This is a genomic window from Mesorhizobium sp. M5C.F.Cr.IN.023.01.1.1 (assembly GCF_003997585.1).
In the GTDB taxonomy this organism is placed as follows: domain Bacteria; phylum Pseudomonadota; class Alphaproteobacteria; order Rhizobiales; family Rhizobiaceae; genus Mesorhizobium; species Mesorhizobium wenxiniae.
This window is the reverse complement of record NZ_RZSU01000006.1, coordinates 55,454-113,124: the sequence shown is the minus strand read 5'-3', so window position 1 is coordinate 113,124 and position 57,671 is coordinate 55,454. Positions and strand designations below refer to the sequence as shown.

Below are 57,671 nucleotides of genomic sequence, written 5' to 3'. Positions count from 1 at the left end.
TGACGGTGGTTTTGCCGGAGCCGCTTTCGCCGACCAGACCCAGGCACTCACCCCGCCTGATATCGAAGCTCACGCTGTCCACGGCGCGAACAGAAGTTTGATGACCCGCTCCGAACCATTCGGACTTGCGCGTGGTGAAGGTCTTTTTGAGATCCCTGACCGACAGCAGGACGTCGTCCGGCCCGTTCGACGCCGGCGCCGTCTGCTTGCCGAGCAGGTTCTCGACATTCACCGGCACCTCGCGGAGCGCTTTTAGCCTTTCGCCAGGCTTCAGATCGAAATGCGGAACGGCTGCCATCAGGCCCTTCAGGTAAGGGTGACCTGGCCGGCGGAATATCGCCTCGACAGGTCCCGCTTCCATGATCTCGCCATGGTAGATGACCACCACCTCGTCGGCGACATTGGCGACCACGCCGAGGTCGTGCGTGATCAGCAGCATCGCCATGTTCAGCTTGGTCTGAAGGCCGCGCAGCAATTGCAGGATTTGCGCCTGGATGGTGACGTCCAGCGCCGTCGTCGGCTCGTCGGCGATCAACAAGGCGGGCCGGCAGATAAGCGCCATCGCGATCATGGCGCGTTGACGCAATCCTCCCGAAAGTTCAAAGGGATACATGTCATAGGCGCGCTTGGGATTGGGAAAACCGACAAGGCCGAGCATTTCCTCGGTCCGCGCCTTGCGCTCTGCTCGATCCATGGGCGTATGAATCTGCAGTGATTCGCTGACCTGGTTGCCGATCGTATGCAGCGGCGACAGCGATGTCATCGGCTCCTGAAAGATCTTGCCGATGCGGCTGCCTCTCAACGCCCGGATATCGGGTCCGTCACGCGGCATCTGCAGGATATCCTGCGTCGTGCCGGGCTTTTCAGGATCGGAAAACAGGATACGGCCGCGAACATGGGCTGTGTGCGGCAAAATGCCCATCACTGCCTGGCTGATAACCGATTTTCCGGAACCGGACTCGCCCACAAGCGCGGTAACCTTGCCGGGGAGGACGCGAAGATTTGCACGCCTGACGGCATGCAACGGCCCCCCGATAATGGCAAAAGAGATGCCAACGTCCTCGATCCGCAGCAGATCAACGCCCGACTTCATTCTCACACCAGCCCCACTCTGGCAGGTCCATAAGGCGAGACTAGCGCATTGCCAGCCTAGAGCAACTTGGATTCGAAACAATCGCCAGTTCCCTGGCGGAACTGCGACCGGACTGCATGCCAAAGGCGTTCGGATCAGATCGGGGCGGTTACTGGAGCTTCCTCGGGGCGCCCACCGACAGCCGCGCTGCATCGCGATGAAGCAGCATGACCTGCTCGGCGTCGGACATTCGGTCGTAAATCGGCTCCAGCGTGCCGTCCTCATCGAGTGCGAGAGCACCCGACAGATCGGGTGAAAGCACCGTCAGCTTCTGTTTGATACCCGCCAGTCCCTCCTTGCCGAGCGTCAGCCAGCTGTTGGCGCCGCAATAGCCGGCGAAGTCCTTACTGGCGAGAATGCTGTGCGGATATTTCTTGGTCAGGGTCTGGAGGCGCTGGACCTCGTTTACAGCCGAGCCGAAGACAGAGAATGTTAGCCGGTCGGTAAGTCCGACATTGCCGAACATCACATTGCCGACATGCAGGCCGATGCCAAATTTTATGTCGCCCAATCCCTGCTCCTTTCTGCGCAGATTGAGATCCATCATGCGAGCGGTGGCCTTGTGCGTTGCCGCAAGAGCAGCCTGGCAGGCGGTCTCGGACTGCGCACGGTGCCTTTCGCAAGGGAAGACGGCAATAAAGCCATCACCTATGAAACTCATGATCTGCCCGCCTCTGCGATTGAAAGGTGCAGCAATGGCATCGAAAAACTGGTTCAGCGTATCGATGTAGATTTCGCGGCCGGCAGTTTCGGCAAGCCTTGTCGACCCGCGCATATCGGCCATGACCAGTGCGGCCCGGATTGTATCGCCCTCGCCGCGCTTGATCTGGCCGTCCAGCACGCGCCTGCCGGCGTCGCCGCCGAGATAAGTGGTCATCATGTTGTCGGCCAGCTTGGTGAGCACCGCCATCTTAGTTGCGATAGCGAGATGGTTCTGGATGCGCAGCAGCGCTGAAATCATGCTGTCGCTGAAGCCTGAAGCGCTGTCGGTGGACCAGGACCCGATCATGCCCTGACTGGTATTGCCGTTGAAGGGATGGACGAAAGCCATGTAATCGGTCACGCCCATAAGCCTGAGTTCATCGAAAATAGGAAATTCCGACGGCACCGACGGGTCGAGCCGGCGCCTAAGATGGTCGAGCTTGTGGCTGAGCAGATGGTAGTATGGGCTGGTCAGGAATCTGTCAGAATGAACGCCGTCCTTTTTGCGGAAGCCTTCCACTTCCATGCCCTGGCCGCGAAGCCAGGTGAAGCCAAGCGCGTCATAAAGCGGATGAAGCATCGAAAAGCTCAAATGCACCCGCTTCAGCGGCAGGCCGGCAGCAGCCAGCCGTTCACAAAAGCCCTTTACCAATGTTTCCAGGTCGTCGCCCGCCAGCGCCGACTGGGTCAGCCAATCGGCAACCTTATCCATGAGAATGGTGGAAATTTCTGCTTGCGCTGTGCTCATGCTATCTTGAGACCCGTCGAAGACGAGCCATTCTCCTTTCTAGCGACCCGAAGATAAGACCCTCGAAGTCAATAATGCCGGCAAAAGCCGTCGAAGGGGCATTATGTGGCGAGGCTGCCGGCGGAGTGCAATCATGATCCTGCCATCAGGTAAAAAATTCGCCGGCTCAGACGCCGTCAGGCCTTCACCACAGTCTCTCGGGCTAGCCCGAGGCGGCCAAAAACATTGCGTGTGTCGACGATCAGAAGAGCGTGATCAGCGATCGCCTGATAGTCGATCGCGTCGTGGTCGGTTGCAATGACGACAGCGTCGAAATCCTTCAAGGCCGCCTCGGTCAATTCGACCGAGCGCCGCCCCTTGATCGCCATATGCTCCCGTGTGGTCGGGATCTCGGTAACATGCGGATCGTGGAATTCCGCCTTGCCGCCCCATTCCTCGATGAGTTCAATGAGCCGCAATGAGGGGCTTTCGCGGATGTCGGGCACATTCTTCTTATAGGCGAGCCCGATGATGAGAATGCGCGAGCGGCTGAGCGCCTTGCCGCAGCGCCGGTCCAGCGCCTTCGCCAGTTCATCGACCACATGACGCGGCATGGCCGTGTTGATCTCTGCCGCCAGTTCGATGAAGCGGGTCGGCAGTTCGTATTCGCGCGCTTTCCACGTCAAGTAGAAGGGATCGATCGGAACGCAGTGCCCGCCAAGTCCGGGGCCAGGATAGAAAGGCATGTAGCCGAAGGGCTTGCTCTTTGCCGCCTCGATCACCTCCCAGATGTCGATGCCCATCGCACCGAGCACGACCTTCAACTCGTTGACCAGGGCTATGTTGACCGAGCGGAAGATGTTTTCCGTCAGCTTGACCGCCTCGGCGGTCGCCGTGGTGGAAACCGGAACGACGGTCTTGACCACGCCCTGGTAGAAAGCCTGCACGAGCGTCGCCGCTTCAATGCCGTCGCCTGCCACGATCTTGGGGATCGTCGCGACTTCAAAGCTACGATTGCCCGGATCCTCGCGTTCGGGCGAGAAGCCGAGGAAGAAGTCTATCTTCGACTGCAAGCCGGTTTCTTCCAGTATGGGCTTGATCACGTCGTCGGTGGTGCCGGGATAGGTGGTCGATTCCAGCACGATCAGTTGGCCGAGACGCAGATGCTTCGCGATGGTGCCTGCCGTGTTCCTGACAAAGGAGAGGTCCGGCTCACGGTTTTTCGTCAGCGGTGTCGGAACGCAGATGATGATGACGTCGCAGACGGCCAGTTCGGCAAAATCCGCAGTGGCGCGGAACCGTCCGTTCGCCACCTGGCCGGCAAGGGCTGTCGATGCCACCGCCTCAATGTAGGATTGGCCGTTGTTCAGGTTCTCGACCTTCTGGGCTTCGATGTCGAAGCCGGAAACCGGGAAGCCGGCGCGTGCGATCGCAACCGCCAGCGGCAACCCGACATAGCCCAGTCCAATCACGCCGACTTGCGCGGCGCGCGTCGAAATCCGGTTCAGAAGACGGTCATATGTCGATCGTGAGGCGTCCAAAAATCTGCTTTCCGTCAATTCGGACAGGCCGTCCGCTCCCATGGCGAGGCTCACCTGGTTCCCCAAGAACCCCGAGGCATATTGCGGAAAATCGATTTCCGCAAGCCGTCGTCAGACCGGCACCTTCGCCTTCAGGCTTGCGGCGGCCATCGCATAGCCGCCGGCGGCGCCATCGATGAAATGAACGTGGTCGCGCTGCAGCGGCGAGGCGACCAGGCATGTCATCAAGGCCGATTTCTGGCGGTGCAGGCCATAGTTGCAGATGCCCGCCTCTTCCGCCTGTTTCAGCCGGTTCTCGATCCGTTGCAACACATCCGCGTCAACGTCGATGGTCATCTTCAAGCCGTCGTCGAACTTCCGGAAATCCGAATTGCTGGCCACGTCGCGTTTATAGACCTTCGGATCGAAACTGCCGATCGTCCAGCCATACCTGTCGGTGACAGCCGTAAGCGTCATCAGAAACAATATCCACAGCTTCGACAGCCATCGCCATCCTGCCGGCGCCATGGCCCGCGCCTCGATATCGAGGCCGGCGGGCGGAAAACTGAAGCCCGGCCCGTTCACCGGCACCGGGTGGCCATCGCGTTCCTGCCTGCCGGCAAGGGCGATGATGTCGGAAGCCAGAAACTGAAAACCGCGCAAGTCGCGCGACGCCCCCGGTATGGCTATGATCGAGACGATTTCGCCATGCCGGGCTTCGATCGGGTCCCAGCGGCAGGAGAGGCCGGTCAGATCCGGCCGCGCGCCGGCTGGCGCAGGATCGATGCGGTAGCGCCCCGCTTTCATCTCGGCTTCCGCCCAACTGCCGCCACCGCCGGCAAACATGGCATAGAAGACCGCTTCGGAGGCCCGGAACCTCGCCACGCGAACGTCGAGGCCTTGCGCTCTTATATCCTTTATCGGCACGATTGCGGCTCGCAAGGTCAGGTCCAGTTCGTCCGCCACCCATCTCTGGACAACCGCCAGCGCGTTGCGGGTGATCTCCAGCGCCGAGCCGGGAAACGCCACGAGCGCGCCGTCGCCGCCGAAGACAAAGGGAAGATCTTGCCGACCCAGCGCATTGAGCAGCGCCGAAATGACGCTGGCGCCGGCCATATTGACGGTTTTATAGCGCCCAGCCCCGATCGCCTTGGTCGAGCCGACGATGTCGGCTGTGGCCAGCGCCCAGCCATCCGGGAGAGGCCGATAGTTATCGATATCGGCAACGCTTTCGAACTTTGCGAAGACCGGCAAGGAAGCGACAAACGGGTCGGACGCGGCAGCTGTTTCCATGAGCATCAGATAGCACATTCCACTGCTTGAGGGTGAAGTCGATCATGCTTCGAAATTGACTTGCACAGGCATTCCGATGATAGGGTCCGGCGATGCGAATTGCCTTCTACGCGCCGCTGAAGTCGCCCAATCATCCCGTTGCCTCCGGCGACCGCCAGATGGCACGGATGCTGGTCAAGGCGCTGGAGCATGGAGGGCATAGCGTCGAACTAGTATCCGAATTGCGCTTCTATCTACGCGAACCGGAGTCGAAAAGTTTCGCTGCGCTCAAGATCGAGGCCCGAGAGGAAGCCGCGCGGCTGACAAGGCTTTGGGATCGTGACGGCAAGCCCGATCTCTGGTTCTCCTATCATCCCTATTACAAGGCGCCCGACCTGATCGGACCCGAGCTGGCGTCGGCCTTTGCTATCCCCTATGTGACAGCGGAAGCATCCTATTCGAGGCGGCGCAACGTCGGTTTGTGGGGCGATACCCAAGCGTTGGTGGCGCGAGCCGTCGAACAGGCGGCGCTGAACATCTGCTTCACGCAAAGGGATCGTCAGGGACTGACAGACGCGATTCCCGACGCCGCTCTCGGTATGCTTTCGCCCTTCATCGACACATCGATATTCCGGGAAATGCCGGCACGGGGTTGTCCGACGCGCCTCGTTACCGTCGCCATGATGCGCCCGGGCGACAAAGTCGAAAGCTATCGCATGCTGGCGCAGGCGCTCGGCCCGATCGGCCACCTGCCCTGGACCATGTCGGTGGTCGGGGATGGGCCTGCCCATGACGAGGTCAAAGCGCAATTCGCCGGCTTGCCCGCCGACCGTATCGAATGGCTTGGCGCGATTGAGCCAGCCGCCGTGCCGGATGTCCTCTACACTGGGGGAATTTACGTCTGGCCGGGTTACGGCGAGGCCTATGGCGTTGCCTATCTTGAAGCACAGGCCGCCGGTCTTCCGGTGGTGGCTCAGGACATCGCCGGCGTGCCGGAGGTCGTGCGGGATGGCCAGACCGGGTTTCTCACCCCGGCGGGCGATGTGGCGGCGTTCGCTTCTGCCATTGAAAGGCTTCTGGCCCGTAACGACGAAAGAACCATCATGGCTGCGCAAGCCAGACGTTTCATCCTCGAAGAACGCTCCCTCGGTGTTGCAGCGGCGCGTCTGGCCGAACTTCTTGCGAGGATCCCGGTTTCATGACATCCGATCAGATCTGGCAGCCCCTGGTGGAAGAACTGGCGTGCCGGCAACGGGCGGACCGTAAGGCAGAGTTCTGGCTGCGTGACGATGACGCCGTGGAGCCGACGCCGGCGCTTGATCGGCTGCTCGACCTCACCGGTGAATTCGCGGTTCCGGTCACTCTGGCCGTCATTCCGGCCCTGACTGGTGAGAAGCTTGTCGCCCGGCTTGACGAGGCGCCGCATGCCACGGTCGCCATCCATGGTTGGACGCACCGAAATCATGCGCCCGAGGACCAGAAAAAGCAGGAGCTCGGCGCGCATCGGCCACGCGAGGTGGTGCTCGATGATCTGGCTCGCGGGCTGTCGCACGTAACCGGCCTGCACGGCGCACGTGCCGTTCCGATGTTGGTGCCACCCTGGAACAGGATCGACGCCGGCTTGGTATCCGACCTTGGATCGATAGGATTTGCGGCATTGTCGGTCTATGGGCCGCCGAAGCCGGCTTCACTGGCGGTCATCAACAGCAATGTCGACATCATGGATTGGCACGGCACGCGCGGCTGCCGCGATCATGGCCTATTGGTTCAGGCTATCATCGGGCAATTGCAGCGTGCATTCGACGGCGGCGAACCGGTCGGCCTGCTCACCCACCATCTCGTACATGATGAATCGGCCTGGCTTTTCCTCGAACGGCTGTTCACAGTCACAGCACACAATGAAGCCTGCGCATGGCTTCCGATCAGCACGCTGATCGGGCGCAGCCGGTAGAGGAAAATAGCTCAGCGCTTTTTGTGCAATGAGACTGGAAATGTGAGCGTCTGGCCATCCCGCGCGGCAAAAGCGCCGGCAAACCCGTCTTTGGCCAGTTTCTCGATCTCGTCCAGTTCCTCGTCGGTGCGTGTCGGATCGTGGTGAAACAGCGCAAGCCCGCGCGCACCGGCCGCCTCACAGAGCTTGACGCCCTGTTGCCATGTCGAGTGCCCGTAACCGCGGCGGCGTTCCATTTCCTCCTCGGTGTAGGTGCAATCGTAAATGACGAGGTCGGCATCTTCGATCAGGCCGAGCACCGCCTGATCGAGTTTGTCCGGCTCGTGCTCAGTGTCTGTGATCACCGCCACGACGCGGCCGCCCCATTCGACCCGGTAGCCTATGCAGCCGCCCGGATGGATAAGACTGCCGGTTTTGACCACCACCCCTTCGCGCGGCCGAAGCACGTCCCCGGATACGAAATCGCGATAGTCGAGCCTTGCCTTGCAGAACTCCAGCTTCATCGGAAACCACGGCGGCCGCATGAACTTATCGACCATCTGCCGGGTCGTCATGTGTCCTGCAAGATGCCCGGACCAAAGCGTAACCTTAACGCTCCGGTCATAGATCGGCGCAAAAGACGGCAACCCGATGATGTGATCGTAATGGCAATGGGTGAAAAGCAGGTCGAAATCGGTCACGCCCAAAGCCTGAAGCGCCCCGCCGGCAGGTCGTAGGCCAGAGCCTGCGTCGAATAGAAGCGTATGCTTACCGCATCGCATCTCAATGCAGATCGTGTTGCCGCCATAGCGAGAGAATTCTGGCCCCGATACCGAAATGCTGCCGCGCACGCCCCAAAATCTGACCAGAAAAACGTCGTCGTCCATGCTACCCCTTCGCAGTCCCCGTCGCCCATCGTAGCCAAACAACTGCTGCTAGGCGAGACAGGTTTTCTCCGGGTGACCTTCTCAGCAAGAGGCCGGTGCCATCACGAGCGCGAGGATCGAGCGGACGTCATCCGTTATTTGGCGCTTCGTGCATCGATCAGATCCGCGGTCGTATGGCTTAGGCGATCGGCAAGAACCCGCAATATCTCGATGGTCATTTCCGGGAACTCCTTCATAAGCCTCAGGAAATGATCCTTGCTGATTCTCAACGCTTCCAGCGGACTTGCCGCTCTGACGGTGGCCGTGCGGGAGCTGTTGCACAATATGGCGATCTCGCCAACTATCGAATTTGGCTCCAGTTCGGCAACTTTTATCGGTCCGCTGTCGGAATCGACCAGGATATCCGCCCTGCCTGAAAGGATGACATAGGCGGCGTCTCCCTCGTCGCCCTGCCGGAAAAGGATCTGGCCGGCGCTGTAGCTCACACGATCGGATGTGAACGCAAGCAGCTTGAGCTTTGTCGGCTCGATGGCAGAGAACAAGGGAACGCGTTGCAGCATTCCAACTTCGTCCTTGAGCAGCATTGTCGCAAACCTTCCCAAAATTCGCGTGTGCCAGACTAGAGCAACGGTCGCCCAGATGGAATCAAATCTGTTTCCGGGATGGCGAGACGAACCACGCGAAAGGTGGCAAGCCCGATGTCGGGCGATCGGGCGATGCCGCCTGACAAAAATGGACTTCGCCAGCCGGAACCCGAAGAGCCGGGTGAATTTGCGGCAAATCCTTCGGTTTTCGGCGCGGATGCAGTCCCGCTACGCCCTTTGCCGAATGCCTTGATCTTGCATCAAATTCGCACCGGCAGAATGATCCCATCTGAATGTCCGTTGCTCTATGACAGCAGATCCTTGAATATACCGTTCCCTGCCAAAAGTGTCTCGGGTGTTCCGTCTTCCACCAATTTGCCCGAGTCGAAGACGATAACGCGATCGAACATCATCCCCATCGCCGGATTCGTCACGACCCACACAATTGCCGGCGAATGGCCGTCGCGCCTGGCATCCTCGAGCACGTTTCGCAGCACCTTATCCTGCATGCGCTGGTCGAGCGCCGACAGCGGCCGGTTGAGAATGAGAAAATCAGGACGCTTGAGCAAGGCCCGGGCAACATCGAGCTTCTGTCGCTGTCCACCGGTCAGCCGCCTGCCGCCGGAGCCGACATTGAAGTCCAGGCCGACATCCAGAAGTTCGGCATAAAGCCCAAGTTCGTCAAGAATGTCATAGACGATGGAGCGTATGCGGTCCGGCGCGTCGGGATGGTTGTTGCCCACACGCCCGAACAGGACATTATCCATGACGGTGGCCGCGGCTATGTATTTGGCAGGATCATACCGTTCGATCGCATTTTGCAGCTCGGGCGGCAGGTTTTCATAGAACAGGTTGCGTGCAGCGACGATCTTGCTCATGAGCTCGTCGCTTAGCAGGCCGAAGCGGTGCCGGGGCTCGATATAGGCAAAGCTCAAGGTGACGATCATGGCGCGGTCGCTCTCCGAAACCGCCTCGTGGGGACGGTTCTTGAGCCGTTGCAGCAAGGTTTCGTAGGCGGGTATCTCCTCGGCGCTCATGAAGGCGAGCTGCTGGAAGAACTGGTGATCGGGCGGCAGGTCGGCAAACAGCTCGATCGCCTGTTCGGCGATCTCCATGCCCATTTCGTAGAGCGTGCGGTCGAGGCCGGCTTGCCTCAGCACAGAGGCAAAATAGGGATTGGCCGCCAGAGCCCTGTCGGCCAGTTCGGGCCCGGCGGCAGCGCCGAAGAGCAGGTTTTGGCCGATCGTTGCTTCCTTGTTGTAGGCGCCCGGTTCGAAAGGAACCACCAGTTCGCTCAGCCCTTCGTGTTCCAGCCGGGTTCGCAGCGCCGCACGCAGTTCGACGATCCGCCTGGCAAGCTCCGTGTGACGCGTCAGGTCGGCCGAAGAGCGCAAGCCAAGATCCAGAATATCGCGCGACAGAACAACCGCGTCGAGCACCCGGCGCACGGCTTCAAAGAGGTCGTGCGGGCCGGTAGCGCCGGCGGAAGCATAGTTGATCCAGTCGCTGTGGATATCAAGGTCCGGATTGCCCGACCGGCGCGCCTCGTGGATGTTCCAGCGGTGCTGGTCTGCCGCAGCACCGTCATAAGGCACCGATGTCAGCGGCGCATGCTTCAACCCGTAGAGCAGGTTATCGCGGAGGCTTGCCTGGAACAGGAAAACGTCCGACGAGGCATAGGACATGCGCCGGCCGGTCACTGCTTCGGGGAGTTCAAGCAGATCGTCGGCGCCCGAAGCGACCCTTCCGCTGTCCGGCCGATTCAGCCGCGCGAAGGCTTCTGCAAGCGCCTCGGCTCCACCTGTTGCGGTACTGACCAGCGCCACCGTCTCACCCGGCTTGACCTGGAGGGAGATACGGTCGAGGACCATTCCACCGCCATCGTCTGCTATGGACAGACTGATCGCCGACAGGGGTTTGGTCATCGGATCGGGATCGTCGATCGTCAATGCGCCGATTCTCGGCGCAATGAGACCATCGACGGTGAATTGTTCAACGACCTGCTGATATTTGACCTGGATATCCTGTCGCGCCTGATCCCAGTCGATCAGTTCTTTCATCGGTCCGGGCAGCTCCTTGTAGGCGCTGATCACGGCCACGAGCTGACCGACGTCCAGCCGCCCCTGGATGACCAGATACCCGCCGATCATGTAGAACAGAAAGGGCGTGACCTGCGCGAGAAAATTATTGAGGAACTTCACCATGAATTTCCATTGGTAAAGATCGAAGCGGATCTTGAAGATTTGCCCGAGCCGGGCAGCTATGTCGGCTCGCTCGTAGTTTGATGTGTCGTGGACGTGAACCGCGCCGATCCCGTCGACGATTTCGCCAACCCGGCCCGAAAGCGCGCGCGCCGTCAACTGCCGTTCGCGCCCGAGCACAATCAGCCGCCGCCGCATTCGCGGGATGAGCACGATCTGGATCACCACGATCACGACCGCTATCATTCCGAGCCAGAAGTTCTGGACAACGATGAACAGCATGGCCGTCAGCGCCTGGCCGCCGAGCAGTACCGGCTGCACGAAGGCATCGCCGATGAAACCGCCCAGCGGCTCCACCTCGTCCTTCACCATGGTCGCCACTTCGGCGGATTTCACTCGCTTGAAGTAAAACGGTGGAAACCGCAGCACACGATCGACCAGATCGAAGCGGAGACGCCGCAGCATGCGTTCGCCGAGGCGGCCCTTGTAGGTGTTGATGTAGAGTTTGAACAGGCCGTTGATGACGACTAGCAAGAGGAACACAAGGCTCAGGGCAAACAGCGTCGCCTTGCGGTCGAGCTGAAAACCGGAGAAGAACTGGACCTCTCCGATGAACGGCAGGTTATAGTGTAGCCTCATGAATGGCTGGGTCGCGCCCGGTTGCTCGAAGCCGCTACCTTGGATCGGGCCGTTGATGATCAGCTTCGGCAGGTCGAAGGACATGAAATACGGGATCATCGAAAGCACGACGATCATCAATATCCAGAGCTGCTGCTTCTTGGTGTGCGTCCAGATATAGCGGGCTAGGCTGGGTTCCATATGCGGCTGTGGACCCTTCAGTTGGAAGGATGCAGGATGTAAAAGCACCTGCTGGCGAATGGCGTATCGGCAATTACTTCGTCGCCAACGACAAGCTCGAAGCTGCAGCGCACGGAGATTGTCCTGCGCTCAACGATGGAAGGAACCTGCGAGGCGGCGCGATCCAGTTCCGGCGCATGGTCGATGACAACGCCATGGGCATTGTTGATCAGCGAAGAAAGCAGCTGGCCAAACGGTTCGCGGCTTCCGTAGGGTTTTTGCGAATAGCCGAGCAGCACGAGGCCGCAGCTGCGTCGCTGGTGCTGGCGGATCGACGCCGATGGTCCGGACAGATGCAACAGGCTCTCTCCGGCACCGGGCAATGGCGAAGCGGCTTGCTGCATAATCACGTCCGCGAATCAAACAGCCTTGTGGGAGGCAAGATTGCGTTGTGTCGCCCGAAATCCCAACATACAAGACAAATATGATGGATGTCACGCAACCACGCAATGCCGGCATGGGCTGGCACGAGCAAGCCTTGGACCTCACGCGGGGAATTGCTGCCTATGTCAACTGCCCTCTCGTGGCAGGGCTGGCGCGCGTCATCACCAAGCATCCGAAGGCCGATATCGCAAACGCCTTCAACCACAAGCAGGTCGCCTGCAAGATGTGGGCGCTTGACAGGCTGTTCGAAAGCTGCGGCGGCCGGTTCGGGCGCGTATGGGTTCTGGGTGGATGGTACGGCGTATTGCCGGCAATGCTTTTCAACGACGCCCGCTTCGACATCGCGGCGCTCGATAGCATCGACATCGATCCCGAAGTCGCGCCGGTCGCCCGGACCCTCAACCGGGAAGCCGGCGACCGGTTCCGGGCGCTGACGGCAGATATGTACGCACTCGACTATGCGGCCGTGCGGCCCGACCTGATGGTCAATACGAGCTGCGAACACATAGCCGATCTGCGCGCCTGGCTTGCTCTGCTTCCGCGGGGCACGAATGTACTGCTGCAATCGAACGATTATTTCAGCGAGCCGACCCACATCAACTGCGTGGCTTCACTTGCAGCCTTCGAAGCAATGGCGGCGCTACGGGAGGTGCGGTTCTCCGGCGAACTGCCGACAAAAAATTATACGCGCTTCATGCTGATTGGAACTGTTTAAAGCATTTCGCCCAAAAGTGCGTAGCGGTTGGGACGACAAAGACATGGGCTTGAAGCGCGTCGCGCGAATCTCACCAGACGCGACGCGCGTAGGATCTATCGTCTGCCTGATCATGAACTTTTCCGAAACCGGGCCCCACTTTTGGGGACCATGTTCGATACCGCTCGCGCAGGATTTGCGCCGACCGACGCGCGCCTTCCAGATCGAGACGATGCGCGGACGGCGTCGGTCCCACAAGCGCCTGTTCGATCGCTTGCGCCAAACCTTCAGGCGTTAGGTCCTTTTCCATCAGCATGGTCGCAAGACCGAGTTCTTCGAGCATCAGGCTGCGAACCGTCTGTTCGGTTTCCCCGCCGGCTGCAAATGGAACGAGCAGGCAGCGACAACCCGCGCGCAGGACATCGCAGACCGTGTTGTAACCCGCCTGCGAGACCGACAGGCGCGCGCCGGTGAGCAGGCTGGCGAAATCCTCGCGGAACCGGAAGATGGACAGCACCGGCGTGGCATCGCGTGCGATCACGTCAAACTCATCTTTCGGTAGGTTTGGGCCGGTGATCAAACACCATTTCCAAGCGTTGTTGGCATGCCGCGCCGCTGCGATGGTGGATCTGACAAGGCTCTTTCCGGCAGCCCCGCCGCCAACCGACACCAGAACGTCGAAGCGCTCGGAGGCCGCGGGCGATGGCGGCGCGGCAACGAGCCCTGTGTAGGCGACCTCGGCTTTGATCGCCCCAGCCAGTGGAAATGTCTTGTCGATGGTTGCGAAAGCCGGATCGCCGTGGATCATGACAAGGTCGAAATGCCTGTTGATGAGATCCACCGTTTCCTCGTTTCGGCCCGGCTTGACGCGCTCCTGAAGGATATCACGGACGGACGTCGCCAGCAGCGGTCTGGGCGACGTCGCGTCGATTGCTTCGATCAGCGGCAGGAGTTCGAAACGCATCTGCCGGCGTCCAAATGGAAACGCCTCGACAATGACGATATCAGGCCTGCAATCCCGGAATGCCTGCAGAAGCATCTCTGAACGCCGTTTCTTGAAATCATCGTCGATGGGTTTGCCCTGCAGGTCGACAAGTCCGGAAAATCCTTCATCACCGGAGGTGACAGGTGGCAGGGCTACCGATGTTACACCCGGTCCCGGAAACCCCGCGATCGGCGCTCCGCCGGTCACGACGGTTACGTCGAACCCGTCATCGACCATAGCCGCCGCAATGCGGCTGGCGCGCGCGAGATGGCCGATACCGAGCAAGTGCTGGACATAGAAGAAGGCGCGCAGCCGCTTCATTCGGCGGCCCGCCACTCCCGCTCGAACAGTTCCTTGAGCTGTCCAATACTGGCCATATGATCGAAATCACCGCGCACGCGCCGCTCTGCGGCGTCGCCGAGGCGGGCGCGCAGCACGGGATCACGGATCAGCCGCTCCAGCGCCTGTGCCAGGGCAATTGGGTTTTCCGTCGGAACCAGCAGCCCGGTTTCATCCGGCGATAAAAGCTCCGGCACGCCGGAAATGTCGGTCGACACGCAGGCAAGCCGCTGGCTGGCCGCCTCCACCAGAACATTCGGCAGACCGTCCCGGTCGCCATTTGCGGTGATCCTGCAGGCCAGGGCGAAGATGTCGGCGCAGCGGTAGTGCTCAAGCACCTCCTCCTGCGCAAGCGCGCCTTTCCAAGAGACGCGACCATCCAGGCCGAGCTTTTGCGCCAGCGCCTTGAACCGTTCCAGTTCCTCGCCGCCGCCGATATGCTCGAAACGCCACGCCAAATCACCAGGCAAGAGGGCAAGGGCCTCCAGCAACGTATCGTAACCTTTCTTTTCAACGGCGCGCCCGACACTCAGAACGATAACCGGTTCGTCCGGCGCCGAGCCGTCATGCTGTTTTCGCGCCTCGCCGAAACTGCCGAAGCGATCAAGGTCGAGCCCATGATAGCTCAGATGCACAGACGAGTTGCCGTTAGCGAGTTTTTTCAGACGGTCGAAGCCGGTTTTCGTGCAAGTGACCGTCCAGCGCGCCGAGGAAAGCTTGCCAGCCAGATCCCAGTCCGCCGAAGTCCAGATGTCCTTGGCATGGGCCGAGCAGCTCCAGGGCAGGCCACGAAGCTGGCTGGCATAGCGCGTCACCGATGCCGGTGTGTGCGCGAAATGTGCATGCAGCCAGCCCGCGCCTTCCGGCCATTCGGCCGCCAGCACGAGCGCTTGCCCGAAGCGGCGCGCGCGATTGCGCGTAAAGTCGCGGCGGATATCGGTAGCCAGCGATCCGAGCGCGCGCCAGAAGCCCGGCCGCAGCAGGTAAGCAAACAGCGAGCGAACCACGCGCAGCGGCTCTTCATGCAGATATTCCGGCAAATAATGGACGGGCGCTTTGATCTCGTCATGCACGGGGTGGCGTTTTGCGTCGGTCGGCCGCCTCAGCGCGACGAGTATCAGGTCGAACCCCGCACGCTCCAGACCGAGCAGTTCCTGCGCGATGAAGGTTTCCGACAGCCGCGGATAGCCCTTAAGAACCACGACGATCTTGCAATGTTGCAACTCAGTTCACGCCTTCAATGACCGAAAGGTGATGGCCGCCCCGCCGGTCGAGCAGTTCCGAGACGATTTCGGAAATGTGAGGCAGGCCTTCCAGCGTCAAATGCGGATGGCTCTGCGATGGGCCGGGCCGGTCCGGCAGCACCTCCAGTGCATCGGCAAACCGCTGGGAATCCTCGGCTTGTTCCGGCAAAAGCATCTCGATGAGGCCGAGTTCGGCTGCGCGCCGTGCTCGGATCAGTTGTTCCTCGCGGGGCTTGACGCGCGGCACGATCAGCGCCGGCTTGTCGAAAGACAGTATCTCGCAATAGGTGTTGTAACCGCCCATCGCCACGACTGCCTTGGCGCCGGCAATCAGCTCTTCCATGCGGTTGTCGAACTCGATGATCTTGATATAGGGGATTTTGGATCCCTTCTTGAGCAGCTTGTTGCGCTTGCGCGCCGGCATGTAAGGCCCAAGCACGATCAGTGCCCTATGCTGCAATTGCGGATCCTGCTGATAGGCATCGATGACGCTGTGGATCAGTTCGGCGCCGTCACCGCCGCCACCGGTGGTAACGAGGATATAATCACCCTCGGGCCGGTGGCCGGGCAACTCGTTCTTCTGCAGGCTCCGTTGCAGGAAACCGACGAACTTCATCTTTGCCCTGACAGCCGGCGGCACATCCAAACCGGTCAACGGATCGTAGAAATCCGGCGGACCATAGACCCAGACCTTGTCGTAAAACAGGCCTATCTTGCGCATCACATCCTTGCGTGCCCACTCTGCTTCAAGCAGATGCGGGGCGTCCATCACCTCGCGCAGGCCAAGCACGAGCGTGGTGCCCCGCGTCTTCAGGTAGGACAGCGTGTCCTCGATCTCACCGCGCAGGCCGAGCGGTTCCTTGTCGACGATGAAGATATCCGGCCGGAAGGTCTCGGCTGTGTGGCGGATGATCGACTGGCGCATTCTTAGCGTCTCATGCAGATCGATATCCTTTTCCAGCGAGGTGTATTCGCCGTTGCGCAACTTGATGACGCTGGGGATCTTCACGAAGTCGACACGGGCGCGGTAGTCGAAGGCGCCAGCGATAGTCGCACCCGAAATGATAAGCACCTGAAGTCCGCGGAAATCCTCGACCAGCGAATGCGCGATCGTCCGGCAGCGCTGCAAATGGCCGAGCCCGAACGTGTCGTGGCTGTACATGAGAATTCGAGCGTTTTGTACGTGCTGGGTCATTGTTGAACGTCTTTTAGAATTCTCGGCTTGAGGACAGTCGGCGACCCGCACGAAACAATCCTCGCGAGTCTATCGACCTGTTTTGAAACATGAGGGCGCAATTTTCAATTCGTATTACCCAAGAGGGTCCATATGCTGAAGCCAGGAAGCTGCGTCTGCTCAGCTGCCGGCTTGCCACGTGGTCCAGAAGGACCTGCATCATTTCACTGGTATTGATCATCTCGGATTCTGGTGGCGGAGATTCGGATAGAGCGGCGTTGGCAGAAATTGACGCTTCCAAGGTTGGGGTCGAGCGTTCGAATCACTTCACCCCGCTCCAGTTTCCTTCCAGGGAGTCAAACATCGGCAAGCCGCGGTTCGCCGCGGCTTTTTGGTTTTTGGGGCAGCACCAAACTGGCTGATAGTGAACCTTTCATATTGGAGAGTCCTGCGAGAGGAATGGCTTCGCTCTACCTTGGAATCGGGTCACAAGGAAGCGCCCGCGAGCTAAAGCCAGCGCATCCAATTGTGCAATGTCGATTCGTTCCTAACAAGCATGCGGACCGGCAGCCCTTTTTCCTAAAAGAGCACGGCTGCTCGCTTTGTGCTGCCGATAGCAGCGGTGGTCGCTACTACTGAGCCTCTTTTGGCTTGTCTACGAGTTTCTCGACCAGCCGCCGGAGCTCGGAAGGGATAGTGTGCCCGGCAACAACCAGGGAGCGGAGCGTTTGACTTTAAGGTTGGAGATCTGAATGCTCGGCGGGCCGATCAGCTCCAGCATACTCCATCGAAGGTTGGGGTCGAGCGTTCGAATCGCTTCACCCGCTCCAGTTTCCTTCCAGGGAATCAAGCTTCGATCGTGTTTGGCGGCAGCACGGCATCACCCAGAAGACGGAGCGAGCTTGTCCTTTCCGGCTGCGTTGTGGCCTGCAGGCGCTTTGTTCGCCGCGCCAAATACGTCCCCAAGTATAGTCTAGGACCTTTGCCTTTCAATTTCGGACCAAGGTCCCTTGCGGACAGGTGCATTTGAATCACACTGGCCGATAGTGGACCTTTCATATTAGAGAGTCCTCATATTCATAGTCCGGAACCATCCTGGCGGGAGGGCGGCTCGAAGGAGGAACTTATGAAAACTCGAACCAGTCTGTTCGCAACGGTCGCCGCTCTCGCCCTTGTCGCGTCTCCAGTCCTCGCCGGACCCGGCGGCAATGGCGGCGGGAAGGGTAACGGCGCAAGCAACGGCAATGGCGGAAATTCGGCTGGGGCTGGATCGCAGGGACACGGAGCCGCAACGTCTGCGGCGGCCAAGGACAAGTCCACTCGGGGAATTGCCCATGCGATGGCTGTCGTTTCGACGACGCCGGCCTCACCGCAGGCCACCCTGTCCTTGCAGGCAGCCTTGGACAAGTTCCTGGCAAGAAAGGCCGATCCGGCAGAGACTTCCGACGACACCTCCGGCGAAATTCCTGACGCAGCCGAATAATATTGCAAATCATGCGCTGCTCGGCGGCGCATCGCACTGTCGAGATTCTTAGCCAGTTGGCAGGGTCCTTCATCTGTTCGGCCGATGCCATGGGTCAAGGAAAAGCCGATATTTGAGCCCGATCCTAAGGGATCCCTGGAACGGTCCTGCCCCTACAGACTGTCCAGAGAGCACCACCGGCTTCGGGCCGGTGGTGCGTCCTTGCATGGGCGCTCAATTGGCTACTAACCGTGGCCGTTTTGGTGCCGGGCCGACCTGGCTGGGAACTACCTGGCGCCGGCGCCTTTGCGAAAATCGGACGGCGACATGCCGGCCAGCTTGCGAAACGACTTGTTGAAGGCGCTGAGCGAGCCGAAGCCGGAGTCCATGGCGACGCGCAGCACATTGGCGTCCTGGTGCATCAGCAGTGCCTGGGCGTAGCTGAGCCGCAACAGGTTGACATATTCGTTGAGCGTCATGCCGGTCGATTTCTTAAAGATGCTCATCGCGTATTTGGGATGGATGTCGGCCGCCGCCGCGATATCTACACAATCGATGTCGTAGAGAAAATTCTCGGCGATGAAGTCGCACATGCGCCCGACATTGCGCAGGGATTGCTGATCGAAGGGGCTGCCCGGCTCCTGCTCGATCGGGGTTTCCGGAACCAGCCGGTAAGGCTCGAAGCGCACCCGCTCCAGCCGCAGCAACAGCTCGTTGACGGCATGTTCGGCCTTGCCCGGATCGCCCGAGCGGACATAGCGGTTCCAGCGCTCGAAATTGTGGTCGTCCGACCGGTCGGTGGCGCCGGTCACTAGTGTCGCGCCTGTCATCAGCCGGTTGCGGACGTCGGCGGGAAGATGCAGCCGGAAGAAATGCACCAGCGGCAGGTGCGCACCGGCATAGACGGCATCGTCTGATGCGTCGTCCATCTGGTGCGGCAGGCCGCCCCAGAACAGGCACATGTCGCCCGCCGAAAGCGAGATCTCGTGCTCATCCATGCGGTAGTGCACGTTGCCGCGGACGATGAAATTCACCTCGACCTGGGCATGCCAATGCGGCTTCAGCATCACCAGAGGCTGGGTGTGAAACATCTGCAGCAGCAGCGGCAAGCCCTCCACGCTGCTGGCGCCAGGCTGGTAAAACGGCCTTTCCGGCATCTTACTTTCCGCCAATTTTTTATTCCCTTTGTCGCGGACAAGCCTTCGCCAGCGCCTAGTCTAGCCATGCTCGCGAAGAGAGAGCAAATGAAATGGGAGGATTTCAATGCGCACCATACTGACCTGCGCCGCGCTCGCGCTTGCCCTGGGCTCAGCCCCGGCCTTTGCGCAATCCGGCGAAATCACGATCTGGAGCTGGAACGTCGCCGCTTCATCGCTGAAGGCCACCATAGAAGGCTTCAACAAGCAGTTCCCCGACATCAAGGTCACGGTCCAGGATCTCGGCAACCAGCCGACCTATGACAAGTCGATCGCCGGCTGCGCTGCCGGCGGCGAGGGGCTGCCTGACATCGTGACGATCGAGAACGGCGAGGCCGAGAACTATTGGAGCCAGTTCCCGGACTGCTTCGTCGACCTTCACACGCTGGGCTATAAGGCCGAAGACCAGGCAAAATTCCCCGATTTCAAGCGCACCGAGCTCGAAGTGGAAGACAAGGCCTATGCGATGCCGTGGGATTCGGGCCCGGTCGCGATGTACTACCGCCGCGACTTCTACGAGAAGGCCGGCGTCGATCCCGCCTCGATCAAGACCTGGGACGATTTCATTGCCGCCGGCAAGAAGATCCAGGCCGCCAATCCCGGCGTGACGATGACCAACGCCGATTTCAACGGCGACTCCGAATTCTTCCGTATGATTGCCAACGAGCAGGGTTGCGCCTATTTCGCCGCCGACGGGCAGTCGATCACGGTCAACCAGCCGGGCTGTGTGGCGTCGATGACCAAGATCAAGGAGATGAAGGACGCCGGCATCATCTCCTCGGCCGACTGGAGCACCAAGATCACCAACAACACCGCCGGCAAAGTCGCCAGCCAGATGTATGGCGGCTGGTTCGAGGGCACCATACGCACCGAATCGCCCGACGGCAGCGGCAAATGGGGCGTCTACCTGATGCCGAGCCTAACTGCCGACGGCCCACGCGCCGCCAATCTCGGCGGTTCGTCGCTCGCCATCACCTCGGTGTCCAACAACAAGGAGGCCGCTTTCGCCTACCTGAAATACTCCCTCGCCACCAATGAGGGCCAGATAGCGATGCTGAAGGGTTTTGGCCTGGTGCCGTCGCTGATCTCGGCGCTCGACGACCCCTATGTCTCCGAAGGCCAGCCCTATTGGGGCGGCCAGGCGGTGTGGAAGGATATCCTCGGCACCTTGCCCAAGGTCGTCCCCAGCCGCGGCACGCCGTTCCAGAGCGACGCGGAAATCATCGTCCGCGCAGTCCAGACCAAATATCTGGGCGGTGGCTACCCCGACGCCAAGGCGGCGCTCGACGATGCCGCAAGCCAGATCGCCTCGGCGACCGGCCTGCCGGTCGAAGAGTGAGCTGAACGCGGGCCTCCCTTCTCCCCTTGTGGGAGAAGGTGTCGCCGAAGGCGACGTATGAGGGGTGGTCCAGCTTGGCGCCGACGGCGCTCCTCCCAACACCCCTCAACCGTCTTGGCGCTGCGCGACAATCCACCTTCCCCCACAAGGGGAGAAGGCAGACAAGGCTGGCGCCGACCTCGACAGCAGGCCGGTAAACCTAGAAACGAGAGGCAAAGGAGGGCAACGATGCGCTATCAGAACGCCACGGCGTACCGCTTCCTCGCGCCCTATCTGCTGATCTTCTCGATCTTCTGGCTATGGCCGATCATCAGCTCCTTCCTGATCTCCTTCCAGGCGACGCGGACGGTGCCCTGGCGGTTCGCGCCCACCTTCAACTGGGGCCGGCTGATCGGCGATCCGGCCTTCTTCAACGCGTTGAAGAACACGCTGCTCATCCTCGTCATCCAGGTGCCGGTGATGATCACTTTGGCGATCGTGATGGCCGTGCTGCTCAATTCGCCGCTGCTGAAGGCCCGTGGCCTGTTCCGCTTCGCCTTCTTCGCCCCGGTCGTGGTCGGCGAAGTCGCCTATTCCGCGGTGTTCCGGCTGATGTTCAACCTCGATTACGGCATCATCAACAAGCTGCTGAACAGCGTTGGCCTGCCCCACATCGACTGGTTTTCCAACGTCACGCCGGCGATGGCGGTCATCATGATCGCGGTGACCTGGCGCTGGGCCGGCTACAACGCCATCATCCTGCTCGCTGGCCTGCAATCGATCCCCCAGGATGTCTACGAGGCGGCGACGCTGGACCGTGTCAGCAAGCTCAAGCAGTTCTTCTACATCACCCTGCCGCTGCTCAAGCCGATCATCGTATTCTGCGCCGTGCTGTCGATCATCGGCACCATGCAGCTGTTCACAGAGCCGTTCCTGATCACCGAGCGCGGTGGACCGGGCGGCGGCACCGAAACGCTCGGGCTGCTGCTTTACCGCCAGGGCTTCAGATCGCTCAATTTCGGTTACGCCTCGGCCATCGCCTACACCATGGCCGGGCTGGCGATCGCCATCTCGCTGGTGCAACTGTGGCTGACGAGGGACCCGAAATGAGCTCGCATTCCACTTCCCGTCGTTCCTCCGCCAGATTGGGACGCAGCATCGCGCTTCATCTCTTCCTGACCCCGCTGGCGCTGATCTGGCTGTTTCCGCTGTGGATGATGGTGATCTTTTCGACCATGCCCGACAGAGGCATCTTCAGCCCCAGCATCGAACTTTTGCCGCACGGCAGTTTTCTCGACAATGTCAACAATTTGCAGCGCGACACGAATTTCATCGGCGCTATCGGCATCTCCGTCTCGGTGGCGGTGACATATACGTTCCTGTCGGTGCTGCTCACTTCGATGGCCGGCTGGGCGCTGGCGCGCTACCAGTTCTTCGGCAAGGGCGTGGTCGTCGCGATCATCCTCGGCACCATCACGCTTCCCTATGCTGTCGTGCTGATCCCGCAATTCATCATGGTGGCGCGCGACTTCAAGCTCGCCAACACCTGGGTGGCGCTGATCGTGCCGCCGCTCTTCAATTCGCTCGGCGTGCTGTTCATGCGACAGAGCTTCTCGATGATGCCGGGCGATCTGTTCGGCGCCGCTCGGGTCGAGGGGGTCAAGGAATGGCGGATCTTCCTGTTTGTAGCACTACCGCTGGCGCGACCGATGCTGGCGGCGCTCGCCATCATCCTCTTCCTTGCCTCCTGGAACAACTACCTCTGGCCACTGCTGATCAATTCGAAGCCCGGCGCGATGACGGCACCGGTGGCGCTCGGCACGCTGATCGGCCTCACCAAAGTGTCGTGGGGCGGCATCATGGCGGGCGCCGTGATGCTCACCGTGCCGATGCTCGTCGTGTTCGTGCTCTTGCAGCGCCATTTCGTCGCCGGCATTGCCGCCGGCGCCATCAAATAGGATCATCATGGCAGCGGTCACACTCAAAAATGTCGTCAAGCGCTTCGGCGGCTTTGAGATCATTCACGGCGCGAACATCGACGTCGACGACGGCGAATTCGTCGTCTTCGTCGGCCCCTCCGGCTGCGGCAAGTCCACGCTGCTCAGGATGATCGCCGGGCTCGAGGACATCAGCGGCGGCGAGATCGCCATCGGCGGCAAGGTGGTGAACGACGTCGAGCCGGCCGACCGCGGCATCGCCATGGTCTTCCAGTCCTACGCGCTCTATCCGCATATGAGCGTCGAGCAGAATTTGAGCTTCGGACTCAAAATGAACGGCAACCCGAAACCCGACACCGAGCGGCGGGTGAAGCGAGCCGCCGAAATCCTGCGCATCGCCGAACTGATGAAGCGGCGCCCGCGGCAATTGTCGGGCGGCCAGCGCCAGCGCGTCGCCATTGGCCGCGCCATAGTGCGCGAGCCGCAAGTGTTCCTGTTCGACGAACCGCTCAGCAATCTCGATGCCGAGCTCAGGGTGCAGATGCGAGTCGAGATATCGCGCCTGCACAAGGAGCTCGGCGTCACCATGGTCTATGTGACGCATGACCAGACCGAAGCGATGACGCTGGCCGACAGGATCGTCGTGCTCAACGCCGGCAATATCGAGCAGATCGGCGCGCCGCTCGATCTCTATGATGACCCGGCCAACCGCTTCGTCGCCGGCTTTGTCGGCTCGCCGAAGATGAATTTCCTGGCGGCAAAAGTGGTCGGCAACGACGACGTCGCCATAACCGTCGAACTCGCCAACCATTGTGGCGCCAAACTACGGAAGCCGCTTTCGGGTGCCCCACCTGCAGTCGGCAGCGAGGTCGTGCTCGGCGTCCGGCCGGAGCATTTCTTCGAGGGCGGCGAAGGCGATTGCGACATCGCCGTCAAGGCCGACGTCGCCGAGCATCTCGGATCGGTGAGCTACGTTTATGCCAATGCCGGACGAGAGGAACTGATCATCGAGCGCGAGGCATCGCGGCAGCGGGCGAATGGCGACCACATGGTGGTGTCGATCAAGGCCGGCCGGTCGCTTCTGTTCGACAAGTCAGGTGCACGCATTCGCTAATGCATGTCGCCCAAAACCCATGCCCTCGGGCGTGAACCGAGGGTGCGCAGCGGTTTGGGACAACGACATGCACACAAAGACACGCAATTTTCTTTTACCAGCTCGCGACGCCGAGGCGACCCCAAGGAGATTTGAAATGACGTCCGAACCACGGAAAATCCGCTGGGGCATTCTCGGGCCCGGCACCATCGCCAAGGCATTTGCCGGCGGCGTCGCCCATTCGCGCACCGGCACTTTGGTCGCCATTGCCGCACGCAATCCCGGCAAATCAGGCCTCGTTGAAAACTTCCCCGGCGCCCGCATCCTCGACGGCTACGAGGCTTTGCTCGCCGATCCGGACGTCAATGCGGTCTACATTTCGACACCGCATCCGAGCCACGCCGAATGGGCGATCAAGGCGGCCGAGGCCGGAAGGCACGTGCTTTGCGAAAAGCCGATGGGGCTGACCGCCTTCGAAGCCGACGCGATGATCCATGCGGCGCGCAAGGCCGGCACATTTCTCGGCGAAGCCTTCATGTACCGGCTGCATCCGCAGACGGCAAAACTGGTCGAGCTGGTCAGGTCCGGCGCGATCGGCGAGGTCCGCATGGTGAAGTCGAGCTTCGGCTTCGCCATGCCTGATTTCATGCCGGAGCACCGGCTTTATGCCAACGATCTTGCCGGCGGCGGCATTCTCGACGTCGGCGGTTATCCCGTTTCGATGGCGCGGCTGATTGCCGGGGCAGCATTGGGAAAACCCTTCGCCGAGCCGGACAAGGTGGTCGGCGCAGCCCATCTTGGCCAGTCCGGCGTCGACGAATGGGCCTCGGCGCTGCTGCACTTTCCCAGCGGCATCGTCGCCGAAGTCTCCTGCGGCATCTCGCTGGCGCAGGACAACGTCCTGCGCATCCTCGGCACCAAGGGCCGCATCGAGGTCACGGATTTCTGGTATGCGGCCGGTAGGGAAGGCGGCACCGGCCACATCCGCATCATCCGTCCGGGCGGGGAGGAGGTGGTCGAGGTCAGGGAGGACCGCTGGCTTTACGCTTTCGAGGCCGACGCCGCCGGTGAGGCGATCCTGGCCGGAAAGCAGGAGTTCGCCTGGCCGGGCATGGGCTGGGCCGACAGCCTCGGCAATCTGCGCGTGCTCGACAAATGGCGTGCCGCCATCGGCCTCGAATACGGGATCGAGAAGCCCGAACGACGCGTCAACACAATCTCCGGCCGGCGGCTGCGCTCCGGCGGCACCACCATCCCGAAGCGCGAAATTCCCGGCCTGCCGCGGCCGGCCTCGTGCCTGGCGCTCGGCTTCGAGGATTTTCGAACGTTCTCCTCGGGCATGATCCTGCTCGATGCCTATTTCGAAGCCGGCGGCAACGTCTTCGACACGGCCTATATCTATGGCAGCGGCTACACCGAAACGCTGCTCGGCCAATGGCTGAAAAACCGCGGTGTACGTGAGCAAGCTGTGGTCATCGGCAAGGGCGCGCACACCCCGCTCTGCTATCCCGATGTTATCGGCAAGCAGCTCACCCAGTCGCTCGACCGGTTGCAGGCCGATCATGTCGATGTCTACTTCATGCACCGCGACGATCCGGACGTGCCGGTCGACGAATTCGTCGACGCCATGGATCGCGAGGTCAGGGCTGGCCGCATTCGCGGTCCGTTCGGCGGCTCGAACTGGACGAGGGAACGCATGGACGAGGCGATTGCCTATGCCGAGCGGACCGGCAAGCAAAAGCCGGGCGCGCTTTCGAACAATTTTTCGCTGGCCGAAATGCTGGTCCCGATCTGGCCGGGTTGCGTCACATCGTCGAGCGATGAATGGAAGGCCTGGCTGACCGCCCGGCAGATGCCCAATTTTGCCTGGTCGAGCCAGGGGCGCGGCTTCTTCACCGGCCGCGCCGGGCGTGATCAGCGTGACAATGAAGAGCTGGTCCGGGTCTGGTACTCGGAGAAAAACTTCGGCCGTCGCGACCGGGCGATCGAGCTTGCCAACAGGCTGGGCAAGAGCCCGATCCATGTCGCGCTCGCCTATGTCCTGGCCCAGCCGTTCCCGTCCATCCCGCTGATTGGCCCGCGCGCGCTCGACGAGCTGGACGACAGTCTGCAGGCGCTCGACATTGCGCTTTCGCCCGACGACATTGCGTGGCTGGATGGCGGTTCGGATCAGCACCCCGCGCGACGCACAGGCTGACTACCTTGCCTTCTCCCCTTGTGGGAGAAGAGGAGCTAGGCCTCAGGCCAACTCGACGGTCCGCCCTTCTTCGATGCTCTGCTCGGCGGCAAGCACGATGCGCAAGCTGTTGACCGCGGCATCCATTTGCTCGGTCAGATCAAGATCCTCGCGGATGGCGCGCAGGAAGAATGCCTGTTCGCGGTCGCAAAGCTCCTGGTGGCCGGGCTCGTCCTCCATGCTGACGATCTCGTCGGGCTTCTTGAAATTCTTGTCGCCGTCGACCTCGGCATAGTGGATCTTGAGCGCATCGGTCTTGGTGTGCCGGTCGATATCGGCTGAGTTCGACACCTCGGCAAGTTCAGCCGCGCTGCTTGCCGTCTGGCCGGCGACGATGGAGACCGCGCCCTTGGGGCCGACCACGTCTTTCACGAAATAGGCCGTCTCGCTCATCATCGGGCCCCAGCCCGCCTCATACCAGCCGACCGAACCGTCATCGAAGGTGACGTGCAGATGGCCATAATTCTGCTTGGCGGCATCGGCCCACAATTTCGCGCCGATGCCGTGAACGCGGACCGGTTTGGCGCCGGTCAGCTGGCACATCACATCGACATAGTGCACGCCGCAATCAACAATCGGGATCAGCGAATCGATCAGGTTCCTGTGCCAGTGCCAGGCGCTGCCGCTGCTCTGCTGGTTGAGGTTGAGGCGCATGACCAGCGGCTTGCCGAGCGTCTTGCCGACTTCGATGAACTTGATCCATGACGGGTGGACGCGCAGTATATAACCGAGCACCAGTTTGCGGTTCCTGGCGCGGGCCGCAGCGACGACCTTTTCGGCATCTTCGATATTGGTGGCGAGCGGCTTTTCCATGAACACGTGGCAGCCCGCGGCAATCGCCTTCAGCGCATATTCGGCATGCGTGTTGGGCCAGCTGTTGATGGAAACGGCATCCGGCCTGGTCTCGTTCAGCGCCTGGTCGAAATCCTCGTAGAGCGGATAGCCGGCTAATTCCGCCGGAATCTTTGTGTTGCTCTTGATCGTGCGGCTCATGATGCCGACGATCTCAAAACCGTCGAGCCTGTGATAGGCGCTGGCATGCGACGCGCCCATATTGCCGAGACCAATCACCAGCACTTTCACCTTCTCGGTCAAAGCCACCTCCCTTTTTTGTTTAGTTGGGGCGGCGACCCAGTCGCCGCCCATATCGTCACCAAGTGGCCTACTTGACCGCTGAGTCGAACAGATGCGCCTTGATCTTCTCGACGTCGAGCGCAGCAAAGCCCTCCGACAGCTTGGCGCCGTCGGCATCGGCCCTGACCTTGGCCTTGTCGAAATCATTGGCCGGGCCGATCAGTTCGTTGGTGCAGACGTCCTCGGCCTTCACCGGACTGGTGGTCTGGCCGATCTTGTGGATCTGGTCGAAGAAGCCCTGCCAGCTCGCCATGTCGTGCGAACCCCAGCCTTCGCGCTTATCCATGTCGCCACGGAAGACGTTGATCTGCTGCAGGATCGAGGTGGTGCCGAGCTCAGGCCCGAGATTCTTGGCCAGCGTCGGGAACTGCTCGAACACCGCTTCGACGGCCGCGCGCGGATTCTGGTAGCCGAATTCCAGGCCCATCGCCCAGCCGCGCAGGTATTTCTCCAGGAACGCCTTGCGGTCGGGATCATCGAGATCGGCCGACCGCACGACGAAAGTGTTCGCCGGCAGCTTCGAGTTCTGCACGCCGAGCCAGTATTCGAAGTCGAGGTTCTTGGCGATCCATTCGGCCCGCAGCCCTTCCCGCGACAGCGCCGCATCGCCTTGGCCGCCGGCCAGTGCGGTGCCCCAGGTCGGCCAGCCCGCCTCGACATACTTGACTTTCTTGATGTCGACGCCTTGCGAGGCCAGCAGCGGATCGGTGATCGACTGCCATGCGGCGGAGCCGAGCAGGATAGTCTTGCCCTCGAGCGTCTTCAGGTCGTTCGTTCCCTCGCCCTTGCGGAAGGCGAGGCTGAACGTGTCGCGCGCCCCCATGTGAAACACGGATTTGAGCTTCATGCCGTTCTGGATGGCGAAGGAGAAGACGCCGGGCGAGGGAAAGCCCATGTCAGCCTGGCCGACATCGACGAACTTCACCGTCGCGGTGCCGTCCGACGGGCCCGGCTGCATGTCGGTGTCGAGGTCGCCGAAATAGCCTGCCTTCTTGGCCGCCCAATAGGGATAGTCGTCGAGCACTTCGAGCGTGCCGCGCGGCGAAATCCAGGTGAACTTGCCGTATGGCTCGGCCTGTGCCCTGAACGCCGAGGCGCCGAGCGCGGTGGCGGTCACCACGCCTGCTCCGGTGACTTGCAGAAAATAGCGGCGGCTGATCCCCGCCTTGAAACTGATGTGACTTTCCTTGGTCATGGCATTTCCCCTTTTGTTGGCCGATAGTTTCTTACCTGTCGCCCGCCTCCCAGGCGCCATCATTGCCCCGCGCGCTAAGTCCTCGTTTTACGTCGTAACCCAAAACCGCTGCGCACTTTTGGGCGACATGCACTACGCCTCCCAGCTCGCCCACTTCTTGCCGATCAGGAAGAACAGCACGTAGATCAGGATGCCGAGGGTCGAGAGGATCAGAACCACCGCGAAGAATTGCGGCATCTGGATCATCGACGAATAGGTGGTCAGCCGGTTGCCGAGGCCGAAGCCGCCGCCGACCATCTCGGCGCCCACCGCGGTCAGCAGCCCGAAGATCGCGCCGATCATCAGGCCAACAAGGATCATCGGCAGCGCCATCGGCGCGCGGATCTTCCAGAATATCTGCAAGGTGCTGGCGCCATAGGAACGCGCCAGCGCGATCTTGGCGCTGTCGACGCGGCGAAAGCCCGTCGCCGCATTGATCATCACCATCGGCCCGGCGGCAAGCGCGACCGCGATGATGCGCGGCGTGTAACCGAAGCCGAAGCGCAGGATAAGAAGCGGCACCAGCGCCAGCATCGGCGTGGTGACCAGGATCAGGATGTAGGGCGCGACGATCTTTTCGGCGAACGGGAATTGCGTGATCACCGCGGCCATCACCAGGCCGATAATGGCGCCGATCGAGAAGCCGGAGACCAGCTCGACCAGCGTGTAGCCGAGATGCGGCGCGATCAGCGGGAACTCGTCGTACAGCGCGTAGGCGATCGCGCTTGGCCCCGGCATGATGTAGTGCGGCACATTGAACAGCCGCAGCGCCAGCTCGATGCCGCCGATGATGACCACCGCGACAGCGATGATGGCCGCGACCTCGGCGCCCGACCTGATGCCGGGCCCGCTGGCAAACGCCGAAAGATTGGTCAGGCTGACGTCGTGACCTTCGCCGGCCTTGGTTTTGGAGAATTCCGGGATAGCGTCGCCTTCGCTCACGGTCTGATCCTCACAATTTCGGCGGTGCCGCGCTCCCGCGCCTTCGGTCGTACGCGTTCGCCGACAATGTCCATCTTAATCGTGTTGGTGAGGTCGAAGACTTCTTTCGTCGCCATGATCTCCAGCGAGCGCGGGCGCGCAAACGGCACGCGATATTCCTGGGCAACGCGCCCCGGCCGCGCGCTCAGCACCACCACTCTGTCGGACAGGAAGGTCGCCTCCTCGATGCTGTGGGTGATGAAGACGATGGTGGTTTTGGTGTCGAGCCAGATCTCCTCGACGAGACGGTTCATCTCCTCGCGGGTGAAACTGTCGAGTGCACCGAACGGCTCGTCCATCAAAAGCACCGAGGGCTTCAGCGCCAGCGCCCGCACGATTGCCGCTCGCTGCTGCATGCCGCCCGAAAGCTCGCGCGGAAACTTGCCGCCGAAGCCGTCGAGCCCAACACGATTGACGAGGTGGGCGATCCAGGCGCGATCCGGCTTCTCGCCCTTGATCTCGAAGGGAAAATGGATGTTGGCGTCAAGATTGCGCCAGGGCAGCAGGTTTGCCTCCTGGAAGACGATGCCGATATCCGGATGCGGTCCGGTGATCTCTCTGCCGTCGAGCCGGATTGTCCCGCTGGACAGGCGATGCAGGCCGGACATCGACCACAAAAGCGTGGTCTTGCCGCAGCCGGAGGGGCCGACGATCGAGACGATCTCATTGGCGTGAACGTCGAGGCTGCAGCGATCCAGCGCCAGGAGGTCGCCGGAAGCCATATGATAGATCTTGGTCGCGGCCTGCACGCCAAGCTTCGGGGTTTTTGCACTGCCCGCGTTCATGCGCCCCTCGCAGGTTGCGCGATGATCCATTGGGTCATCCGTCCGTAAAAATCAGTCTGTAACTATCCTACTTTACTGTCAAGCGGCGACCGCTGCTCTAGTCAGAGAGATCGTTTGTACCACGGTTACATTATTGTTTAGATTGCCTTTTCTAATTCTTGAAAAGCTTGTAGCTTTCCTACATACTTCGGACAGCGACCGCGTGAGGCGAAGCAGGCAAGCGGTGCGCAAACATGGTAGAGGTCGAGTTCCACGAACGGCAGGGATGACTCATGACCGAAGCTGACGGCCAGGGGCGGCCGACCTCGGACGGCGACCCGGATGGGCGCGATCCAGATGGGCGCGATCATGTCAGGCGCATCCCCGACATCATTTCGCTGGTGAAGGACTCTTACGGTGAATTGCGCCCGGCTGAGCGGCGCGTCGCCGATGTCGTGCTCGACGACGTCAGGTTCGCGGTCGACGCCTCCAATGCCGTCCTCGCCCAGCGCGCCCAGGTCAGCGAACCCACGGTGACCCGGTTCTGCCGCGCCATCGGCTGCGAGGGCGTGCGCGACTTCAAGCTGAAGCTGGCGCAGAGCCTCGTCGTCGGCGCGCTCTATCTGAGCAAGCCGCCGCCCACCAGCAGCGACAATGGCATGCCGTTCTGGAATGCCGTGTTCGGCGAGGCCCGGCGAGCGCTGCAGGAGGCCGAACGGCAGCTTGATCCGGCGCAGCTGGTGAAGGCCGCCGAGCTCATCGCCAAGGCGCGCCAGGTCACGGTGTTCGGCCTTGGCGGCAGCTCGTCGGCGCTGGCGCAGGAGACCCAGTACCGGCTGTTCCGCTACGGCATCACCGTCAGCGCCCAATGCGATCCGTATCTGATGCGGATGACCGCCTCGACCTTGAAGCCCAGCGATCTGGTGATCGCCATCTCGGCGACCGGACGCACGCGCGAGGTGATCGAGGCCGTCGAGCTCGCCAAGCATTACCGCGCCAACGCGATCGGCGTGACCGCGCCCGACACCGACCTTGCCCGCGCTTGCGACGTCAGGCTGACGGTAGCGGTTCCCGAATATCCCGACACGCTGAAGCCGACCGCCTCGCGTTTTGCTTTCCTCGCCGCGATCGACCTGATGGCCGTGGCGGCCGCCTACAAGCTCGACGGCTCGGCCCGCGAAACGGTCCGCCGCATCAAATACAACGCCCAGATCCACAGGACGGGCAAGGAGATGGAACCGCTGGGGGATTGAGGGGCGCGGCTTCTCCTTTTCCCCTTGTTTGTGGATGAAGGAAAGACGCGGCGGCGCCGACTTGGAAAGGTAGAAGGACCACAAATGCTCGACATGGCACCATCGAAACAGGCGGCCACCTGGTTTTCCTCCCTCGCCCGGTCGCTCGACGCGGGCGATGCCGAGGCCGCGGTCAATCTGTTCGTCGAGGACTGCTACTGGCGCGATCTGCTGACCTTCACCTGGAACATTAAGACGATGGAAGGCCGTGCGGCGGTCCGCGACATGCTGGAAGCCACGCTGTCGACGACAAAGCCGACAGCCTGGCAGCTTAGTGGCGCGGCGAGCTCCGACGAAGGCATCGTCGAGGCCTGGTTCACCTTCGAGACATCATCGGCGTGGGGCCAAGGCATCATGCGCCTGCAGGACGGCCGATGCCGAACGCTGTTCACGGCGATGAGCGACCTCAAGGGCTTTGAGGAGCGCAAAGGGCCGGCGCGGCCTTTGGGTGTACGCCACAAGGCCGACCCGGACCGCGAGACTTGGGCAGAGGCGAGAGCGCGCGAGGCGCGTGATCTCGGCGCCATTGAGCAGCCCTACTGTCTGGTCATCGGCGGCGGCCAGGGCGGCATCATGCTGGGGGCACGGCTCAGGCAGCTCGGCGTGCCGGCCGTCATCATCGAGAAGAATGCGCAGGCCGGCGATTCCTGGCGCAACCGCTATCGCTCGCTCGTGCTGCACGACCCGGTCTGGTACGACCATCTGCCCTACATCCCGTTTCCGGAAAACTGGCCGGTGTTCACGCCCAAGGACAAGATGGGCGACTGGCTGGAAATGTACACGCGCGTCATGGAGCTCAATTACTGGACCTCTACGAAATGCGTCAGCGCCAGCTATGACGAGGCCGAAAAGGTCTGGACGGTCGAGGTCGATCGCGCCGGCGAGCGCATCACACTGAAGCCGAAGCACATTGTCTTCGCAACCGGCGCCTATGGCCCACCGAGGCAGATCGACCTCCCCGGCGCCGATGTTTTCCAGGGCGAGGTCCTGCACTCCAGCCAGTATTCCAGCGGCGAGAATTTCCGGGGCAGACGCGTCGCGGTCCTCGGCGCGGCGAGTTCGGGGCACGATGTCGCGGTCGACCTCTGGGAAAGCGGTGCTGAGGTCACCATGATCCAGCGCTCGCCGACGACGGTGGTCAAATCAGACACGCTGATGGAGGTCGGGTTCGAGATCTTTTCGGAAAAAGCGCTAGCGCGCGGCATCACCACCGAAAAAGCGGACATGATCGTCGCCTCGACGCCGTTCGCGCTGCTGCCGCAAAACCAGCGGGCGCTCTACGACATCATCAAGGCGCGCGACGCGGCCTTCTACGACCGCTTGCGCAACGCCGGCTTCGCCATCGATTTCGGCGACGACGAGACCGGGCTGCTGATGAAGGCCTATCGCACGGGCTCGGGGTATTACATCGACGTCGGCGCTTCCGATCTGATCATCGACGGCGAGATCGGCATCCGCAGTGGCGTCGAGATCAAGTCGCTGACGCCGACAGGCATCCTGTTCGACGACGGCACCGAACTGGCGGCCGATGCGGTCATCTCCTGCACCGGCTATCAATCGATGAACGAGACCGTGGCGGCGATCGTCTCGCGCCAGGTCGCCGACAAGGTCGGGCCGTGCTGGGGGATTGGCTCGGGCGTGAAAGGCGACCCCGGACCATGGCAAGGCGAATTGCGCAACATGTGGAAGCCGACGGCGCAGGAAGCGCTATGGTTCCACGGCGGCAACCTCGCACTGTCGCGTTTCTACTCGAAATTCGTGGCACTGCAGATCAAGGCGCGCATGGAAGGAGTTCCGACGCCGGTTTATGGGGCGCCGGGGCGGTAGCTCCAGGCCTTCCCTTCTCCCCTTGTGGGAGAAGGTGGATTGGCGCGCAGCGCCAAGACGGTTGAGGGGTGCTGGACGGAATGAGGCGCTGGTGCTCTCTGGAACACCCCTCATCCGTCGCCTTCGGCGACCCCTTCTCCCACAAGGGGAGAAGGGGAGAGCGCACAGCCTCACCCGTGCCCACGCCCGAAATGCCGGCTCACCACATCGACATGCGTCTCATGCGCATGCGCTTCGAAACGCTCGGTATCGCCAAAATCGTTAGCAGCTTCGTTCGGCCACCAGGTGCCGCAAACCACGATACCATCCGAGACCAGCCTCTGCTCGGCGATCAGCGACGCGCCGACGGCGTCGACAAAGGTGAAGCGGCCCGGACGCAGCCGCAGCACTGCGACGTCGCCGATGGCACCGACCGCCAGCGTGCCAAGCTCGGGCCTTGCGATCGCCTCGGCCGGCCGCTGCGTTGCGGCGCGCAGCACCTCGACGAGCGGCATGCCTAGCGCCAGCAGTTTCGACATGCAGACCAGAATGTCGAAGGCGGGACCGTCGACGCAGTAGAGATGCACGTCGCTGCTGATCACATCAGGCGCCAGCCCCTCGCCGAGCATCGCCTTGGCGACCTCGAAGTCGAATGAGCCCATGCCGTGGCCGATATCGAAGATGACGCCGCGCTCGCGCGCCAGCCGCATGTCGGGCCGCACCGCGCCGGAGGCGAAGATCGGCGCGTTGGGAAACGGCCGGAAGCAGTGGGTGAGGATGTCGCCCTTGCGCAGCCGCGGCAGCACTTCCGAGCGGCCCGGCGGCGGCTCGTCGATATGCGCCATCAGCGGCAGGCCGGCCTGGTCGGCGGCCTCGAGCGCCAGATCGACCGGCGCGATGCCGCTGCTGCCGCCGGCATGGCGACCCGAGCGGACTTTTACGCCGACGATCACGTCTGCGTGCTCGCGCACCGCCGCCACCGTCTCGCGCGGTTCGCAGAGTCGGAGATCGCTGCACTCGCCGACCGAAACGGTCTGCGAGAAGCCGAAAATGCCGGCAAAGGAAATGTTGACATAGGCCAGGATGCGGACCTTCGAGCGCTCGATGACATGGCGGCGAAAGCCGAGGAAGTTGCCGGCGCCAGCACTTCCGGCATCGATGAAGGTGGTGGTGCCGCTTTTTGCGGCGAGGCGGTCGGCATCGACGCCGAGCGAAGTGCCGCCCCAATAGACGTGGCTGTGCAGGTCGATGAGGCCGGGCGCCACGATGGAACCGGTGGCGTCGATAACGCGTGCGGCACGCTCGAACGGAATGTCGGAATCAATCGCGGCGATGCGGCCACCGGCGATGGCCAGATCGCGTTGCGCGTCGAGGCCGGACGCCGGATCGATAAGGCGGCCGCCCTTCAGGAGAAGATCAAATTGCATCGGCGTCCGGCTCCGTTCCCGTCTTCTGGTTAAATCGGTCTGTAGGCGACAGCCTCGACCTCGATCTTGATGTCGATCATTAGCCGTGACTCCACCGTGGTGCGGGCCGGCGGCTCCTTTGGGAAATGCCTGGCATAGACGGCATTGAAAGCGCTGAAGTCGCGCGCGTCCTCGAGCCAGACTGTCGTCTTGACCACGTCGTCCATGCTGCAGCCGGCCAGCGCCAGAGCCGCCTTGACGTTCGAAAGCACCTGCTCGGTCTGCTCGGCGATGCCGCCCACAACCACGGTGCCGTCGCTGCCGACCGGCACCTGGCCGGAGACATAGACCATGTCGCCGGCCCGGACCGCCGGCGACAGCGGCACGTGGGATGTTCCAAAACACTGCTTGGGCAAAGAAAAGTCTCCTGTTCAAAACATTGGCGGCAATCGGCGCAGAGTCCGCGCGGTTCGGGCTCTTTCGCTGCGCCGGTTTCCCGGTTTCCTGCCGCAAGGTCTACGCCGACCCCGGCGATTCTCATACAGGCCGTGTTGGAAAGCAACATTTTTTGGAATTCATGTTGCTTTATTACAAGAGCACCAGCATCCTGCGTGGCAGGTGGTTGCGTCAAGTCATCCGGCAAGCGAGGATTGGCCAGGGAAAGGCGAGGAGCCGCATGATCGATTTCAGTGGCCGCAGCGTGGTTGTGACAGGTGCGGCTGGCGGCGTCGGCAGCGCGCTGGTCGCCGTCCTGTCCGCATGCAGGGCAAGGGTGGTCGCCTGCGATCGCGAGGGCACCGGCCTGACCGGCGCCGGAATTGAAGAAGCGCACTATTTTGACTTGCTCGATGACGGCGCCGTGGCGGCATTTGCCAAGCGCATCGGGGAAAGCGCGGCACCGGCGGCGGTCATCTCCAACGCCGGCTGGACGCGGGCGGAAACGCTCGCCGATATCTCGACGACCGCCCTCGACCGCGAAATGAATCTGAATTTCCGCAGCGCCGCCCTGCTGTCGCAGGCATTGCTTCCCGTGATGCGCAACCAGCCGCAAGGCGCCGCCTTCGTGTTCATCTCCTCGGTCAATGCGCAAGCCCATTTCGGCAATCCCGCCTACGCCGCCGCCAAGGCAGCACTCAACGCTTGGATGCGCGCCATCGCCACCGAGGAAGGCCGCAACGGCATCCGCGCCAACGCCGTCATTCCCGGCTCGATCCGCACCGGAGCCTGGGAGCATCGCCTCGCCCACAAGCCGGAGATCCTCGCAGCCGTCGGCAAGCTCTATCCGCTCGGCAGGCTGGTCGAGCCCGTCGAGGTCGCCCGCGCCGCGGCATTCCTGGCGTCGCCCTTTGCCAGCGGCATTACCGGCACCACCTTGAATGTCGACGCCGGCCTGATGGCCAGCAATCTTCCGTTTCTGGATCTGATCGGCGGTTGAGCGCCAGACGCTCTATGCGAGCCTCGGCGCCCTGGCGGCGTTCGTCCTGGTGATGCTCATCGGCCTCGCTTTGCATCGGCCGCTGGCGCGCGTCCCGGGAAATGCGCTCAAATTCGTCGTCGGGCTGATGCTGACCAGCTTCGGCATCTTCTGGACCGGCGAAGGCATCGATGCGCACTGGCCGGGCGACGATCTGGCCTTGCTCGCGATCTTCGCGATCGTCGCGCTGGCGTCCTTTGCCATCGTGTGCTGGCTGCGCAGCGCCTATCCCGCAGCCATCGGAGGGTTGGCCCGATGAACCTCGTTCGCCTTGCTGTGAAGGAATTCATCGGCATGTTCGTCGACGACGGCAATCTGGCACTGCTCGCCCTGCTGCTGATCGCGGCGATCACGGCGGCGGTGAAGTTTCTGGCGCTGCCGCCCTTTGGCGGCATCCTGCTGCTAATCGGCTGCCTCGCCATCCTGGTGCAGAGTGTCCGCCGCGCCGCGCGGCACCAGTGATCAAAGGAGCGGACACCCGCTCTCTCGAACATTGTTTTGCGACGGCATGTCGGCTGAAGGCCCGTCAGCGATCGATCCGCGTCGACAGGATGATCGAGGACGATGTCCGCTCGACCCCGTCCATCGCGCCGATCTCGTCGAGAAGCGTGTCGAGATCCCTAATCGACGGCGCATCGACGATGACGATCATGTCGAAATTGCCGCTCACCGAATGCAGCGTCCGCACCGGCGGCAGCGCCTGCAGGCTGCGCACCACCTTGTCGGCAAGCTTGGGCGTGACGGTGAGCAGGACATGCGCCCGCACCAGCCCCTGTTCGTAGTCGGGCGAAAGCCTGACGCCATAGCCGGTGATGATGCCGCGCTGTTCCAGTCGCTCGATCCGGCTCTGCACGGTCGTCCGCGACACGCCGAGCCGCCGCGCCAGTTCGGCCGTCGAGGCGCGCGCATTCGCCCGCAGCAGGGAAAGCAGGGCCTGTTCGGCGTTGCTAAGCACTTTCGACGAACCTCATCGGCATTTTGATCACCAAGATGCTTCGTTTCGTACAATTCCACGCTTCCTTTCGACAGGCAAGCTGCGATTCTATCGTCTTGAGCAAAGGTAGGGCGAGGGAACTGGTTATGAAGAAAATCATAGTTGTCGGCGCCGGCAAGATCGGCTCGACCATCGCCGAGATGCTGGCTTCCACAGGCGACTACCACGTCACCCTCGTCGACCGCTCGGCGGCACAGCTCGGCGCGGCCGAACTGCCTGAAACGGTCAAGACGCTGGAACTCGACATCGAAGCATCAGGCACGCTCGAAGCCGCTTTGGCCGGCAAATTCGCCGTGCTCAGCGCCGCCCCCTTCCACCTGACCACGCGCATCGCCGAAGCGGCAGCCAGCGCCGCCGTCCACTATCTCGACCTGACCGAGGACGTCGTCAGCACCAGGCGCGTCAAGGAATTGGCGCGCTCCGCCAACAGCGCCTTCATCCCACAATGCGGGCTGGCGCCGGGCTTCGTCTCGATCGTCGCCAACGATCTCGCCAGCCGCTTCGACACCCTGGAAAGCGTGCGCATGCGGGTCGGGGCGCTGCCGCAGTACCCGTCGAATGCACTGAACTACAATCTGACCTGGAGCACGGACGGCGTTATCAATGAATATTGCGAGCCTTGCGAGGCGATCGTCGAAGGCGAGCTGATCGAGGTGCCGCCGTTGGAGGAGCGCGAGGAATTCTCGCTCGACGGTGTCACCTACGAGGCGTTCAACACATCCGGCGGGCTCGGCACGCTGGCCGAAACGCTGAAGGGCAAGGTGTGCACGCTGAACTATCGCACCATCCGCTACCCCGGCCACGCCGCGATCATGAAGGCGTTGCTCAACGATCTCGGCCTGCGCCACCGACGCGACGTGCTGAAGGACATTTTCGAGAGCGCCCTGCCGGCGACGCTGCAGGACGTGGTCATCGTCTTCGTCACCGTCAGCGGCCGCAAGAACGGCCGCCTGCTGCAGGAAACCTACGCCAACAAGATCTACGCCAAGCGCGTCGGCGACATGGTGCGCAGCGCCATCCAGATCACCACCGCGTCAGCCATTTGCGCGGTCCTTGACATGCTGGCCGACGGCACCTTGCCGGCGAAGGGCTTCATCAAGCAGGAAGACATCGCGCTCGACGCCTTCCTAGCCAACCGCTTCGGCCACGCCTATGCGCAGCATGAGATGGTGAGCCGGTTAGCTGGTTGAGGAGCTTCTTTCCTTCTCCCCTTGTGGGAGAAGGGAGAGCGCGCGAGGCCGGCGGGCCCTAAACATGCAGCGCATGCCCGAGCGCCTTCAGCGCCGCTTCCTGAAAACCCTCACCTTGTGTCGGGTGGGCATGGATGGTGCCGGCTATATCCTCCAGCCGCGCGCCCATTTCCAGTGCCAGGCCGAAAGCCGTCGACAGTTCCGACACGCCGTGACCGACCGCCTGGATGCCGAGCACCAGATGGTTGTCCGCGCGGGCAACGATCCGGACAAACCCCTCCTCACCCATCTTCGTCATCGCCCGGCCATTGGCGGCGAAGGGGAACAATCCGACCTTGATGTCGCCGAGCCCCTTTGCCTCCTCCGGCGACAGGCCTGCGGTGACCAGCTCCGGATCGGTGAAGCAGATAGCGGGAATGCAGCGTTTGTCCCAGCCGCGCTTGTGGCCGGCGACGATCTCGGCGACCATTTCGCCTTGCGCCATCGCCCGGTGCGCCAGCATCGGCTCGCCGGTGACGTCGCCAACGGCAAAGATGCCGCGCATTGAGGTGCGGCACTGGTCGTCGATGCGGATGAATTTTCCCGCCATGTCCAGGTCGATCTGCTCCAGCCCCCAGTCTTCGACCACCGGCTTGCGCCCGACAGTGACCAGAATCCTGTCGGCAACGATCTTGCTATTCTTGCCGTCCTTCGTCTCGACCAGCAGCGCATCCCCCTTGGTCGACAAACCCTTGGCCTTGGCGCCCACAAGCACCTCGATACCGAGCTCGGCGAGCCGCTTCACCACCGGCCGAGTCAGTTCGGCATCATATTGCGCCAGTACGCGCGGCAAAGCCTCGACCACGGTCACCTTGGCGCCCATCTTGGCGAAGGCGATGCCGAGCTCCAGCCCGATATAGCCGCCGCCGACGACGGCAAGCCTTTCGGGCACTTCGCTTAGCCCCAGCGCTTCGGTCGACGAGATCACCGGTCCACCGAACGGCAGCGACGGCAGCTCGACCGGCGCCGAGCCGGTCGCGATGACCACCGTCTCGGCGCGGACCACCTGCATTCCGGTCTCGGTCTGGACTTCGACGGTCTTGCCGTCACGGAATTTCGCCCAGCCGTGCACGGTCTTGACCCCGGCCTTCTTCAGCAGGCCAGCGACGCCGCTATTCAGCCGGCTAACAATACCATCCTTCCAGGCGATGGTCGTTTCGAGATCAATGGATGCTGTTCCAATTGAAATGCCGAGCGGACTCTTGCCGCCCGCCATATGCGAGATTTTCTCGAACTCCTCGGCCGCATGGATCAGCGCCTTGGACGGAATGCAGCCGACATTGAGACAAGTGCCGCCCGGCTTGCCGAACTCGACGATAACCGTGTCGATGCCAAGCTGGCCGGCGCGGATGGCACAGACATAGCCACCGGGGCCAGCACCGATAACGAGCAGCTTGCAGGAGATTTCCTTCATGGGGTTCCTCTCAAGGCGCCGCAGAGGTGCAAAATTTTTCCTGCCGGAGGGACAGCACCCCCTCTGTCCTGCCAGGACAGAGGGGGGTGGGAAGGATCGCTGCCGCTCTCATTTCTTGCACCACAGCCTCAATCCACAAAAATCAGCGCCGGGGTCTCCAGCAGCGCCTTGATCCGTTGAACAAACACCGCGGCGTCCCAGCCGTCGATCACCCGGTGGTCGAAGCTGGAGGACAGGTTCATCATCTTGCGCGGGATGAACTGGGTGCCGTCCCACACCGGCCGCACCATCATTTTGTTGACGCCGAGGATCGCCACTTCCGGATGATTGATCACCGGCGTCGTCGCGACACCGCCCATGGCGCCGAGCGAGGTGATGGTGATGGTCGAACCCGAGAGCTCGTCGCGCGTCGCCGTGCCTGATTTGGCCGCCTCGGCGAGTCTGTTGAGCTCGGCGGCGCAGTCCCAGATGTCGCGCGCCTCGGCGTGTTTGACCACCGGCACCACCAGCCCCGAAGGCGTCTGCGCGGCAATGCCGATATGGACGCCGCCATGCTGGTGGATGATGCCGGCTTCGTCGTCGAACAGCGCGTTGAGGTTGGGCTGGTCGGCAATCGCCCTGACCATCGCCCGCATCAGGAACGGCAGCAGCGTCAGCTTCGGCCTTTCCGCGCCGGTTCGCTTCTCCTTGTTGAGCGCGGCGCGCAAATCCTCGAGCGCGGTAACATCGATCTCCTCGACATAGGTGATGTGCGGAATGCGCGACTTGGCCAGCGTCATCTTCTCGGCGATTTTTCGCCTGAGCCCGATGATTTTGATGTCCTCTATCGTCTCATTACGGGCGAGGCCGGAGATTTTCGCGAGCTGCGGCCCGCGCGCCAGAAACGCCTCGATGTCCTCATGCTGGATACGGCCGGCCGGGCCGCTTCCTGTGACCTGACGCAGATCGATCCCGGCCTCTTTCGCCCTGAGCCGAATGGCCGGCGACGCCAGCGGCTTTTCGCCTTCGAGGCGTGGCGCGCCGGAGACGGCAGCGAGACCCCCACCGACCGCAGTACTCCCAACCCCTCCCCACAAGGGGGAGGCGGATTCCGGCGCCGGTTCATCCTCACGCGCGGAAACTTTTGCGGACGGGCGCGCGATCGATTTGGCATCGGCTTTGGCGGCCGAAGCTCGTCCCCCTCCCCCTTGGGGGGAGGGGCCCGGGGCGGGGGTAGCCTCGGGGGCTTTCGCCTCACCTCCCCACGATTCCGCAGCGGCCTTCACATTGCCTTCGCCGGCCACCTTCAATCTGACGATGGGGGAGCCGATCGCCACCGTGTCGCCGATCTCCGCACCGAGCCAGACGATCTCGCCGTCAACGGGCGAGGGAATCTCGACCGTCGCCTTGTCGGTCATGACGGCGGCCAGCACCGCGTCCTCGCGCACGAGATCGCCGACCTTGACCTGCCATTCGACCAGCTCGGCCTCGGCGACGCCTTCGCCGACATCGGGCAGCTTGATCACATATTCGCCCATCGTCGTCAGGCCTCCCCCTTTTAGACTTCCATCGTTTCAACGAGCGCGCGGCCGAGCCTAGCGGGACCGGGAAAATAGTCCCACTCCTGCGCGTGCGGATAGGGCGTGTCCCAGCCGGCGACCCGCGCCACCGGCGCTTCCAGATGGTAGAAGCAGTTCTCCTGTACCAAGGCCGACAGCTCGGCGCCGAACCCGGATGTCAGCGTCGCCTCGTGCACGATCACGCAGCGGCCCGTCTTTTTCACCGAGCCGACGATCGTCTCGAGATCGAGCGGCAGCAGCGTCCGGAGATCGATGATCTCGGCGTCGATGCCGGTCTCCTCGGCCGCCGCCTCGGCGACATAAACCATGGTGCCATAGGCGAGCACGGTGACAGCGGCACCCGGCCGGCGGATCACCGCCTTGCCGAGCGGGACCGTGTAGTGGCCGTCGGCGACCTCGCCGAGTTCATGCTTCGACCACGGCGTCACCGGGCGCTCGTGGTGGCCGTCGAAGGGACCGTTGTAGAGCCGCTTCGGCTCCAGGAAGATCACCGGGTCGGGATCCTCGATCGCCGCAATCAAGAGACCCTTGGCGTCATGCGGATTGGACGGCACCACGACCTTCAGGCCGGAGACATGGGTGAACAGCGCCTCCGGACTCTGGCTGTGGGTCTGGCCGCCAAAAATGCCGCCGCCGGTCGGCATCCTGACCACGATCGGACAGGTAAAGTCACCATTCGACCGGTAGCGCAGCCGCGCCGCTTCCGAGACAATCTGGTCATAGGCCGGATAGACATAGTCGGCAAACTGCACTTCGACGCAAGGTTTCAGGCCGTAAGCTGCCATGCCGATGGCCGAGCCGACGATGCCGGATTCGCTGATCGGCGCATCGAAGCAGCGGCTCTTGCCGTATTTGGCCTGCAGGCCTTGCGTGCAGCGGAAGACGCCGCCGAAAAAGCCGACATCCTCGCCGAACACGATGACGCGTTCGTCGCGGGCCATCGACACGTCCATGGCGTCGCGGATCGCCTCGATCATTGTCCGTCTTGGCATGATCAGACCCCCGCCTGCTGGCGCTGGCGCCTGAGATGCGGCGGCATCTCGGCATAGACGCCCTCGAACATGTCGCGCGCCGAAGGCTTGCCGCCGGCATGCAGCGTGCCATGGCGCTCGGCCTCCCTTTGCGCCGCGATCACTGTTTCGAGAATTTCTGCTTCGGCCTGGGTGTGGCGCTCGTCCGACCAGACGCCGCGCTGGATGAGATGGTTCTTCAGCCTGACGATCGGATCGCCGAGCGGCCACGCGTCGGACTCGGCCTTCGGCCGATAAGCCGACGGATCGTCGGAGCTCGAATGCGCACCGACACGGTAGGTGACATATTCGACCAGCGTCGGGCCGAGATTTTTCCGCGCGCGCTCGGCCGCCCATTTCGCCACCGCATGGACGGCGAGATAGTCGTTGCCATCGACCCGCAGCGACGGAATGCCGAAGCCGAGACCGCGGGCGGCGAAAGTGCCGGAGCCGCCCCGGGCGATGCCCTGGAAGGTCGAGATCGCCCACTGGTTATTGACGACGTTGAGCACGACCGGCGCCTTGTAGGTCGAGGCAAACACCAGCGCCGAATGGAAATCGGACTCGGCCGTCGAACCGTCGCCGATCCAGGCGGCGGCGATCTTCGAATCATTGCTGATCGCCGAAGCCATCGCCCAGCCGACCGCCTGGATATATTGCGTCGCCAGATTGCCGGAGATCGAGAAGAAGCCGTGCTCCTTCGACGAATACATGATCGGCAGCTGCCGCCCCTTCAGCGGGTCGGCCTCGTTCGAATAGATCTGGTTCATCATCGTGACCATCGGATAGCCGTCGGCGATGAGCAGCCCTGCCTGCCGATAGGTCGGGAAGTTCATGTCGCCCGGCGCCAGCGCCTTGCGGAAGGCGCAGCTCACCGCCTCTTCGCCGAGGTGCTGCATATAGAAGGAGGTCTTGCCCTGCCGCTGCGCCATCTGCATGCGCGCATCGAAGCTGCGCAGCGTCATCATGTGGCGCAGTCCTTCCAGCAATTCGTCGTCGGAAAGCAGGCCAGCCCAGGGTCCGACCGCCTCGCCGGCGCGGTTGAGCACGCGGATGATCGAGAAGGCCATGTCGCGGATGGTGCGCGGATCGACGTCGATCTCGGGACGCGGCACCGAGCCGGCCTTGGGGATGGTCACATCAGAGAAATCCGGCGTCCCGCCCGGCCGCACCTCGGGTTCCGGCACATGGAAGCGCAATAGTCCTGCATCAGCCATGACCTTCGTCCTCCAATGTTGCCCGGTGCGATATTTGCACACCGCCAGACCAGTGCCAATTCGTCGGGAAGGCTTCGGGCCAACAATCGCGCCAGCCAGCACTCGTCAAGATGCAGATATGTCGGCGAAATTTCTTGTCGATCTTCCGCCGCTATGCGCAATTTGGCGAATGATTGCGCCGGGTTTCCCGCCAGATTGGACAAGGCCTCGGATTGAGCGGCTAGGCTAGCGCGCGGCCTTTCCTTCTCCCCCTGTGGGAGAAGGTGTCGCCGAAGGCGACGGATGAGGGGTGTTCCAGCCTGACACCGACGGCACTCCGTCCAACACCCCTCTTCCGTCTTGGCGCTGCGCGCCAATCCACCTTCTCCCACAAGGGGAGAAGGAAAGGAGGAGCGGCGCCGTTCACCCCGCGCCCGCATTCATGCTAACCAGAGCCCATGGCACAGAAGAAAGGTTATGAGGTCGATTCGTGGCTGGCGCGGCCGGATCCGCGCATCTCGGTGGTCCTGCTCTATGGTCCCGATCGTGGGCTCGTCGCCGAGCGGGCAAAGGCCTTTGCCGGCAAAACCGGCCTGCCGCTCGACGATCCGTTCTCGGTGGTCAGGCTGGACGGTTCGGAAGTCGATCGCGACGAGGGCCGCCTGCTCGACGAAGCGCGCACCGTGCCGATGTTTTCGGACCGGCGGCTGCTATGGGTGCGCAACGCCAGCGGCCAGAAGGCGCTGGCCGACGACGTCAAGGCGCTGACCGCGGAGCCGCCGCGCGACGCCATCATCCTGATCGAGGCCGGCGACCTGAAGAAAGGCGTTGGGCTGCGCGCCATCGTCGAGGCGGCGGACATTGCCATGGCCTTGCCGTGCTATGCGGACGAGGCCCGGGACATCGACACGGTCATCGACGACGAATTGCGCAAGGCCGGCATGTCGATGACGCTGGAGGCCCGCCAGGCGCTGCGCCGCAACCTCGGCGGCGACCGGCTGGCCTCGCGCGGCGAGATCGAGAAGCTGGTGCTCTACGCCCACGGCCAGACCGAAATCGGCCTCGACGACGTCAAGGCGACCTCGGGCGACGTCTCCGGTCTGTCCTTCGACGACGCCGTCGATGCCTTGCTCGAGGGCAAGGTCGGCGATTTCGACATTGCCTTCACCCGCCACTGCCAGTCCGGCGGCCAGGCTTTTCTGGTGCTTTCCTCGGCGATGCGGCAGCTGCAGGCGATCCAGGCGATGCGCTGCCTGATGGACACCGGCGGCCGCAACGCCGCTTCAGTCGTTGCAGCGGCGCGCCCGCCGGTTTTTTTCTCGCGGCGCAAGCTGGTGGAGAAAGCCCTCGAACGCTGGAACAGCGAGGCGCTTGCCCGCGCCTTGACCCGATTGCAGGCAGCGGTCCTGCAGACCCGCCGGCGGCCGGATCTTTCAGTCGCGCTGGCACGGCAGGCGCTGCTCGGCATTGCCGTGGAAAGCGCCCGGCTGGCGCAGCGTAGCTGATCTCCACCCCTTGAGGGGGAGATGTCGCCGAAGGCGACAGAGGGGGTCGCAGCGCTTGGAACGCCGACATCTTCTTCGCTTCCGAAAGGCCGGCGCTTGATGTGAGACGACGCCTTCTGGCCTGCCGGCCATCTCCCGCTCAAGGGGGAGATCAGCAGCCTCGGCGATTTCGCCAATCATCAGCGCTGAAAAGGAAGGGCTGGCAATCGCCAGCCCCCGTTGCGTTGCCAGGACGAAGATGTCAACCTAAGCCGTGCTTAATCTTGAGCCATAAGATTATTTGCCGGCTAAAAACACGGGTACCTCAAGCACCTACCGCTCCTGCTTTAACCGACGGCAGAGCTCGTCGAGCTGCTCCAGCGTCCGGTAAGCGACGCTGATCACGCCGCCGCGTTCCTTGTGCTCGATCGTGACGATCATGCCGATCGTGCCGGTCATCAGCTTTTCCAGCGCCAGCGTATCGGCATCCTTCTGTGCCGGTCCTGCAGGCTGTCGCTTTACCGTTGGAGCGCCGGCCGGCATCTGCGCCAGCGCTTCGGCCTGGCGCACCGAAAGCCCGTCCTCGACGATCCGCTTGGCCAGGCCCGCCGGGTCTTCCGCCGTCACCAATGTGCGGGCATGGCCGGCCGACAGCGCGCCATCGACAAGCATGTCGCGAATCACGTCGGGCAGCTTCAAGAGCCTCAGCGTATTAGCGACATGGCTGCGGCTCTTGCCGATCACCTGGCCGAGATCGGCCTGGGTGTAGCCGTGATCGTCGATCAGCTGCTGGTAGCCCATCGCCTCCTCGACCGGGTTGAGGTCGGTGCGCTGGACGTTTTCGATGATCGCCAGTTCGAGCGCGGTGCGGTCGTTGACATCGCGCACGATGATCGGGATCTCGACCAGCCCGGCGCGCTGCGCCGCGCGCCAGCGCCGCTCGCCGGCGATGATCTCGTAGCGGCCCGGCTGTGTCGGTGACGGCCGCGCCACCACCGGCTGCACCACGCCATGTTCGCGGATCGACTGGGCAAGATCGGTGAGGTCGGCGTCGCCGAAATGCCGGCGCGGATTTTTAGGATTCGGGCTCAGGAACTCGATCGGCACCTTGCCATCGGCATTCATGCCCTGCTTTTCCACTGCTGCCGGACGATCGATTTCGCCGATCAGCGCGGCCAGTCCCCGCCCCAGTCTTTTTCTCGAAAGGTCTTCACTCATCGTCTGTCCAGATCGTTTCGCTATCGAATCAGCTTCTTGGCGGCAGCATTAGGCGGCGCGCAATTTGCGCTCGCGGCGGATCACCTCGGAGGCAAGCTGCAGATAGGCCTGGCTGCCGGAGCATTTGAGGTCGTAGAGGATCGCCGGCTTGCCATAGGATGGCGCCTCGGAGACCCGCACATTGCGCGGGATGATGGTTTCGTAGACCTTGTCGCCCATATGCGCGCGCACATCCTGCACCACCTGGTTGGCAAGGTTGTTGCGCCCGTCGAACATGGTCAGCACGATGCCCTGGATCGTCAGATCGGGATTGATCGAGCGGCGGACCTGCTCGACCGTCTCCAGCAACTGGCTCAAGCCTTCAAGCGCGAAGAACTCGCACTGCAGCGGCACCAGCACCGAATCGGCCGCCGCCATCGAGTTCAGAGTCAGAAGATTGAGCGACGGCGGACAATCGATCAGCACATAGCCGAAATTCGCCGAGCGCTCGGCCGAGGCGCGCAAGGCGTTGCGCAGCCGCAGCACCCGGTCCGGCGCCGACGCGATCTCCATTTCGATGCCGAGCAGATCGAGCGTTGACGGCACGATCGACAGGCCCGGCACTGCCGTCGGGATCGCCGCCGCCTCCAGATCGAGCTCGCCGGTCAGCACGTCATAGGAGGAAACGGTGCGGTCGCGCCGGTCAATGCCGAGGCCGGTGCTGGCATTGCCCTGCGGATCGAGATCGACGATCAGCACCCGCTCGCCGATCGCCGCCAGCGCCGTGGCGAGATTGATGGCCGTCGTCGTCTTGCCGACGCCGCCCTTCTGGTTGGCTACTGTGATGATTCGGGGGCCATTCTTCATCATGGATCTATGCCAGAAATTCATTCCGAGGTCGCCGATCTAAGACAGTTGGCGCAAATCAGACAGTTCGAGGATGACCCCATGATCGTCGGTCGCGCTGGCATGTTCTACCAGATCGAATGACCATCGTTGAGCGCTTTCTGCCACTTCGGCCCGGTAATCCCGGCCTTTGTGGAACAGGCCGCACGCGCCCGCCGTCAACCACGGCGCCGACAGCTCAAGCAGGACCGGAAGCGACGCCAGCGCCCTGGCCGTGACGATTTGTGGCGCCGAAACAAGCGGATAGGCGTCGTCAATGCGCCGCGCGATAATGCGGGCGGGCAGGCTGAATTGGCCAACGACCGCTTGCAGGAACGATGCCTTTTTCCGATTGCTTTCAACCAGATCGATGCTGGCGCCGTCACGCTCGGCGAGCAGGAAGGCAAGCACCAGACCGGGAAAACCGCCGCCCGAGCCCAGATCGACCCAGCGCTTCGCCTCCGGTTTGATTCGCGCAAGCTGCGCGCTGTCAAGGATGTGCCGGCGCCAGACATCGTCCTGCGTCGACTGCGCGGCCAGGTTTATTCGGCGGTTCCATTTCTGGAAAACGGTCTGGAAGTCGATCAGGCGGTCGAATGTTTCACGTGAAACCGGGCCGGCAGCCTCTTGCAGGCTCGCCCATGAGGCAGCGCTCACGCAACATTCCTTCGCGCGGCGGCCTCGGCGTTGCGGACATGCGCGACGATGATCGCCAGCGCCGCTGGCGTCATGCCTTCCATGCGTTGCGCATCGGCGATGGAGCGCGGCTGGCGCGCCAGCATCTTCTGCTTCAGCTCGTTGGATAGGCCCGGAACAGAAGCAAAATCGAGCGAAGCCGGGATCAGCCGGCTCTCTTCATGCCTGATCTGCGTGACATCCGCCCGCTGCCGGTCGAGATAGACCGAATATTTCGCTTCCGTTTCGAGGCGCTCGGCCGTGTTGGCGTCGATTGCCGCAAACTCCGGCGCGATTCGGGCCAGCCAGGCGACATCGACGCCCGGATAGGCCAGCAACTCATAAGCGGAGCGGCGCACACCGTCCCTGTTGATCTCGAGCCCATGACGTGCCGCCTCGTTGGGGGTCATAGTCGTGCCAAGCGCAACCTTGCGCGCCTTTTCAAGGTCCTGCACGACATCGCTAAACCGTTGCATCCGTTGCCGCGAGGCGATCCCGAGCTTCGTGGCCATCGGCGTCAGCCGCTCATCGGCGTTGTCAGCCCGCAGCGACAGCCGGAACTCGGCCCGCGAGGTGAACATGCGGTAGGGTTCGGCGATGCCGCGGCTGGTCAAATCGTCGACCATCACCCCAATATAGGCCTCGGTGCGGCTGAGCACGATCTGATCGCTCGTCGATGCCTGCCGCGCGGCGTTGAGGCCGGCGAGCAGCCCCTGCGCCCCGGCCTCCTCGTAGCCGGTAGTGCCGTTGATCTGTCCAGCCAGGAAAAGACCCCCAATCCGCTTGGTTTCCAGCGTCGGCTTGAGCTCGCGCGGATCGACATGGTCGTACTCGATGGCATAGCCAGGCTGCAGCATGGTGGCACGCTCGAGGCCGGGAATGGTCTTCAGAATGTCGAGCTGCACGTCCTCGGGCAGCGAGGTCGAAATGCCGTTCGGGTAGACGGTGTCGTCGTCCAGCCCTTCCGGCTCGAGGAAAATCTGGTGGCCCTCGCGGTCGCCGAACTTAACGATCTTGTCCTCAATGGACGGGCAGTAACGCGGCCCTACCCCTTCAATCGAGCCGGAATACATGGCGGAACGGCTCAGATTGGCGCGGATCAGCTCATGCGTCGCCGCAGTCGTGCGCGTGATGCCGCAATGGATCTGCGGGTTGTCGATGCGGTCGGTCATCAGCGAGAACGGCACCGGATGCTCATCCGCCGCCTGGCTCTCCAGCGACGCCCAATCGATGGTTCTGCCATCCAGCCGCGGCGGTGTGCCGGTCTTCAGCCGCCCGAGCTTGAAGCCGGCACGGCTCATCGTCGCCGACAGGCCGAGGCTGGCCTGCTCGTTCATGCGGCCGGCGACGATCTTCTTCTCACCGATATGGATCAGCCCGCGCAGAAAGGTGCCGGTGGTCAGCACCACGGCGCCACAAGCAAGCCTGCGACCACCAGCCAGCAGCACGGCCGCGATGCGCCCATTGTCGATTTCGAATTCCAGAACCTCGCCCTCGACCACATCGAGACCGGCCTGCTCGCGAATCGCCGCCTGCATGGCGAGCCGATACAGTTTTCTGTCCGCCTGCGTCCGCGGCCCTCGAACCGCCGGTCCCTTACGCCGATTGAGCAGGCGGAACTGGATGCCGGCCGCATCGGCGACGCGGCCCATCAGCCCATCCATGGCATCGATCTCGCGAACCAGATGTCCCTTGCCGAGCCCGCCGATCGCCGGATTGCAGGACATGACGCCGATCGTCTCGAAGCGCAGCGTCACCAAAGCCGTTTTCGCGCCGGCGCGCGCGGCAGCGCTGGCCGCCTCGCAACCAGCATGGCCGCCGCCCACCACAACCACATCATAGTGATCGGTCATTTCAGAATCCCGAATTCAAGTCGACCGACACATGTCGCCGAGAGCCTTCGCTGTCAAGGACGCTCGACGAATCGTTTCACGTGAAACAATGCTAACTGATGCGTTGGCACCCGTGATTTGGCGAGTGGCAACCAAAATTCATCGCAGAGTATCACGAAGGGTTCGAGATTGGCCAAAGCGCATTTCTTCCTTCGTCATCTTAGGGCGGAGCAGGAGCGGAGCGACGTCGCGGAGACGCTGGGCATGCCGTTACCTCACGGCAGTGCTCCGTCGGACCAGAAGGGGGTTACCCTCACCGCCTACGCCAATCACAGACGTTCGAGATTGCGGTTGAGGCCGGGGCTCATCTTGGCCGTCAACGCTCAGCGTTTCACGTGAATCAAACGAGGCCGGCGAGCCTGCAATGTTTCACGTGAGTCATTTTCCAATGCAGAACTGCGAAAAGATAACGTCGAGCATTTCCTCGACGTCGACAGCCCCGACGATCCGGCCAAGCCTATCTGCTGCCAGCCGCAATTCTTCTGCCCGCAGCTCCTGCCCGCGCTCATCCTCAGTCCCTGCCGCGAGCAGGAAGCGCTTCGTCTCGTTGAGAAGCTCGACGTGCCGCAGCCGCGACGGCAGGATATCGCCGGCCTGGCCGATCTGCGCTGCGGCCCGATGACCGATCTCCGCCAGCAACTCCGCCAGCCCGGCGCCGTCCCTGGTCGAGATAACCGCATCGTAGCGCGTCGCGAGCGATTTATCCTGCAGCAGATCGGCCTTTGTCCCGATCCTCAACGACGGAACATCGGCCGGAACTGCACCGATCGGGACCGGGTCCACCATATCCTCCAGCACGAGCAACAGATCGGCAGTCCCGGCCTTGCTCCTCGCCCGTTCGATGCCGATCGCCTCGATCCTGCCGGGTGTCTCGCGCAGGCCGGCGGTATCGGTCACTCTTACCCGCATCCCCTCCAGGTCCAGCACCACTTCGAGCAGATCGCGGGTCGTGCCCGGCTCTTCCGTGACGATCGCCGCTTCGCGCTGGGCCAGCGCATTGAACAGGCTTGACTTGCCGGCATTTGGCGCGCCGAGGATGACGACCTCGAACCCGTCGCGGATGATCTCGGCGGCCCGGAACCCTTGGATATGACGTTCGATCTCGTCGACCATCGCGCGGACATCCGACCAGACCGTCTCCTCAACCGAACCCGGCACATCGTCCTCGTCGGCAAAATCGATTTCCGCCTCGATCATAGCCCGGGCATGAATGAGCTGACCGCGCCAGCCGAGATAAAGCTCGCTCTGTGCACCCTCGGCATTCTGCACGGCAAAGCGCCGCTGCGCCTCGGTTTCGGCGTTGACGAGATCGGCCAGCGCCTCGGTCTCGACCAGATCGACCTTGCCGTTGAGAAAGGCGCGCCGGGTGAACTCGCCCGGCTCGGCATGCCTGACACCGTCGAAGCCGGCGATCGTCTCCAGCATCTTCGCCACGACGGCGCGCCCGCCATGGACATGGAACTCGGCGATATCTTCGCCAGTGAAGCTGCTAGGGCCGGCAAAGAAAAAGACCAGCCCGCTGTCGAGCACCGATCCGTCGGGCGTCCTGAACTTGCGATAGGTTGCAACACGGTTGCCAACCATTGAACCGGCAATCGTTTCGACGACGAATCGACTTTGCGGGCCGGAAATGCGGATCACGGCAACGCCGGCAGGCAGGCGACCGCTCGACAGCGCAACAATGGAATCACCTGAAATCATTTGCCGACCCAGCACAACCGCCCTAGCTTCGCTTATTCATCGACAATTGCCGAGTTATCGACCGTGACATTGCCCGCGCAAAATCTGCTTGCCGAAGAGGCCAGCCCCTATCTGCAGCAGCATAGCGGCAACCCTGTGCATTGGCGGCCATGGTCGCCGGCGTCGCTCGCCGAAGCAAGGGCGCTGAAGCGGCCGATCCTGCTCTCGGTCGGTTACGCCGCCTGCCACTGGTGCCACGTCATGGCGCACGAAAGCTTCGAGAACGAAGATGTCGCCGCCGTCATGAACCGTCTCTTCGTCAATATCAAGGTGGATCGCGATGAGCGGCCGGACATCGACCAGATCTATATGGCAGCACTGTCCTCAATGGGCGAGCAAGGCGGATGGCCGCTGACCATGTTTTTGACGCCGGACGGAAAGCCTTTCTGGGGCGGCACCTATTTTCCCCGCGAAGCCCGATACGGCCGGCCGGGCTTTGTCCAGGTGCTGGAGGCGGTCGACAAGGCGTGGCGGGAGAAGAAAGAAAGCGTTAACCAAAGCGCCGACGGCCTGACCACGCATGTCGAGGCGCGGCTGGCGGGCACGCATGCCAAAGCCGTGCTCGATCGCGACACGCTTGCGACGCTCGCCAACGGCATCGACGGCATGATCGACAGGGATTTGGGCGGCCTGCGCGGCGCGCCCAAATTCCCCAATGCGCCGTTCATGCAGACGCTCTGGCTATCCTGGCTGCGCGATCGCCACACAGCCCATCGCGACGCGGTCCTGCTCAGCCTCGAAAAGATGTTGGCGGGCGGCATCTATGACCATATCGGCGGCGGGTTGAGCCGCTACTCGACCGATGCCGAGTGGCTGGTGCCGCATTTCGAAAAAATGCTTTACGACAACGCGCAGCTCATTCGGCTGTGCAATTGGGCTTATGCCGCGACCGGCAACGAATTGTTCCGGGTACGAATCGAAGAGACGATCAACTGGCTCTTGCGCGAGATGCGCGTCGACGGCAGTGCATTCGCTGCCAGCCTCGACGCAGACAGCGAAGGCGAGGAGGGACTGTTCTACACCTGGAGCAGGGATGAGATAGAAACTGCTCTTGGCGACGAATCAGCATTATTTTTCAAGCACTTCACAATTGCCGCCCCGCATGGCTGGGAGGGCAAGCCGATCATCCACCAGACCGAAGCCCAGCAAACGCAAAGCGTGGCCGATCGCGACCGGCTCGTTCCACTGACAGAAAAATTGCTGGCAACCCGGGAGCAGCGCGTCAGACCCGGGCGCGACGGAAAAATCCTGACCGACTGGAACGGCCTGGTGATCGCTGCTCTCGCCGAAGCCGGGCGCGCCCTGAAAAGGATCGATTGGATCGAGGCGGCGGAACAGGCCTTTGCTGCCATTGCCAGCGCTGGTCGAGACAGCCGCTTGCCGCATTCGATGCTTGGCGCAAAGAAGCTCTTTCCTGCGCTGTCGAGCGACTACGCCGCCATGGCTAACGCTGCGATCTCCTTGTTCGAGGCTACCGGCACATCGAGCTATGCTGAACTGGCCGGCCAATTCATCGCGCAGCTCGACCAATGGCACCGCGACGACGATGACAACACCGGCTACTACCTCACCGCGTCGGACAGTGCCGACGTGCCGATCCGCATCAGGGGCGATGTCGACGAAGCCATTCCTTCAGCCGCCGGTCAAATCATCGAGGCCATGGTCCGATTGTCCTCGCTTTCCGGCGATCTTGAATTGCAGGAAAAGGCCTGGAAGGTCGCCGAACACGCGGCCGGCCGGGCACAGCACCAGGCCTATGGCCAGGCGGGCATCGTCAACGCCTGCGCCTTGGCGATCGAGCCGTTGAAACTGGTGCTGGTGGACAACCCGGAAAATCCCCAGCTTGTTCCGGTTGCGAATCGAAATCCGGATCCGCGCCGGATCGACACAATCGTGCCGGTCGGCTCGGCAACAAACCTGCCGATGCTGCCAGGCGGCGTTCTACCGCCAACCGACAGGGCAGGCGCCTGGCTTTGTACAGGGCAGGTCTGCCTGCCTGTGATAACGGACGCTGAGGAGCTCGAGCGGCAGTTGCGGCGCGGATAGGTGAGGGGCTGCCTCGCCTGACCCCTTACGTGTTCATCGAATCGAAGAAATCCGCATTGGTCTTGGTCTGCTTGAGCTTGTCGATCAGGAACTCGATGGCGTCGGTGGTGCCCATCGGCGCCAGGATGCGGCGCAGCACGAAGATCTTCTGCAGATCCTGGCGGGCGACCAGAAGGTCTTCCTTGCGGGTGCCGGACTTGAGGATGTCCATGGCCGGATAGATGCGCTTGTCCGCCACCTTGCGGTCGAGCACGATTTCCGAATTGCCGGTGCCCTTGAACTCTTCGAAGATGACCTCGTCCATGCGGCTGCCGGTGTCGATCAGCGCGGTGGCGATGATGGTCAGCGAGCCGCCTTCCTCGATGTTGCGGGCGGCACCGAAGAAGCGCTTCGGCCGCTGCAGCGCATTGGCATCGACGCCGCCGGTCAGCACCTTGCCGGATGACGGCACCACGGTGTTGTAGGCCCGGCCAAGGCGGGTGATCGAGTCCAGCAGGATGACGACATCGCGCCCGTGCTCGACCAGGCGCTTGGCCTTCTCGATCACCATTTCGGCGACCTGGACGTGGCGCACCGCCGGCTCGTCGAAGGTCGAGGAGACGACCTCGCCCTTCACCGAGCGCTGCATATCGGTGACTTCCTCCGGGCGCTCGTCGATCAGCAGCACGATCAAATAGCATTCCGGATGATTGGTGGTGATCGAATGGGCGATGTTCTGCAACAGCACCGTCTTGCCGGTTCGCGGCTGCGCCACGATCAGGGCGCGCTGGCCTTTGCCGAGCGGCGCCACGAGGTCGATGACGCGCGCCGAGATGTCCTTCGAGGTCGGAACATCCATTTCCATCTTCAGCCGCGAGGTCGGATAAAGCGGCGTCAGGTTGTCGAAATGGATCTTGTGGCGGATCTTTTCGGGGTCGTCGAAATTGATCGTGTTGACCTTGAGCAGCGCGAAATAGCGCTCGCCTTCCTTCGGGCTGCGGATCGGGCCTTCGACGGTATCGCCGGTCTTCAGCGAGAACCGGCGGATCTGCGACGGCGAAATATAGATATCGTCGGGGCCCGGCAGGTAATTGGCATTGGCCGAGCGCAGGAAGCCAAAACCGTCCTGCAGCACTTCGACCACACCGTCGCCGATGATCTCGATATCCTGGGTCGCCAGCCGCTTCAGGATCGCGAACATCAGCTCCTGCTTGCGCATCACACTGGCGTTCTCGACCTCGAGCGATTCGGCATAAGCGATCAGCTCTGGCGGTTTCTTGTTCTTGAACTCGGTGAGTTTCATTTCTTGCATCATTAGACGGACTCTGAGTGACTAAGCATGGGGAAAATATCGGCGGGATGCGACAAATGCCGGGCGCGGCCGAAGCGATGAATGGGGCGGCGCATGACGGGAAGGAAGACCCGTCTTTTATCGTCGGTCGACTAAAAGAGCAAGCCGCCTTTTGTGAGCGCCGCTCGTCTCTCTCGACGCGCAAAGGACGCTGTAAGACTCTTTGAGTTCCGCATCGTCCTTTCCGAAAATCGATCCCAATTTTCGGGTCGATGCGGTGGCATCAAAACGGCTTCACGATGACCAGCACGACGATGACGATCATCAGCAATGTGGGGATCTCGTTGACGATCCGCCAGTGCCTCGCCGGTTTTTCATTGCGGTCCTCGGCGAATTTGCGCACCGCGCCGGCCAGATAGCCATGAACGGCCGAGAGCCCGAGCACCGCGGCGATTTTGGCATGCAGCCATCCGCCCTGAAAACCAAAGCCTTTCCAGGCCAGCCAGAGCCCGAATACCCAGGTGATGATCATGGCCGGATTGATGATGCCGCGCAGCAGCCGGCGCTCCATCACCTTGAAGGTTTCCGACTGGACGGAGCCTTTCTCCGCATCGGCGTGATAGACCAGCAGCCGCGGCAGATAGAGCATGCCCGCCATCCAGGAGATGACGGCGATGACATGGATCGCCTTTGCCCAGGGATAGAAATCATCTGGCCCAAACTGGAACAGAAGCCCAGCCAACACGAGGAAAACCGCAATCGCAATCGCCGCGCGGCGCATTGCGCCAGCACCACCTTCCGCGGTGCCATTCCCCATCATCGTCATGATGCGCTCCGCACCAGTTTCACCATCGCCTCGACATGAGCGATCGGCGTTTCCGGCGTGATGCCGTGCCCGAGATTGAAGATCAGCGGTCCATCGCCCAGTGCTTTCAAGATAGCGTCGACGCCTTCGGCTAGAGCCTTGCCGCCGGCCACCAGCCGTAACGGATCGAGATTGCCCTGTAAGGCGCCGTCGCGCTGCAGTTCCTTTGCCGTCGTCAACGGCACGGTCCAGTCGAGCCCCAGCCCCGTCACACCGGTCTTCTGGCGATAGCTCCGGTAGTGGGCGCCGGCGCCCTTGGGAAACCCGATGATCGGAACGTTGGGATGCACGGCCCGTACCTGCCTGACGATCTCCGCCATCGGCCTGACACAAAAGGCCTCGAAAGACACTTCGTCGAGCACGCCGGACCACGAGTCAAAAACCTGCACCACATCGGCGCCTGCTTCGATCTGGCGGATGAGATAGGCGGCCGAGTGATCGACAAGTACCTTCAGCAGCTGCAGGAAAGCCGCCGGCTCGCGATAGGCGAACAGCCGCGCCGGCGCCTGGTCTGAGGTGCCGTGGCCGGCGATCATATAGGTCGCCACCGTCCACGGCGCGCCGCAGAAGCCGATCAGCGTCGTTTCATCAGGCAGTTTGGTCCGCAGCCGTCTGACCGTCTCGTAGACCGGTTCGAGATTCACGTGAAACGTTTCGCCGTCGAGAGCCGCAATCTCCGCCTCCGAGATCGGCGTCAACAGCGGCCCGCGTCCCTCCTCGAAACGCACGTCGCGGCCCAGCGCATGCGGTACAACCAGAATGTCGGAAAACAGGATCGATGCATCGAAGCCAAAGCGTTCTATCGGCTGCAGCGTTACCTCCACAGCAAGATCGGGATCGTAGCAAAGATCGAGGAACGATCCGGCCCGCCTGCGTGTCTCCCGATATTCCGGCAGATAGCGGCCGGCCTGGCGCATCATCCAGAGCGGCGGCGGAAACGCAGCCTTGCCCTTCAACACGTCCAGCATGATCCGGTTTTCGGGCATTCAGCGCTCGCCTCTCCAGGCTTCTCTATAATTAAATATTCTATTTCTAGGAATCTTATGATTCTAAGAGTCTGTTGGTATCGGTGGTTGTCTCCTGTCCCGCTTTGCCCCGGAAAATGCCAGCCAGCATATTGTCGCGTGCTTCTTCTGCCGGATAGGAGGGGATTGGGGACAGTTGGAAATTTCGGACTTGAATCAACGCTTTATGGCCCGCACAAAGAAAACGGGCCTGTGGATGAGGCAGAGTCAAAAAAGCCCGTCCCCGGACTTGTCCCCAGCCGCCCAACGAAGCCGACAGCGCATCGAATTGTGGACAAACTGGCATCTGATACAGTCGCCCCGAACCGGCCAATCTTTCCGACCGACCTTATCCACATTGGCCCACAGCTTGGAACGAACCCCTGTGAACAAACCTCAGAGCTTCTTTCACCTTCACCTGATTTCCGATGCCACCGGTGAAACGCTGCTGGCGGCCGGCCGCGCGGCCTCCGCGCAATATAAGGATGCGCGCGCCATCGAGCATATCTACCCGCTCATCCGCACCGAAAAGCAGGTGACGAAAGTGTTCGAGGACATCGAGGAGGAGCCAGGCATCATCCTCTATACGGTCGTCGACCAAAAGCTCGCCCGCGGTATCGACGAACGCTGCGCCGCCATGGGCCTGCCTTGCGTCTCCGTGCTGGAACCGGTGCTGACTGTGTTCCAGTCCTATCTCGGCACGCCGGCCGGCCGCCGCGTCGGCGCCCAGCATGTTCTCGACGCCGAATATTTTCGCCGCATCGACGCGCTCAATTTCACCATGGAGCATGATGACGGCCAGCTGCCCGCCAATATGGACGACGCCGACATCGTGCTCGTTGGCATTTCGCGCACCTCGAAGACGCCGACCAGCATCTATCTCGCCAATCGGGGCATCAAGACCGCCAACATCCCGATCGTGCTCGGCGTGCCGGTACCGGAAAGCCTGGTCAACGCCACGAAACCGCTGATCGTCGGGCTGATCGCCACCGCCGAGCGCATCTCTCAGGTCCGCCAGAACCGCATCCTCGGCAACACCAGCGCCTACGAGCCGACCGACTATGTCGACCGCGCCGCGATCGCCGAAGAGCTCGCCTATGCCCGCCAGATCTGCACCCGGCATGGCTGGCCGATGATCGACGTCAGCCGCCGCTCGATCGAGGAGACGGCGGCGGCTATCGTTGCCCTGCGCGGCAAGACGCGCTAGGGCGTGTGATATTCAGGCGATGCCGGCCTGCAAACGGC

Annotated in this window: 48 protein-coding genes and 1 pseudogene (1 of these 49 cut by a window edge); 19 read left to right on the top strand and 30 right to left on the bottom strand. The window is 62.3% G+C overall.

Translation table 11 applies throughout. The features are described from left to right. From EOA78_RS04565 to EOA78_RS04550, 4 genes are all read right to left on the bottom strand, one after another. Nucleotides 1-1,093, bottom strand: the 5' portion of a protein-coding gene (locus EOA78_RS04565; protein WP_127314063.1) for an ABC transporter ATP-binding protein. It extends 803 nt beyond the left edge of the window; only the first 1,093 of its 1,896 coding nucleotides appear in the window; it begins with the start codon at nt 1,091-1,093; its stop codon lies beyond the left edge, outside the window. A 148-nt stretch (nt 1,094-1,241) separates the two neighbouring features. Then, nucleotides 1,242-2,582, bottom strand: a complete 1,341-nt coding sequence (locus EOA78_RS04560) for an adenylate/guanylate cyclase domain-containing protein (RefSeq protein WP_127314062.1) — start codon at nt 2,580-2,582, stop codon at nt 1,242-1,244. Between the two features lie 176 nt (nt 2,583-2,758). Continuing rightward, nucleotides 2,759-4,102, bottom strand: a complete 1,344-nt coding sequence (locus EOA78_RS04555; RefSeq protein ID WP_127314061.1) for a nucleotide sugar dehydrogenase — start codon at nt 4,100-4,102, stop codon at nt 2,759-2,761. Nucleotides 4,103-4,213: 111 nt separating this feature from the next. Beyond that, nucleotides 4,214-5,374 (bottom strand): DUF3095 domain-containing protein, encoded by a 1,161-nt coding sequence (locus EOA78_RS04550; protein WP_095520167.1) that lies wholly within the window; start codon nt 5,372-5,374, stop codon nt 4,214-4,216. A 92-nt stretch (nt 5,375-5,466) separates the two neighbouring features. Between EOA78_RS04550 and EOA78_RS04545 the strand changes: the two genes are divergently transcribed. Further along, nucleotides 5,467-6,555, top strand: coding sequence for a glycosyltransferase family 4 protein (locus EOA78_RS04545; RefSeq protein ID WP_127314060.1), 1,089 nt, complete (start codon nt 5,467-5,469; stop codon nt 6,553-6,555). Next, nucleotides 6,552-7,304 (top strand): polysaccharide deacetylase family protein, encoded by a 753-nt coding sequence (locus tag EOA78_RS04540; protein WP_127314059.1) that lies wholly within the window; start codon nt 6,552-6,554, stop codon nt 7,302-7,304. Before EOA78_RS04545 ends, EOA78_RS04540 begins: the two co-directional genes overlap by 4 nt. Before the next feature lie 11 nt (nt 7,305-7,315). Here the strand turns inward: EOA78_RS04540 and EOA78_RS04535 are convergent, their stop codons facing one another. From EOA78_RS04535 to EOA78_RS04525, 3 genes are all read right to left on the bottom strand, one after another. After that, entirely contained in the window at nt 7,316-8,170 is an 855-nt protein-coding gene (locus EOA78_RS04535; RefSeq protein ID WP_127314058.1) for an MBL fold metallo-hydrolase, read from the bottom strand. Nucleotides 8,171-8,304: 134 nt separating this feature from the next. Further along, nucleotides 8,305-8,754, bottom strand: a complete 450-nt coding sequence (locus tag EOA78_RS04530) for a cyclic nucleotide-binding domain-containing protein (protein WP_029349567.1) — start codon at nt 8,752-8,754, stop codon at nt 8,305-8,307. 305 nt (nt 8,755-9,059) lie between these two features. Further along, the gene (locus EOA78_RS04525; protein ID WP_127314057.1) at nt 9,060-11,774 is read right to left on the bottom strand and encodes an ABC transporter ATP-binding protein; all 2,715 of its coding nucleotides are present in this window, start codon (nt 11,772-11,774) and stop codon (nt 9,060-9,062) included. 29 nt (nt 11,775-11,803) lie between these two features. On the opposite strand from EOA78_RS04525, the gene EOA78_RS35850 reads away from it, so the two are divergent. Both EOA78_RS35850 and EOA78_RS04515 read left to right on the top strand, forming a co-directional pair. Continuing rightward, a complete protein-coding gene (locus tag EOA78_RS35850; RefSeq protein WP_164783637.1) occupies nt 11,804-12,241 on the top strand; it encodes a hypothetical protein in 438 nt (145 codons plus the stop codon). Further along, nucleotides 12,241-12,912 (top strand): class I SAM-dependent methyltransferase, encoded by a 672-nt coding sequence (locus EOA78_RS04515; protein WP_127314077.1) that lies wholly within the window; start codon nt 12,241-12,243, stop codon nt 12,910-12,912. Before EOA78_RS35850 ends, EOA78_RS04515 begins: the two co-directional genes overlap by 1 nt. A gap of 70 nt (nt 12,913-12,982) precedes the next feature. Here the strand turns inward: EOA78_RS04515 and EOA78_RS04510 are convergent, their stop codons facing one another. Genes EOA78_RS04510 through EOA78_RS04500 form a run of 3 tightly spaced genes read right to left on the bottom strand, consistent with a single transcriptional unit; the run spans nt 12,983 to nt 16,654 of the window. Then, nucleotides 12,983-14,197, bottom strand: a complete 1,215-nt coding sequence (locus tag EOA78_RS04510; protein ID WP_127314055.1) for a glycosyltransferase family protein — start codon at nt 14,195-14,197, stop codon at nt 12,983-12,985. Further along, a complete protein-coding gene (locus tag EOA78_RS04505; protein ID WP_127314054.1) occupies nt 14,194-15,438 on the bottom strand; it encodes a glycosyltransferase in 1,245 nt (414 codons plus the stop codon). Before EOA78_RS04505 ends, EOA78_RS04510 begins: the two co-directional genes overlap by 4 nt. A 1-nt stretch (nt 15,439) precedes the next feature. Beyond that, complete coding sequence (locus EOA78_RS04500) at nt 15,440-16,654, bottom strand: glycosyltransferase family protein (protein ID WP_127314053.1); 1,215 nt, start codon at nt 16,652-16,654, stop codon at nt 15,440-15,442. A gap of 1,105 nt (nt 16,655-17,759) precedes the next feature. Here EOA78_RS04500 and EOA78_RS04495 point away from each other — a divergent pair. Then, on the top strand, nt 17,760-18,116 hold the full coding sequence (locus tag EOA78_RS04495) for a hypothetical protein (protein ID WP_065006520.1): 357 nt from the start codon (nt 17,760-17,762) through the stop codon (nt 18,114-18,116). A gap of 266 nt (nt 18,117-18,382) precedes the next feature. Here EOA78_RS04495 and EOA78_RS04490 read toward each other — a convergent pair whose 3' ends face one another. Beyond that, the gene (locus EOA78_RS04490; protein WP_127314052.1) at nt 18,383-19,252 is read right to left on the bottom strand and encodes a helix-turn-helix domain-containing protein; all 870 of its coding nucleotides are present in this window, start codon (nt 19,250-19,252) and stop codon (nt 18,383-18,385) included. A 106-nt stretch (nt 19,253-19,358) separates the two neighbouring features. On the opposite strand from EOA78_RS04490, the gene EOA78_RS04485 reads away from it, so the two are divergent. The 5 genes from EOA78_RS04485 to EOA78_RS04465 all read left to right on the top strand — a co-directional run bounded on the left by EOA78_RS04485 (nt 19,359) and on the right by EOA78_RS04465 (nt 25,836). Further along, nucleotides 19,359-20,630, top strand: a complete 1,272-nt coding sequence (locus EOA78_RS04485) for an ABC transporter substrate-binding protein (protein ID WP_127314051.1) — start codon at nt 19,359-19,361, stop codon at nt 20,628-20,630. 228 nt (nt 20,631-20,858) lie between these two features. Further along, nucleotides 20,859-21,719: a sugar ABC transporter permease gene (locus tag EOA78_RS04480; protein ID WP_127314050.1), complete on the top strand. Its 861-nt coding sequence runs from the start codon at nt 20,859-20,861 to the stop codon at nt 21,717-21,719. Then, complete coding sequence (locus tag EOA78_RS04475; protein ID WP_127314049.1) at nt 21,716-22,567, top strand: carbohydrate ABC transporter permease; 852 nt, start codon at nt 21,716-21,718, stop codon at nt 22,565-22,567. Before EOA78_RS04480 ends, EOA78_RS04475 begins: the two co-directional genes overlap by 4 nt. Nucleotides 22,568-22,574: 7 nt before the next feature. Continuing rightward, entirely contained in the window at nt 22,575-23,660 is a 1,086-nt protein-coding gene (gene ugpC / locus EOA78_RS04470) for a sn-glycerol-3-phosphate ABC transporter ATP-binding protein UgpC (protein WP_127314048.1), read from the top strand. A 136-nt stretch (nt 23,661-23,796) separates the two neighbouring features. Next, the gene (locus EOA78_RS04465; RefSeq protein WP_127314047.1) at nt 23,797-25,836 is read left to right on the top strand and encodes an aldo/keto reductase; all 2,040 of its coding nucleotides are present in this window, start codon (nt 23,797-23,799) and stop codon (nt 25,834-25,836) included. A 42-nt stretch (nt 25,837-25,878) separates the two neighbouring features. Here the strand turns inward: EOA78_RS04465 and EOA78_RS04460 are convergent, their stop codons facing one another. The 4 genes from EOA78_RS04460 to EOA78_RS04445 form a co-directional block, all read right to left on the bottom strand. Next, the gene (locus tag EOA78_RS04460; protein WP_127314046.1) at nt 25,879-26,970 is read right to left on the bottom strand and encodes a Gfo/Idh/MocA family oxidoreductase; all 1,092 of its coding nucleotides are present in this window, start codon (nt 26,968-26,970) and stop codon (nt 25,879-25,881) included. Between the two features lie 67 nt (nt 26,971-27,037). Further along, nucleotides 27,038-28,204, bottom strand: a complete 1,167-nt coding sequence (locus tag EOA78_RS04455; RefSeq protein WP_127314045.1) for an ABC transporter substrate-binding protein — start codon at nt 28,202-28,204, stop codon at nt 27,038-27,040. Nucleotides 28,205-28,336: 132 nt separating this feature from the next. Continuing rightward, nucleotides 28,337-29,185, bottom strand: coding sequence for an ABC transporter permease (locus EOA78_RS04450; protein WP_127208207.1), 849 nt, complete (start codon nt 29,183-29,185; stop codon nt 28,337-28,339). Continuing rightward, entirely contained in the window at nt 29,182-30,009 is an 828-nt protein-coding gene (locus EOA78_RS04445) for an ABC transporter ATP-binding protein (protein ID WP_127314076.1), read from the bottom strand. Before EOA78_RS04445 ends, EOA78_RS04450 begins: the two co-directional genes overlap by 4 nt. Before the next feature lie 272 nt (nt 30,010-30,281). Here EOA78_RS04445 and EOA78_RS04440 point away from each other — a divergent pair, with 272 nt between their 5' ends. Together EOA78_RS04440 and EOA78_RS04435 are read left to right on the top strand one after the other, a co-directional pair. Next, nucleotides 30,282-31,241 carry a MurR/RpiR family transcriptional regulator gene (locus tag EOA78_RS04440; protein ID WP_127314044.1) on the top strand — a complete coding sequence of 320 codons (960 nt, stop codon included), beginning with the start codon at nt 30,282-30,284 and terminating at the stop codon, nt 31,239-31,241. Between the two features lie 84 nt (nt 31,242-31,325). Continuing rightward, entirely contained in the window at nt 31,326-33,107 is a 1,782-nt protein-coding gene (locus tag EOA78_RS04435; RefSeq protein ID WP_127314043.1) for an NAD(P)/FAD-dependent oxidoreductase, read from the top strand. A 170-nt stretch (nt 33,108-33,277) separates the two neighbouring features. On the opposite strand, the gene EOA78_RS04430 is transcribed toward EOA78_RS04435, so the two are convergent. Further along, nucleotides 33,278-34,513, bottom strand: a complete 1,236-nt coding sequence (locus EOA78_RS04430; RefSeq protein ID WP_127314042.1) for an amidohydrolase/deacetylase family metallohydrolase — start codon at nt 34,511-34,513, stop codon at nt 33,278-33,280. 29 nt (nt 34,514-34,542) lie between these two features. Then, nucleotides 34,543-34,908, bottom strand: a complete 366-nt coding sequence (locus tag EOA78_RS04425; RefSeq protein ID WP_127314041.1) for a RidA family protein — start codon at nt 34,906-34,908, stop codon at nt 34,543-34,545. A gap of 260 nt (nt 34,909-35,168) precedes the next feature. On the opposite strand from EOA78_RS04425, the gene EOA78_RS04420 reads away from it, so the two are divergent. The 3 genes and pseudogenes from EOA78_RS04420 to EOA78_RS04410 all read left to right on the top strand — a co-directional run bounded on the left by EOA78_RS04420 (nt 35,169) and on the right by EOA78_RS04410 (nt 36,428). Beyond that, a complete protein-coding gene (locus tag EOA78_RS04420; RefSeq protein ID WP_127314040.1) occupies nt 35,169-35,927 on the top strand; it encodes an SDR family oxidoreductase in 759 nt (252 codons plus the stop codon). A 13-nt stretch (nt 35,928-35,940) separates the two neighbouring features. Then, nucleotides 35,941-36,225, top strand: a pseudogene (locus tag EOA78_RS04415) (hypothetical protein); the annotation flags it as partial. Further along, the gene (locus EOA78_RS04410; protein WP_127314039.1) at nt 36,222-36,428 is read left to right on the top strand and encodes a hypothetical protein; all 207 of its coding nucleotides are present in this window, start codon (nt 36,222-36,224) and stop codon (nt 36,426-36,428) included. The pseudogene EOA78_RS04415 and the gene EOA78_RS04410, both read left to right, overlap by 4 nt. 64 nt (nt 36,429-36,492) lie before the next feature. On the opposite strand, the gene EOA78_RS04405 is transcribed toward EOA78_RS04410, so the two are convergent. Beyond that, nucleotides 36,493-36,921, bottom strand: a complete 429-nt coding sequence (locus tag EOA78_RS04405; protein ID WP_127314038.1) for an Lrp/AsnC family transcriptional regulator — start codon at nt 36,919-36,921, stop codon at nt 36,493-36,495. A 35-nt stretch (nt 36,922-36,956) separates the two neighbouring features. On the opposite strand from EOA78_RS04405, the gene EOA78_RS04400 reads away from it, so the two are divergent. Further along, the gene (locus tag EOA78_RS04400) at nt 36,957-38,150 is read left to right on the top strand and encodes a saccharopine dehydrogenase family protein (protein WP_281034028.1); all 1,194 of its coding nucleotides are present in this window, start codon (nt 36,957-36,959) and stop codon (nt 38,148-38,150) included. Nucleotides 38,151-38,208: 58 nt separating this feature from the next. Here the strand turns inward: EOA78_RS04400 and lpdA are convergent, their stop codons facing one another. The 4 genes from lpdA to EOA78_RS04380 form a co-directional block, all read right to left on the bottom strand. Next, the gene (lpdA, locus tag EOA78_RS04395) at nt 38,209-39,603 is read right to left on the bottom strand and encodes a dihydrolipoyl dehydrogenase (protein WP_127314036.1); all 1,395 of its coding nucleotides are present in this window, start codon (nt 39,601-39,603) and stop codon (nt 38,209-38,211) included. A 128-nt stretch (nt 39,604-39,731) separates the two neighbouring features. Beyond that, a complete protein-coding gene (locus EOA78_RS04390) occupies nt 39,732-41,120 on the bottom strand; it encodes a dihydrolipoamide acetyltransferase family protein (RefSeq protein WP_127314035.1) in 1,389 nt (462 codons plus the stop codon). A 20-nt stretch (nt 41,121-41,140) separates the two neighbouring features. After that, the gene (locus EOA78_RS04385; RefSeq protein WP_127314034.1) at nt 41,141-42,154 is read right to left on the bottom strand and encodes an alpha-ketoacid dehydrogenase subunit beta; all 1,014 of its coding nucleotides are present in this window, start codon (nt 42,152-42,154) and stop codon (nt 41,141-41,143) included. A gap of 2 nt (nt 42,155-42,156) precedes the next feature. Continuing rightward, complete coding sequence (locus tag EOA78_RS04380) at nt 42,157-43,389, bottom strand: 3-methyl-2-oxobutanoate dehydrogenase (2-methylpropanoyl-transferring) subunit alpha (RefSeq protein WP_127314033.1); 1,233 nt, start codon at nt 43,387-43,389, stop codon at nt 42,157-42,159. 437 nt (nt 43,390-43,826) lie between these two features. On the opposite strand from EOA78_RS04380, the gene holA reads away from it, so the two are divergent. Further along, nucleotides 43,827-44,873 carry a DNA polymerase III subunit delta gene (holA, locus tag EOA78_RS04375; protein WP_127314032.1) on the top strand — a complete coding sequence of 349 codons (1,047 nt, stop codon included), beginning with the start codon at nt 43,827-43,829 and terminating at the stop codon, nt 44,871-44,873. 312 nt (nt 44,874-45,185) lie between these two features. Here the strand turns inward: holA and EOA78_RS04370 are convergent, their stop codons facing one another. From EOA78_RS04370 to mnmE, 5 genes are all read right to left on the bottom strand, one after another. After that, a complete protein-coding gene (locus EOA78_RS04370) occupies nt 45,186-46,070 on the bottom strand; it encodes a ParB/RepB/Spo0J family partition protein (protein ID WP_127314031.1) in 885 nt (294 codons plus the stop codon). A 48-nt stretch (nt 46,071-46,118) separates the two neighbouring features. Next, nucleotides 46,119-46,919 carry a ParA family protein gene (locus tag EOA78_RS04365; RefSeq protein WP_127314030.1) on the bottom strand — a complete coding sequence of 267 codons (801 nt, stop codon included), beginning with the start codon at nt 46,917-46,919 and terminating at the stop codon, nt 46,119-46,121. A gap of 36 nt (nt 46,920-46,955) precedes the next feature. Further along, nucleotides 46,956-47,591, bottom strand: coding sequence for a 16S rRNA (guanine(527)-N(7))-methyltransferase RsmG (rsmG, locus tag EOA78_RS04360; RefSeq protein WP_127314029.1), 636 nt, complete (start codon nt 47,589-47,591; stop codon nt 46,956-46,958). Further along, nucleotides 47,588-49,462 (bottom strand): tRNA uridine-5-carboxymethylaminomethyl(34) synthesis enzyme MnmG, encoded by a 1,875-nt coding sequence (gene mnmG, locus EOA78_RS04355; RefSeq protein WP_127314028.1) that lies wholly within the window; start codon nt 49,460-49,462, stop codon nt 47,588-47,590. The genes rsmG and mnmG overlap by 4 nt, the downstream gene beginning before the upstream one ends. Before the next feature lie 417 nt (nt 49,463-49,879). Continuing rightward, a complete protein-coding gene (gene mnmE, locus EOA78_RS04350) occupies nt 49,880-51,202 on the bottom strand; it encodes a tRNA uridine-5-carboxymethylaminomethyl(34) synthesis GTPase MnmE (RefSeq protein WP_127314027.1) in 1,323 nt (440 codons plus the stop codon). 63 nt (nt 51,203-51,265) lie between these two features. Between mnmE and EOA78_RS04345 the strand changes: the two genes are divergently transcribed. Next, nucleotides 51,266-53,287 (top strand): thioredoxin domain-containing protein, encoded by a 2,022-nt coding sequence (locus EOA78_RS04345; protein ID WP_127314026.1) that lies wholly within the window; start codon nt 51,266-51,268, stop codon nt 53,285-53,287. A gap of 25 nt (nt 53,288-53,312) precedes the next feature. Here EOA78_RS04345 and rho read toward each other — a convergent pair whose 3' ends face one another. The 3 genes from rho to hemE all read right to left on the bottom strand — a co-directional run bounded on the left by rho (nt 53,313) and on the right by hemE (nt 56,408). Beyond that, the gene (gene rho, locus EOA78_RS04340) at nt 53,313-54,578 is read right to left on the bottom strand and encodes a transcription termination factor Rho (protein ID WP_027153631.1); all 1,266 of its coding nucleotides are present in this window, start codon (nt 54,576-54,578) and stop codon (nt 53,313-53,315) included. Between the two features lie 262 nt (nt 54,579-54,840). Next, nucleotides 54,841-55,383: a protoporphyrinogen oxidase HemJ gene (hemJ, locus tag EOA78_RS04335; RefSeq protein WP_127314025.1), complete on the bottom strand. Its 543-nt coding sequence runs from the start codon at nt 55,381-55,383 to the stop codon at nt 54,841-54,843. Continuing rightward, nucleotides 55,380-56,408 carry a uroporphyrinogen decarboxylase gene (gene hemE, locus EOA78_RS04330; RefSeq protein WP_127314024.1) on the bottom strand — a complete coding sequence of 343 codons (1,029 nt, stop codon included), beginning with the start codon at nt 56,406-56,408 and terminating at the stop codon, nt 55,380-55,382. Before hemE ends, hemJ begins: the two co-directional genes overlap by 4 nt. A gap of 403 nt (nt 56,409-56,811) precedes the next feature. On the opposite strand from hemE, the gene EOA78_RS04325 reads away from it, so the two are divergent. Next, nucleotides 56,812-57,633 carry a pyruvate, water dikinase regulatory protein gene (locus EOA78_RS04325; RefSeq protein WP_029348035.1) on the top strand — a complete coding sequence of 274 codons (822 nt, stop codon included), beginning with the start codon at nt 56,812-56,814 and terminating at the stop codon, nt 57,631-57,633. Nucleotides 57,634-57,671: the final 38 nt, after the last annotated feature.

Excerpts from the sequence above, each read along its gene's own strand:
- EOA78_RS04550 (WP_095520167.1), bottom strand. The coding sequence starts at position 5,374 with ATGGAAACAGCTGCCGCGTCCGACCCGTTTGTCGCTTCCTTGCCGGTC.
- ugpC (WP_127314048.1), top strand. The coding sequence starts at position 22,575 with ATGGCAGCGGTCACACTCAAAAATGTCGTCAAGCGCTTCGGCGGCTTT.
- hemE (WP_127314024.1), bottom strand. The coding sequence starts at position 56,408 with ATGCCCGAAAACCGGATCATGCTGGACGTGTTGAAGGGCAAGGCTGCG.
- lpdA (WP_127314036.1), bottom strand. The coding sequence starts at position 39,603 with ATGAAGGAAATCTCCTGCAAGCTGCTCGTTATCGGTGCTGGCCCCGGT.
- EOA78_RS04440 (WP_127314044.1), top strand. The coding sequence starts at position 30,282 with ATGACCGAAGCTGACGGCCAGGGGCGGCCGACCTCGGACGGCGACCCG.
- EOA78_RS04445 (WP_127314076.1), bottom strand. The coding sequence starts at position 30,009 with ATGAACGCGGGCAGTGCAAAAACCCCGAAGCTTGGCGTGCAGGCCGCG.
- EOA78_RS04465 (WP_127314047.1), top strand. The coding sequence starts at position 23,797 with ATGACGTCCGAACCACGGAAAATCCGCTGGGGCATTCTCGGGCCCGGC.
- EOA78_RS04535 (WP_127314058.1), bottom strand. The coding sequence starts at position 8,170 with ATGGACGACGACGTTTTTCTGGTCAGATTTTGGGGCGTGCGCGGCAGC.
- rho (WP_027153631.1), bottom strand. The coding sequence starts at position 54,578 with ATGCAAGAAATGAAACTCACCGAGTTCAAGAACAAGAAACCGCCAGAG.
- EOA78_RS04480 (WP_127314050.1), top strand. The coding sequence starts at position 20,859 with ATGCGCTATCAGAACGCCACGGCGTACCGCTTCCTCGCGCCCTATCTG.
- EOA78_RS04385 (WP_127314034.1), bottom strand. The coding sequence starts at position 42,154 with ATGCCAAGACGGACAATGATCGAGGCGATCCGCGACGCCATGGACGTG.
- EOA78_RS04430 (WP_127314042.1), bottom strand. The coding sequence starts at position 34,513 with ATGCAATTTGATCTTCTCCTGAAGGGCGGCCGCCTTATCGATCCGGCG.
- EOA78_RS04435 (WP_127314043.1), top strand. The coding sequence starts at position 31,326 with ATGCTCGACATGGCACCATCGAAACAGGCGGCCACCTGGTTTTCCTCC.
- EOA78_RS04500 (WP_127314053.1), bottom strand. The coding sequence starts at position 16,654 with ATGACCCAGCACGTACAAAACGCTCGAATTCTCATGTACAGCCACGAC.
- EOA78_RS04490 (WP_127314052.1), bottom strand. The coding sequence starts at position 19,252 with ATGCCGGAAAGGCCGTTTTACCAGCCTGGCGCCAGCAGCGTGGAGGGC.
- EOA78_RS04485 (WP_127314051.1), top strand. The coding sequence starts at position 19,359 with ATGCGCACCATACTGACCTGCGCCGCGCTCGCGCTTGCCCTGGGCTCA.
- EOA78_RS04410 (WP_127314039.1), top strand. The coding sequence starts at position 36,222 with ATGAACCTCGTTCGCCTTGCTGTGAAGGAATTCATCGGCATGTTCGTC.
- EOA78_RS04365 (WP_127314030.1), bottom strand. The coding sequence starts at position 46,919 with ATGATGAAGAATGGCCCCCGAATCATCACAGTAGCCAACCAGAAGGGC.
- EOA78_RS04370 (WP_127314031.1), bottom strand. The coding sequence starts at position 46,070 with ATGAGTGAAGACCTTTCGAGAAAAAGACTGGGGCGGGGACTGGCCGCG.
- EOA78_RS04455 (WP_127314045.1), bottom strand. The coding sequence starts at position 28,204 with ATGACCAAGGAAAGTCACATCAGTTTCAAGGCGGGGATCAGCCGCCGC.
- EOA78_RS04540 (WP_127314059.1), top strand. The coding sequence starts at position 6,552 with ATGACATCCGATCAGATCTGGCAGCCCCTGGTGGAAGAACTGGCGTGC.
- EOA78_RS04530 (WP_029349567.1), bottom strand. The coding sequence starts at position 8,754 with ATGCTGCTCAAGGACGAAGTTGGAATGCTGCAACGCGTTCCCTTGTTC.
- EOA78_RS04400 (WP_281034028.1), top strand. The coding sequence starts at position 36,957 with ATGCTTCGTTTCGTACAATTCCACGCTTCCTTTCGACAGGCAAGCTGC.
- mnmE (WP_127314027.1), bottom strand. The coding sequence starts at position 51,202 with ATGATTTCAGGTGATTCCATTGTTGCGCTGTCGAGCGGTCGCCTGCCT.
- EOA78_RS04545 (WP_127314060.1), top strand. The coding sequence starts at position 5,467 with ATGCGAATTGCCTTCTACGCGCCGCTGAAGTCGCCCAATCATCCCGTT.
- EOA78_RS04560 (WP_127314062.1), bottom strand. The coding sequence starts at position 2,582 with ATGAGCACAGCGCAAGCAGAAATTTCCACCATTCTCATGGATAAGGTT.
- holA (WP_127314032.1), top strand. The coding sequence starts at position 43,827 with ATGGCACAGAAGAAAGGTTATGAGGTCGATTCGTGGCTGGCGCGGCCG.
- EOA78_RS04495 (WP_065006520.1), top strand. The coding sequence starts at position 17,760 with ATGAAAACTCGAACCAGTCTGTTCGCAACGGTCGCCGCTCTCGCCCTT.
- EOA78_RS04515 (WP_127314077.1), top strand. The coding sequence starts at position 12,241 with ATGGATGTCACGCAACCACGCAATGCCGGCATGGGCTGGCACGAGCAA.
- hemJ (WP_127314025.1), bottom strand. The coding sequence starts at position 55,383 with ATGACGATGATGGGGAATGGCACCGCGGAAGGTGGTGCTGGCGCAATG.
- EOA78_RS35850 (WP_164783637.1), top strand. The coding sequence starts at position 11,804 with ATGCAGGATGTAAAAGCACCTGCTGGCGAATGGCGTATCGGCAATTAC.
- EOA78_RS04390 (WP_127314035.1), bottom strand. The coding sequence starts at position 41,120 with ATGGGCGAATATGTGATCAAGCTGCCCGATGTCGGCGAAGGCGTCGCC.
- EOA78_RS04510 (WP_127314055.1), bottom strand. The coding sequence starts at position 14,197 with ATGAAGCGGCTGCGCGCCTTCTTCTATGTCCAGCACTTGCTCGGTATC.
- mnmG (WP_127314028.1), bottom strand. The coding sequence starts at position 49,462 with ATGACCGATCACTATGATGTGGTTGTGGTGGGCGGCGGCCATGCTGGT.
- EOA78_RS04525 (WP_127314057.1), bottom strand. The coding sequence starts at position 11,774 with ATGGAACCCAGCCTAGCCCGCTATATCTGGACGCACACCAAGAAGCAG.
- EOA78_RS04380 (WP_127314033.1), bottom strand. The coding sequence starts at position 43,389 with ATGGCTGATGCAGGACTATTGCGCTTCCATGTGCCGGAACCCGAGGTG.
- EOA78_RS04475 (WP_127314049.1), top strand. The coding sequence starts at position 21,716 with ATGAGCTCGCATTCCACTTCCCGTCGTTCCTCCGCCAGATTGGGACGC.
- EOA78_RS04420 (WP_127314040.1), top strand. The coding sequence starts at position 35,169 with ATGATCGATTTCAGTGGCCGCAGCGTGGTTGTGACAGGTGCGGCTGGC.